The following is a 57,671-nucleotide window of genomic DNA, read 5'->3' as shown; positions in this document are numbered from 1 at the left end:
AAAGAGTATTGTTAAAGCTGTATGCAAGCAGATGAAACAAAAACAAGCCGCTTCTCCTCTTTGAATTATTCATTTTCACAAATTCTATTACTTAAATCATTAATTACACCAATTATCGGATAGAAGAATAGAGTCTCTTCTAACTTATCATCAAGACTGACATCACTAGTATCCAATTTCAAACGAACACCTTTCTCTACATATGTAGACAGGTTCTCGTTGAAACACTTTGCAGCTAAATCAAGATGTTGCTTATCAATACCAAACTCGTTACTTAACGAAAAGCCCTGAATACGTGCTAGTTTCAAAGCAATAAAGTTAAAATAGGCTCTTACGTCTTTAACAACATCATCATACATTGTCTGTGCATCAGCATATGTTTCTGATTCACACAGTAAGTTCCTTGAAACTCCTAAAAGAATACTCTTCGCGGATTCTATATTAGTTGGTTCGTGGCTCAAGAACAAACCACCCTTACAAGTAGCTTCCTTCGGGTTCTCAGAATTTAGTATCAGCTTAATATCCTTATCAATATCAGAATCATACACCAACTTAAAAATGTGCCTTGTTAGTTTCTCAAGAGAAGATTTATTAGGACTTAGTACAGATACTACTTTCGAGCCATTACCGCTAAACGCTATATTCGCGGGAACTTCTAATCTCTTTGCTTTCATGAGATGAGCCAAGTGATAAATAATAGAAGTATAGAAGATGAAGAATACTATCTTTTGGCTTCCATTACGCATTAAATACGCATTAAAATCAACTGCATCACTCATAGACTTTGCTTTGATCTTTTCGTTATCAGCAAGAGAAAACAAGAAAGATGCAACCTCTGAAGAATTACCATAGTTATTAGCAGTCTTTTGGATGAGCATTTTCTGTAATTCCTCTTCACCTTCAAGTTTTGAAATAAAATCATCTTTACATTGTCTGATAATACCGTTTAGTTCTCCATTTTGAACGCTAACTAAGCTATTACCAAAGATTGCATCAGCAGCAAATCTCATGGATGATATACACTTTACACCATTTGTATCCGCAACAACAATGTCAGTTGTACCGCCGCCTATATCAATTGTAACGATATTAGTTACGTCAGATCTAGTTTTTTGGAAAAATGAATATGGAGCAACAGATTCTGTTATAGAAGTAGGAACTCCTGTTGGATTAAAGTACTTCTTATATGCAGCAGTCCACAAACGCTCAAATAATCCTTTCTTAAAAGCAGACATACTTATTGGATAAAACCATTTGATTTGTGTTTGCTGTATACTAGCTCCTTCTTGAACTACTTTTGTACGTATCATCATAAACAAAGATTCAATATAACATTTTATTCTTTGCTCATTAGTAGGACTAGCTTGACTCCACTTTAAGTTAGGAACGTACTCATTGTACTTTGTGCCTACTATTTTTTGATTATACATAAATGCAGGAGATGCATTGCCAAATGGCTCATATGCTCCAATTCCAGTGCCATTACGTCCGGAATTTACTTTATCAATGCAAAGGACAGTGCGCATGGGAAAATGACAATTAGCGTTCACGCCTATAGATTCAGGAATAAACTCACCTCTGATATGATCCATAACCACCGCACTATCTGTTGAGAAAAGCAGACTGAACTGTGGCTGGTCGCTATTAAATTCAAATGGCTTAGGTAGTTGGTCATCACCTGAAGAGTACTCTATATGAGTGTTTGATGTCCCTAAGTCAATGGCAAATGTCAACGAGGCAGCACCGGCACGTTGTTTAAACTTGGGTATTAATAATCCACTGCCCACTCTTTCTTTTCCAGATTCTGAAACTAAAGAAACTCTTGCAAAGTCAAAAGATTTACCATCTAACAAGTATACTTTAGAGCTTAACTCTTCCTGGATATCCACATTCCTAGTAACATAATCTGGTACAAACTTACCAGCAACATTAGTATAACAAGCACATGTGCAGTCTTTATTAACAGAATGATCGGAAAGAATAACGATTCTATAATGCGCATCAGCCTCCAGAGCAAATTTTACAGGCGGGAATACACCTACTGCTAAATCCTCATCAGGAACAACAATTGCACCCTTATTGTTCTGTTCATCAGCTTTAACATCAAGAGTATATATTCGCTTATATTCTACTTCTCCAGCCTTAATAGGTACACGGAGTGATACTTCAACACCGGAAGCTACTTGCTTAATTTCAAAAGCCTTTTTGCCTGATGGGGCCAAGCCAATTAAATAATCAGATGTAAAGTAATCAAAGAAAGTATCCTTTATTGGCAATAAATAACCTTCAACATTGCCATTTGAACTCTGATAGTTGCCATCAAAATAGTCTGCTTTATTAATAGCAGAAGGAAGTTTTACAATTTTATCTTCAAAAAAGTCGCTGATAGTTAAATAGGGATGCTGGATATTAATGCCAGGCAGACGCCGTTGCGCAAGAGGCAAAGCATCATAATATGGTACATCAAAACTTCTACCAAACTTAGAACCATAGTACTCCATGTTTTCATAAGCGTTTCCTCTGACAACAGGAAGAACTAACGGTAATGTTTCTGTTGATTTCAGAGCTTGTAATTCAAAATCAGAGTGTCCTGTGACAACATCTCTTTTGCAATGGAATGAAACTCCATTGATTTCGACATCAAAAGATGTTGTAGTATTAATATTTACACTAAGAGCTTCATAAGTCTTATCTACGAAGTTTTTTGTACCTGGAATTATTGAAATACACTGATTTTGAATGCTATTAATTTCGTTTTTGAGGCTATTATCAAGAACGAAGTAAACAGCATCCATATATTTGGCAACCTCAGGATAATCATTATTAAAGTTCGCATTTGAGTATCTAAATGCAAACATATATTTCAAGAATTCCGGATCTCTTTGGTCAAGAGATGAATAGTTTGAATCAAATGCATAATCAGTACCGAAACATAGCTCCTTTGATATAGCAGACTCGTTATTAGCTGTAGAGAAAAATAAGGTTGCAGGTGAAGTAGCCCCAATGATGTGCATCTGTTTCTGTCCTAATCCCTTATATTTAAGAATATACATATTCTTCATTTTCCCAAAATTGTATGGGTCATTTCCTAAGGCATCTTGCTTGAGGAACATGTCTAATGATCTACCAGCAACTTGGTGATTTGGATTAGGTGACAACAATAACTTCTGCAATTCTTGATTCATATTCCAAACAACAATGTCAACCTTATCTTGCATGGTTGGATATGAAAAAAATATTTGTGCTACATCTAAGGTGTCAGATACCATTTTATGATAAATTGTATTGCCTGATAGGAGTGATTTTACATCGTCAACAGACATTTGATTTAATGTGCCTGGAATAATTTTACCAAAGGCTTCTTTCACCAATTCTATTCTCGCAAAAGGCGAAGGGATTGATGTTATTTCGTTTTGCGTAGTTGTTGCATCAGAGATTCCATCAACATACCCATGATTATATGTTGTTGCAGTTGAATTACTCCAACCAACAATAGTAGTCTTTGTAGCAACAGCACCAGCTCTTTTTAATCTGAAAATGTGTCCCATAATTACAATTTAAGTTTGTTTTCACATATTTCCTTGAGCGTAATATAGAATAGCTCAAGAAAAGATTGTAGTGGATTGAGATTAGCGGAAATTTTACCAATGTTATCACTTAGCTTCTTGTCGATATAGTCACAGCCTTTCTTTGATAAAAAGCCATAGTGAGGAGTAATACCTACAATAATATCTAAAGCATCAACTGAAGATTTATCCAATCTAAATGGTTCAAAAGAAATATGATTTTCCTTCATCTCACTGAGCCATTCTTCAAAGCATTGCTTATATTTGTTGTATGCACTGAAATTGGAAGATCTCCAAAAAGAATCCCCCAAGATAGAGCTCTTATCTTTTGCCCATTTCTGTGAAGAACGATGTGAGGCATCACGATTGTTCAGATATGAATTCAAAATCGCCATCATAGATAATGGCTTACATATTATGTTATTTGTTTCAATGCCAAAGTCAGCAAACATAACACTTTGTGAATCACTTTCAAGACCAAACTCATGAAAATTAGTATTTTTCACTGCATTCTGTTGAGATTGTTTTCCAGCGAAATCAATAATAGAAAGAGCCGCAAGCATTTCTACCAAATGAGCATTATTTTGTTGGTTACCACCTCCGTCACAATTATCGTAACCTGCAGCTGAGAAATCATCACCTAAATAATACATATCATCTAAAGTGTTGTTGCCGGTAACATTTTTCTCATAATAGTTTAAAGCCGCTTTAGCTTTTGTAATGAAAGAGTCTGCTTGTATTGAACTCTTTTTGTCTGTTTTAAGATTAAAATATGGAAGAAGAGAAACAGCTCCAATTGGTGCGTTTGCTAATGCGGTATTGGAATTTGTTCTCATATTCTTCAGCAAAAGAGGGAAGCCACTTGCACCTGTCCCTCCAAATATCGAACTGATAATAAACACCTTGTCGCCATTAACAAAATTAGTAGCGAAAGTATTGTAGTCTTTTGAGTCGGTAAACTGGTTAAGTACAATACTACCAATATTAGGATTGCCCTTAAAACCGACATTCATATCTGAAGCCAAGTTTGCATTAGAAAACAACATTCTCATAATAGCCTGATTTTCTAAAGACATAGTGCCAAGACTCAGATAATTCTCAAATGATATTCCTGAAGTTCCAACTAGTGGAAGTAAATAATTGCCATCATCATTGAGAGCACTTATTGGATTTTTGAAGAATTCATTTTTCTCATTATTGTTAAAGCTAAGAGCATTATGAATATTCTCATAAGAACGCATAACATCAACAGTGCGAACCAAATCACCATTTGATTGATCTGGGTCGACAATCATTGGGACAATTTCGTAATTGGTATGTACGCCTGAAGAAAGAAGCATTGTAAGTGATCTTAAAACACGCGACCCCGACCCACCAATTGCAAATACATAGAGCTTACTCATACATTAAAATGTTAAAATTTTTGAAAGGGTACATATTTTGCTATGCTACCCCATTTTATGATCAGTGATGCAACAACAAAGAAGATAAATGACCAAATCACATTAGTGAAACTAAGCATGGTACAATCTAAATATAACCATTCTTCCGATGGTGCAACTTCATTGTTGATTAATGGTGTCATCGTGTACCATAATGCAAATACAAAATTGATAATAGCATTTATACCAGAATATACAAACCACCACATAGTTTGCTTGCGAACTGGAGCTAAAACATAGTAGAATATAGCACACACTACAAAAGAGCAAATAAGCATAAAAGCACCTATGTGCAAATAACCTGGTATGGTTTCATAGAGATACGAATCAAGCTCTACACTATAGAAACCATTTGTGTAGTAGTAAATCGAGTTAAATAAATCTTCCATACTATTTTAAATTCAAATTAATTATAAAAATGTTATTGTATTTATTTCGATAGGCATTGTTTACTCCTTCAATTAATGATTTTATGCCATAAGTTGTACTATCTTTAGGTAGTGAGTTGTTCTCAAAATTTGATGTAATAACCCAATCTGGTAACTTTGTTGTATAACCAATAACTAAATCACAAGCAAAAGGTCGTTGGTTTGTTGCAATCGTATAAATATATTGTCCCTTACTTTCCGATTTTATATTTTCAATATAGTATTCATTGGGGGCTATTGTATATTTTGTTATATCTTTTATTTCCGAATCAGAAATTATAACCTTTGATAAATCTACCTTTATATCCACCTTGTATAGATTATTTTCATATCGATCTTCTTTCCAGTGTTTAACGATTATATCTTTTCCCTTGTCTGTCATTCGGGCATTGTTAGTAATAACCATTGTTGTACACACTTCCATTGGTTGCAAAAACATTTTCGCTTCATTCTCTAATGTTATTGGCAAGTTCGTCACATCTTTAACTTTTCTACTGGGACCAAAAATCCATAAATAAAGTGGACGTTTACCATTGAATTTTATTTTGCCGGGAAAATAATATCCCTCAAATGATGCTTCATACTTATATATAGCAATAGATAAATCGTTATATTTGTTTATTCCTTTGGTGAAGATCTTGGTTATTTCTGATTTTGCTTTATCCAAATTTCCAAACCTACTTTCAAAACAATAGTCGGAAAGTAGAATATTTATGGTATTATCATTAGTGGTCAATAAGATTTGCTCAAGAACTTTATCAATATCAGAATAACTTGAATTACAGTTCTCATAAATTTGGTTGAGCCATTTATTTATGGTGATTTTTTGTGAACTAATTCCATTATTAATGTAGTTTAGCGAGATAGTATCGCCATCTCCTTTATTTTCTTCTATTCTATCGTAAAACTCTTTAAGGATATTACCAGCATCATTTGTATTTCCTTTAAAATAACCCTTTACACTACCTGAGTTCTCAACATAGAAATTATATGTTATAGGCTCTTTTTTTACTATTTCTATCTCTTTAGTGTTATCTTCATTTTTTGACTCACCATTGCGCGGATTTCCACAACTAGAGCATATCATTAAGTATAAGCAACTTAGGCTAGCAATACAACTGCGCATCACAACTATTTTTTTCTTTTTCATATTAGTGATTTAAATCTTTTACTTTTTTACAATTTCAATAAACGCATTTGGAATGCATGCTGTAGCCATAGTTAGCAAACCATCAATAACAATTCCAACTCGCTGTTGCCCTTGATAACGAGCCACGATGCCTGTTACCCCCCCCTTGAATTTCCCTTCAATATACGAACTGCTTGACCCTTTTGGAATTTTTGCACCTCATCAATAGATACAATGATGTCATCCGCATCTGCTTTACAGATAATGCGAAGACTCTCTATCTGATTGTTGGAGACAATCAGTGGCTCTTTCTCGACTTTTTTGCTGATATGGAAGTACCGATAGTAAAAACGGAGATAAGGAAGGTTTACGTTGTCGTAAACAAAAGACTTGATTTCTTCTTCTGTGCCATAAGCAAAGAAAATATTGGGAAGACGTGACTCTTCTACTGTTTTACGTTTGCCATCTACAAGTCTGACGATAGAAAGCAGTTCCACCTTTACTTTAATATAGTCGTATGCTTTCTTTTCTCTTCCGTAAGTAGTACGTAGAGCGTACCAATGAGAATCCTCTGTTTTAGATGCAGAAGAGTGGTCGTTACCAGTTCCCGAAAGAGCGTTTTTGGTGGTCCCCCTGTGTTTGAGTTCTCTACCAAAACTGTTTTTTTGAACTTCGGGGAGAGCATCGGGGGTAAGCCCGGTGCTGGAAGGAACCAAACCGCCTCTTTGGGTGTTTGCACTTTTAATTGCAAGGTCATCAATATTCATATCGGTACTAACTTTATTCTAGACAAAACTCAGTTAATAGCACATAAAAAAGCGTGGAATTGTCTTGTTGTCCGTTCCACGTACCAAGGCTCTTGCATTGCCTAATCCAGATGAACAGACAACGTCAGAGCCCACGCCGATATGAATATAGTCTTACCGTTAAAAGACCTATATAAACAAAAATTATGCCCGAAAAGGTACAATTCGTGCTTATAAGGTCTCCACGGGGTTGATATAATCACACCCGGGACATCTACCGTTGCTAAGTTCAAGACTGGATTTTGAATTTGCAAGATTCGGTACGTCTTAAACAGAGCGTTAGTAAACGCCTTAAATATGTAACGGACTATTATTATCCCACCCATGACCCGCTTCATGCAATTTGCTCTTGGCTCGGCGTAGGCGTTTCATTTGTGGTCTTAGAAGAATACATCTTCAATGGCGACATCTGAAACTTTCATAGTCCTAATGCAAATATCGAAAGAATATTCCAAAATACATAAAGAAAGGGAAAGAAAATGGCGATAGTAGCCAAATTTCAAGCATTTTTTAAGATTTAAAACTTCTAAATTTCAAATAAAGGTTCAAAAAGGGATAAAAAAGGAAAAAGAAAAACGAGGGCACTGAAAAAGGTATCCTCTTAAGATTTAATCCCAATCTTTAAAAAGACGAAAGCAGATTGTATTAGCCTTTATATCGGTTTTGCAATCTGCTTTTATATATCTTGATAGGAGTTTATATTCGGCCTTGTATAGTCAGTAAGGCCATCATATTATACGTGGGTAATTTTTATAAGTGTTTTTAGCTTAGTTTCAATATTCTCTTGATATTTGCGGCAAAGATGGTCATAGCACCTTGCATCTGCATACCATCCAGCCCATACGACAGTGCCTTATCATAACCGTATACCTGCTTTAATTCTGCATTCTTTGCCTCAATCTTGTATCTTTGACGAGCTATATCTTTAAATTCTTGTGATTTCTGGAATCCAAGCTGCCTTTTCTGTTCTTCATTCCTGATAGGTATACTATAGGTCTTGCTTTTAGCCCCCTCCTTGTAGCATCCTTCTCTTCGTGAACAAGTCTTGCATTTCTCTATATCAAAGAAATAAGTCATGGATTGATTCCATTTCCCATCCTTTTTCCCCTGCCTTGCTTTTCTGATTGCCATATGACCGGCAGGACAAACAAACATGCCTGCATCCTTGTTATAATCAAACTTGTCTTCATCTTTCCTGAGTCCATGACTTATGGCCGGATGTAATTTTGATACCAAAGTAAATCCCTTCTCTTCATCTTCTGCCAGTCTAAGGTTTTCCGATCCGGAGTATGCGGTATCACCAATGACAGTGTTCACTTCCATTCCGTTTTTTCTGCTTTGCTCCACAAGCTCTTTCAACTGAGGCCCATCGCCCTTTTCGCCAGAAGTAACAGTAGCGGCTGTTATGATACGCTCATCACTCATTGCAATGTGAGTCTTATATCCGAAAAAAGAACTGTCTTCTGTTTTATGACCAATGCGGGCATCTGCATCCTTTGAGGTCGTATAGTGATCCTCTATATCTGAAAGCGTTTCCTTGAGCATGTTAAGTCGCTGCTTTACTGCAGGCACTTCTGAAAGACTGGCATCTGAAGTGATAAGTTTCAGAAGGTCTTTGGTATAATCCAACTCATGCGCAAGATCATCCTCTTTATTTTTAGACGGCAGGGTTTGCTTGATATTATCATCCATGGCATAAAGTACCTTACGGAGTTGCTTTGAACGGAGTCGCAGAATCTCTATCGGGGAGTACGGGTTAGACCTGGCTTCTGTATGAGTAGCATCTACAATAATAGTCCTTGATTTTATGATGCCTTTCTCTATCGCTATTTCTACGCTCTTCTGGATTAGCAGGTTCATAAGATCCATGTCTTCCAGCCGTAACTTGCGGAACTTACAAAGACTGCTGGCATTAATAACGTCTTCCTCTGGAGCCATGCCAAGGAAATACTTAAAGGACATATCATAACGGGAACGCTCTACGACATCTACGTCAGAAATATCGTATATGGTCTTCAGCAGAAGATACTTGAACATGCGAATAGGGGATTCTGCTGTTCGACCATTATCCTTGCAATACTTATTGGCAAGTTCCTGATAGACAAAAGTGAAATCTACAAGATCATTAATGCGGCGAAGAAGATTGTCTTGGGGGACAACTATATCGTAGAGTGAACTATATTCACTGAGCGGAAGTTCTTGTTGTGGTGATAGCATGGACCTTAAATATTATGGCATTAAGGTACAAAAAATCTGCACATAGCCAAATAATATACAGGCTATGTGCAGATTTAATTCTTTAAAAAGCTGCAAGGAAATTTTTTCAGTGCCCTCAGAAAAACTCTTCTCCCTTTATTGACATTGAAGTGATTTAAACTTATGTATATCAATTAAAATGTTGTCAAACAGCGTACAAATAGAATTATTCATTATATTATGGGTGACCAAACTCATTCATAATAAACAACCTATGTACGCATATTGAACAAAGATACGATAAAAAACGAAATACTTCCTCATCTTTCTGTGGCAAAACGCGGTTTTCAATCAAGAAGCAGTCTGATTGAAGTTATCAATGCCATTCTCTATAAATTAAAGACTGGATGTCAATGGGCATATCTTCCCGTGAAAGAGCTGTTCAACGGCAAGGTCCTGAAATACAGTGCTGTATTTCACCATTACAACAAGTGGAGCAAGAAATGCGAATGGAGGTCGCTTTAGCTGCAACTTTTGGACAAGCACCATTCGGAACTTGACATGTCAAGTGTGGACCTTGACGGAGGCCACACTCCGGCCATACGCGGCGGGGAAGAAGTCGGCTATCAGGGAAGAAAAAAAACGCAAGACGACCAATGCCCTTTATCTTACAGACAGGAAAGGGCTTCCTCTCGCCATGTCCGCTCCGAAAAGCGGGGAACATCATGACACGCACAATATTGTTGCTACAATGCAAGACATGATGGCAGACATGGCAAAAGCCAATATCAGGACGGACGGGCTTTTTCTGAATGCGGATGCCGGATTTGATTGTGTACCCCTCCGCTCAGTGCTCAAAACTTATGGAATTGTGGCAAACATCTGTATCAACAAAAGAAATGGAACGGGAAATGACAGTATAGTCCTTGATGAGTTGTTGTATAGGGAACGATACTACATAGAACGGACAAACGTATGGATCGACAGTTACAGAACTATTTTGAATCGATTTGATACAACTCTCAGAAACTGGGAATCATGGAACTATATCGCTTTTTCCGTTATGCTATTGAGAAAATGTGTAAGAAAAAGAAAAGTTTAAATCACTTCATTGTCTAAAAAATCCCATTAGTCAAGTTCATCGCTTCTATCTTCTTGTCCAATCCCACTTTGGCATAGACCTCAGTCGATCCCACACTTCCATGCCCTAATACTGTTTTCACCGATGATATATCCGCACCAGCTGTAATTGTCAGCTTGGCTGCCGTGTAACGGATGATATAAGAAAACCTCTGGGGAGTTGAAGGAAGACCATTCCTTTGCGTTAATTGAATATTGCAATAATCTTTATCAGGAAGCTGGATTACCGCTAAATCTTTTGCGATAATTTACATAATTGCACAACTGTATTGGAGAGTGCAAACAACTCCCTAATAATGATTTAACACTGAAAAAGCCTATAGCTATTTTGATTTACTCACCTGAAAACCTTATATTTGCATTGTAGAAACGTCCTTTGAATGTATGCAAGATGAAACAAGCCGCTGAATTTCGCTCGTTTCTAAATAGTTACCTGTCAAGTGAAAGCAATATGATAACTATTTAATTTTCAGTTAGATAACAAAACTATTGTGTTTTGCTGTGTGCGGGCTGACGCGGACACTGCAGCCGGTCTTCTCGCCGATACGTTTCAGACTGTCCTCCATACTCCCTATTTCCCCCACGGGGAACACCCTGTCCGGAGAAACCTTGAATTCGTTCACCCCCCTGTATTTCTCGATCAGCTCGACGGCTATCGGGAGCAGCTTGACAACATAGGGTGCCTTGGTCTTCACACGGTTTCCAACCAGCCAGGTGTTCCCGTCCGAATCCGTGTGGACATTCCGGTAAGAAAGTTCCTTCAGGTCGGCATGGGCCAGGCCGCTGAAGCACATGAAAACAAACATGTCCCGGATGGCCTGCTGCCGCCTGTAGCTCAGCTTGACGCTGATAACGCGTTGCAGGTCCTCCTCCGAGAGGAAAGGACGTTTCTTGTATTCCGGCTTGCACACGAACTTCTTGAACGGGTGCTTGTGGATCCATCCCTCGTCCATTACCAGATACATCAGCCATTTCAGTGTGTTGACGCGCTCGAAGGCCGTTGACTTGGCCAGCCCGCGCACGGAAAGCATCCAGTTGTAATAGTTCTTGATGAAATCCATGTCCAGCGACATCAGGGGGATATCCTCCGTACCCAACTTGTCCTTCAGATAACAGGACAGACACTTGTACTCGTCCACCAACCCTCGGTAGGTGCTTTGGGCTTTCGTCTTGCCGATCTGCCGTTTGTAATCCCGGATCTGGATATTGAAGATCTCCATCAACGAATGGATCTCCTCGCCAAAGCCGTTATAGCGGTCATAGACCTTCTTGGCTGTCAGGTACGAATCGTGGTCCGAGAGATATTGATAGTGCTTGCCGATCTGTGCCTTGATGTTCTCCAGCTCCCGGTTCAGCCGTCTTGCCTCCTCGGATTTGTCTTTGGCACAGTTGCCTTTGGCATCCCAAAGGACAAGGGGAACATCACGCTTGCAGCTGAAACTCGCCGTCGTTCCGTTGACGGTAATACGCCCCATGACAGGGACACGGCCATTTTTTATGGCCTGGTTCTTGGTGTAGAACAGAACTCGAAAGGTACTCCTCATAACTCGATTATTTTTGTTACAAAATTACTATTTATCGAGTTGTTTTAAGCTATGAAGAATAATGCAAACAATTGAAAAATAACCGCTTATATTGTCTGTTTTATAGACTTGGACAAGGTAACGATTAGGTAACGTAACTCATGCTCAAATGTGCTTTTTGTAGCGTCGTTTTTCAAATGGAAGTGAAATACAATCCCATTAATTCGCTGAATTTAAGCGGTGTGTCGCCATTATGCAACTCTTTCTAAAAATCTCCGACTTTTTTTTAAAATGTCCTTGTCTTTTGGACGTGATTTCCACATACGTATGCATAAGCCTGTACGTACAAATGCATAGGGCTATGTATAGCTCCTGCTACGTATGTGAAAAAGTGTGCTCTCTGGTACGGATTGACAGGACGAAACGTTGAGTGTACTATACTCTTGATTTTTTATAGATTATATATAAGTTATTTATTATTAGCTGTTTAACTGTTTTGTTTGTACGATAGAGCTAATGTTTTGTACAATAGTGTCAGTATCTTGTATGGTATTTCTAATACTTTGGATAATACATTCCATGCCTTTTTAATGGATAGGGTACTTTTGTCGGTATCAAGTATAACCTATAAAATTAAGAATATGAAAAAGACTTTATTATGCCTGATGATGGCATGGGGAAGCTTGGCTTTCGCCGAAAACTACACAGTTGATTCTCCGGATTCTCGTATTACAGTGAATGTGGAAACAGGAACGAATACCACTTATTCCGTAACTTTTAATGGTAAAATGATGCTGAATCCTTCTCCCATTTCCATGACATTCGACAATGGAACCGTTATCGGAAGAAATATGGAAGTGAAGAATGTGGAACGTTCCACACAAAATCAAGTATTGAAACCGGTAGTGCGCCAGAAAAGCAAGCAAATCATTGATCATTATAATGAAATGGTACTGGATGCAGAGAATTACAAACTGTATTTTCGGGTATATAATGATGGATTGGCCTATCGTTTTCATACAGATTTTCCCGACTCATTGAAAGTACTGAATGAAGAAGTGATTTATTGTTTTCCGGAAGATTATAATACGTTGTTTCCCGAAGAGCGCAGTATGCTTTCTGCACAGCAGCCGTTATTCAAACCGATGAAACTCTCGGAAATAGGTACAGATCGTTTTTGCAGTACTCCTATATTAATAAAGGTAGATGAGAATGCCCGTATTTTTATCAGCGAATCTGATTTGGAAAGCTATCCGGGTATGTTTCTGCGCAAGCAAGGTAAAAACGAGCTGGCAGGCAAGTTTGCCGCTGTTTCACTGGAAGATTATAAGACAGACGACCGTCAGATATTTCCAACCAAGCGTGCTGATTACATTGCTCGTGTAAATGGCACACGCAATTATCCTTGGCGTGCAATGATTGTTGCCGAGAATGATGCCAATCTGATAACAAACCAATTGATCTATAAATTAGCTCCGGAAGCAGAAGGAGATTATTCATGGGTACGTCCCGGAAAGATTGCATGGGACTGGTACAACGCATTGATTCTGACGGGCGTTGACTTTAAATGCGGTATCAATAACGATACTTATAAATATTACATTGATTTTGCCTCTAAATATGGAATAGAATATGTGGTGATTGACGACGGATGGTCGGAAGCATGGGATGTGACTAAAACAATTCCTGAAATCAATATGGAAGAGTTGGTGGCATACGGCAAGAAGAAGAATGTGGATTTGATTTTATGGGTATCTTGGGCACCGTTTCGCGAAAAGATAGACGAGGCTTTTGATAAGTTCAGTCAATGGGGAATTAAAGGTATCAAGATGGACTTTATGAACCGTGACGATCAGGAAATGGTGGACTTTTATTATGAAGTGGCTAGGAAAGCTGCCGCACGCAAGATGCTGGTGGACTTTCATGGGGCTTACAAACCGACAGGATGGTTGCGTACGTTTCCCAACGTACTGACTTCGGAAGGTGTAGCCGGATTGGAAAACCATAAATGGGGGAGCTTCGTGACACCGAAGCATAATGTTACTTTGCCGTTTACCCGTATGGTGGCAGGTCCTATGGATTACACTCCGGGGGCTATGATTAATTTCCATGAAAAAGACCATAAGATTTGGTTCAACCTGCCTGCTTCTGTAGGTACTCGTTGTCACCAGTTGGGTATGTACGTGGTGTATGAAAGTCCGTTGCAGATGCTTGCCGACTCTCCTTCCAACTATTACCGCGAACCGGTTTGTATGGAATTCTTGTCTCAAGTGCCGGTGGTATGGGATGAAACACGCGTGCTGAAAGCCTCTGTAGGTGAGTATGTAGTAGTGGCTCGTCGTCACGGAGATACTTGGTATATTGGTGGTATGGTCGGTGAAAAAGGACAGAAGTTCGAAATAGACCTTGATTTTATAAAAGGAAACAAAACACTGACTTACTGGGAAGATGGTGTCAATGTGGATATGAATGCCAATGACTTTGCCCGTCGTGTACAAAAGGTAAAACAAGGGGATAAAATTACGATAACAATGTATGATGGCGGTGGTTATGCTGCAATCATTAAATAATAGTTTTGTTAAACTTAATGTTTCTAATCTAAAATGAACACTTTAAATTCTAATTTAAAAAGTAAGCATATCCTATTGGCGGGAATGCTTAGCTTGGGGGCTATGACAGTTTTTGCTGTTCCATCCTTGAGTGGTGAGATAACGGCTTCGTATTCTGTTTCTCAGCAGAGTCAGACAGTGAAAGGAGTGGTAGTTGACAAAAGTACCGGAGAACCGATTATTGGAGCCAATGTTGTTGTCAAAGGAACTACAAATGGAGTAATTACAGATTTTGACGGTAACTATACACTAGATGCTCCTGTTGGTTCTATCTTGGTTATTTCTTACATCGGTTATCAGTCCATTGAAGTGAAAGCGGTTGCCGGTGTTCAGCAAATCCGATTGGGTGAAGACACACAAGCATTGGAAGAAGTAGTCGTAGTAGGATACGGTGTACAGAAGAAAGCAACTGTTACCGGATCTGTATCTACTGTAAAAGGTAGCGATTTGAAGACTACCGGTATTGCCAACATCACCAATACCTTTGCTGGTAAGCTGCCGGGTGTGGTTGCTACCAACCGTTCGGGTGAGCCGGGTAATGACTACTCTGATATTCTGATTCGTGGTAAGGGCTCTTTGAATGACAACTCTCCTTTGATTGTTATTGATGGAGTGGCTAACCGCGGTGGTTTGGAACGACTCAACCCGAGTGATATAGAATCTGTTAATGTTTTGAAAGACGCTTCTGCCGCTATCTATGGTGCGCAGGCTGCAAACGGTGTAATCTTGGTGACTACTAAACGGGGTACATCAGACAAACCGACTATTACTTACAACGGTTCATTCACCTTGTCGGGTAACACACGTACACCTGATCTGATGAATGCATATCAGTGTATGACATGGACAGACGAAATTCGTAAAGGAAACGGTCAGTCTCCGCTGTATGAAAATATAAAAGGAGGATATTTGGATGGTACTATCAACCGTAATCAGTATGGCGATACCGACTGGATGGACGTGGTGTTTCGTAGCGTGGCTCCTCAGACCCGTCATTCACTAAGTGTCAGCGGAGGTTCGGAAAAAGTGAAATTCTACGTTTCAGGTGACTATTCTTATCAAGAACCTAACTATAGAAACACAAGTTTGGATTTTCAAACCGGACAGGTACGTTCTAACATCGATGCGCAAATTAGCGATAACTTGAAAATTGGTGTGGATTTGGCTGCCCGTCGGGAAAAACGCAATAATTCAGTTATTTCCACTGATGATATTTTTTGGGAAGCGTTTATGGCTTATCCTTGGTTGTATGACTACTATCCCAATGGACTGCCGGGCCCGGGTTTGGCAAATGGAAACAACTTAGCTATTTTGGTGGCAGGTAAAGAAACCGGTTACAACCGGGTCAACGATACGTTTGTGGATTCCAAGTTCTCTTTTGACTTGAAATTGCCTTGGATAACCGAAGGGCTTTCTTTGTCAGGTTATGCTGCATTCGACTATCACGCACGTGAGCAAAAGCAGTTGTGGGATGTATGGGACACTTACGATTATAACGCTGCTACTGGTGAGTACATAAAGAAGACCACCAATATGAACGGTAACAACATCAGTTTACGTCAGGATCATGATGACAATGTGACCAAGACTTTCCACTTGAAATTGGATTACCAACGTACCTTTGGTGACCACCGTGTAGGTGCTTTCGTGGCCTATGAACAGAGTAAGTACGAAGGCGAGAACTTCTACGGCTGGCGTGGATACTATTTGAGTAATCGTCCTGATTATTTGGACTTTGGTGCTGATAAGGAAAAGACAAACGGTGGCAGGGGTTATGTGACTGTTCGCCAGAATTATTTCGGACGTTTGAATTATGCTTACAAGGACCGCTATATGTTCGAATTTACCTTGCGTCATGATGGTTCTATGAATTTTGCTTCTAATAAGCGTTGGGGTACTTTCCCGGGATTGTCTGTAGGTTGGCGTATGAGTGAGGAAGATTTCATCAAGAATAATTTCTCATTTATCAATGATCTGAAATTGCGTGCTTCTTGGGGTAAGTTGGGAAATGACCGTGTGGATGCTTTTCAGTATATCAGTACATATAATATGCAGAACGGTGCTATCTTGGGTGAAATTCCCAATATAAATAAAGGGTTTGTACCAGGACGTGTTGGCAACCCCGATATTACTTGGGAAAAGGTGGATTCTAAGAATATTGCAGTGGATGGTAATTTCTGGAATGCTCTGTTGGGCTTCACAGTAGAGTATTTCTATCAGAACCGTACAGACATCTTGACTCCGAAGCAAGCTTCCATTCCTTACTATACCGGTTTGACATTGCCTGACCAGAATATTGGTGAAGTAAGTAATCAGGGTGTCGAATTGATGTTGAGCCACAAAAATCGTATTAATGATATCAATTACTTTGTTTCTGGTAACTTTACGTTTACTAAGAACAAAATTAAATTCTTTGACGAAGCAGCTAATACTCCCGAATGGCAGAGAAGAACCGGACATTCTATCGATTCATGGTTGATGTACAAAACAGACGGTATCTATCAGTCATGGGATGAGATCAATAGCACTCCGCACATGGCTAATGCTCAACCAGGTGATATCAAGTACCTGGATATTGATGATAACGGGGTGATTAATGACAATGACCGTATTCGTAGTAAATATGGCAATGTCCCACAGATTGTATACGGTTTGAATATGGGAATTGAATGGAAAGGACTGGAATTCAGTATGCTATGGACAGGTCAAGCTAGGGCTGAACAGATGATTGTCCCTTATTCTTATAATTTGGACAAAGAATTCTATAATAATCGTTGGATTTCAGCCGAGGAAACTCCTAACTCAAAATATCCGAGAGCGTTTGATAAGGATGATTATGAAAATACCAGATGGAGTGATTTCTGGTTGTATGATGCTTCATTTATCCGTTTGAAAAATGTGGAACTGGCTTATACATTTCCTAAATCTTTTGTAGAGAAATTGAAAATTCAGAACTTGCGTCTGGTATTGACTGGAACGAACCTGTTGACTTTTGATAAAGTGAAAGTGCAAGATCCGGAATCAGATGCGACTTCTACAGGACAGAAATATCCTCAAGCTCGTACTTATACATTTGGAGTTAATGTTAGTTTCTAAATTAGTAACCTTTAAGTTTAAGAATAAATATGAAAACAGCCATATTGAAAAGTACATGCATCGCCCTGTTGATGGGAAATATGTTTTCTTGTGATGTACTGGACGTAGAACCATTGGATTCATATACGGAAGACGGTATCTTTACAGATGCTAATCTTACTGAATCTTATGTGACCATGAATTATACAAAACCACGTAACGGATGGAGTCGTAGTTCATTGAGATTTGTATGTGATGAATCCATGGAGAACTTTAATTGGGCCAGTGCGTGGAGTATTAATACAGGAGGTCTGGCTCCCGATCAATTGGGAGGTCTGGATATTTGGTCGGATTATTATGCCAACATAAAGAATTGCAACATATTCTTTAGTAATATGGATAAGGTGGAAACGATAGATGAACCGAGAAGAAGTTGGTTGATAGGTGAGGCTACTTTTTTCAGAGCTTATTATTATATGGAATTGGTGAACAATTATGGAGGAGTACCCTTGATTACTCGCTTGTTTGAGTTGGATGATCCCGAAATGATGATTAAGCGTAACACTTATGAGGATTGTGTGGACTTTATTGTTTCCGAATTTCAGAAAGCATCCGAGCTTTTGCCGGAAAAATTTGCAGGTGAAAATTTTGGACGGGTAACGAAAGGAGCAGCTTTGGCTATGAAATCACGTATGTTGCTTTATGCTGCCAGTCCATTATGGAATCCGGCTAATGATAAAAGCAAATGGGAAGCTGCTGCTAAAGCAGCAGAAGAAGTGATGAAATTAGGATACTCTTTGGATACTGATTATAAAGGACTTTTCCTAAATCCGATGAGTTCTGAGATTATATTCCAACGTTTGTATAATACGGAATTCGGCCATTGGTATGATTGGTATAACAGTACGAACGGTTGGGGTGGATACTCTTGTACTGCTGTGTTGCAGGAAATGGTAGATAGTTATGAGATGGAAGACGGTACTATGCCTGATCCGGCTTTATATACTTCTGCTACAACAGATCCTTGGGCGGGGCGTGATCCTCGTTTATATGCTTCTGTAGTATGTGACGGACAGTTGTTTAGAGGAACAGAAGTGGAATTTTGGGTAAATAATGATGGAAAAACAGGTGGAATAGATAGTGAGTTTGGTAAGGATGCATGGAACTATTCTAAAACACATTATATTATCCGGAAATTTATGGATGAAAATCTGACAAAAAGCTGGTCGGACAAAGGAAAGCAACCGTGGGTTTATTGCCGTTTGGCAGAAATCTATCTGAATTATGCAGAAGCCATGTATCATTGTGGCAAGGAAGATGTAGCACGTGAATATGTAAATTATATCCGTAAAAGAGCACGTGGAGGCAGAGAGGATATTTTGCCTGATGTTACTGAAAGCGGAGAAGCTCTTTTAGCTAAAATCCAACACGAACGTAAGGTAGAACTGGCTTTCGAGGAACATCGTTTTTATGATGTACGCCGTTGGAAAATTGCGGAAAAGGTGGATAAGGGTGCTTTTCATGGTATAAATATAACTAAGCAGACAGATGGTACAAAGAAATATGAATTATTTAAAATTCAAGACCGCGATTTTGTGGCGCCTGCCAACTATCTGCTTCCTATTCCACGTTATGAAATTCAAAAAAATGATTTATTGGAACAAAATCCGGGTTATGATAAATAGGTAGAAGTATGATTATATGATGAATTCCGGGGACGTATGGTGATGTTCCCGGAATTTTACCTTATTTTGTGAGTCTCAGAAATAATATGAATTATGCATAAAATGAAAGTGATCTTTTTAGTGGGCTATATGCTGCTGACTGTATTTTCTTCTTTCGCTTTGGCCACTGGATCATCTCGTTGGCGAATGTTGGCGGATGGAAGCATTGAATGGGTGCCCGCCAAACAAATCCCACACAGTGACCATATTGAAATGAGTGGAAAACAAGTATCTGTTGTGCTGCGCTATGGGGTGAATGCGGATGGAGCGTTTGTTGTGAATAAAAGTATGGTATGGCCTTTGTTGCGTACCATTCCGAATAATACTCATGCCAGTTTGATGAGGAGATTCGATTGGAATCCATTGGATATGGTTACGGTCAATGGTAGAACTATTACCGATGAAAAAGTGGACAATATCCGCTTGAAGGGTATGTTGACTGTTGAAAGTTCTTATAACGGCGGATGGTATGGGCAGTGTAAAGTGATACGGGAATATTTGCCTTCAACGGACTTGCCTGCATTAATTGAAAATTATCTTTTGATTAATACAGACAAGAATCCCATGTTCGTAGAAATTCCGGTAATAAACAATAGATTGTACACCGATCCGCGGAAAGGAGTGGATGGTTCTTATCTTATTGAAATGAAAATAGATAGAAATGGGTATTTTTCTATACAACCGGGGGATACGCTCTCTTTTAGTGCTTATATTACCGGATATAAAAAAGGACAACCCGCATTGGTCATTAACGGACAGCAGGAGAAGCTGAAACGAATAGAGGCAGTGACTTCATGGATGGATAATCTGGTACTTGAAACCCCTGATCCGATTATTGACCGTATGTTCGCTTTTTCTAAAATCCGGGCTTGTGAAAGTATCTATGAAACTCAGGGAGGACCTATGCACGGACCTGGCGGAGAATCGTACTATGCAGCTATTTGGGCTAATGACCAGGCTGAATATATTAATCCTTATTTCCCATTTACTGGCTATGATTATGGAAATGCATCGGCATTGAACTCATTCAAGCATTTTGCCCGTTTTATGAATAATGAATGGAAACCTATTCCCAGTTCTATTGTGGCTGAAGGGCTGGATATCTGGAATGGAGTAGGTGACAGAGGGGATGCGGCTATGATCGCTTATGGAGCGTCCCGTTATCTGCTGGCCCGTGCAAGCCGTGAGGAAGCAGAACAATTGTGGCCGCTTGTCACTTGGTGTCTGGAATATTGTAATCATAAACTGAACAAAGAGGGAGTGGTGGCTTCGGATACAGACGAATTGGAAAATCGTTTTCCTTCGGGAGATGCTAATTTGTGCACTTCTTCTCTTTATTATGACGCTTTGATTTCTGCTTCCTGTCTGGCACGGGAACTGGGTAAAGGAAATGCGGGCGTTTATCGTAAGCAGGCTGCCATATTGCGTAAGAATATTGAAAAATATTTCGGTGCTTCTGTGGAAGGTTTTGATACATATGCTTATTATAAAGGGAATGACATTTTGCGTTCGTGGATTTGTATTCCATTGACGGTTGGTATAGATGAACGTGCCGAGGCTACTATAAATGCGCTGTTCTCACCACGTTTATGGACGGAAAATGGATTATTGACACAGGCAGGAAGTGATACTTTTTGGGATCGTTCCACACTATATGCCTTGAGAGGGGTATATGCGGTGGGAGAAACGGAAAAAGCGACAGAGTATTTACATCGTTATTCCACTACCCGGTTGTTGGGAGAGCATGTGCCTTATGCCATTGAAGCATGGCCTGAAGGTGGTCAGCGTCATCTTTCTGCGGAAAGTGGCTTATATGGACGTATAATCACAGAAGGCTTATTTGGTATTCGTCCTACCGGTTTTAACAGTTTTATCCTTACACCTCGTCTACCGGAGGTATGGAGTCACATGGCTTTGAGAAAAATAGGGGCATTTGGTTCTAAATTTGACATTGAGATCGATCGTTTGCCTAATAATAGACTTCAGGTGAAAATTATAAATGGAAATAAGATACAACAACATTTTATTAAAGTAGGGAATAAACTTACTATTAAATTAAAGTGAATATGGTATGAAAAAAGCAATATTATTGGGAGTTGCGGCTTTGTGTATGGCAAGTTGTGGCTCATCTTCAAAAGAAAATGCTATTCAGAGATTGCCGTCAGACCAGATATCGGTATTTACCTCTTCGGATAAGCAGTTGGAAAATGCGTACAATTGGGCGAAAAAGATGGCATTGTCATACGCACATGATAATAGTGATCCGGTAGGATATTGGTATGAAGCCGCATTACCGCAGCGCGAGGCTTTCTGTATGCGCGATGTGTCTCATCAGTCGGTGGGCGCTCAGATTTTGGGTCTTGCCAGACATAATAAGAATATGTTCACGCGTTTTGTGGAAAATATTAGTGAAGAAAAAGACTGGTGTACCTATTGGGAGATAAACCGTTATAATAAACCTGCGCCGGCTGACTATACCAATGACAAGGAATTCTGGTATAATCTGAATGCTAATTTTGATGTGATGCAGGCTTGTTTGAAAATGTATCAATGGACGGGAGATGCTGGTTATCTGACAGACCCTCTTTTTACAAATTTTTATGAAAAGTCTGTGAACGAATATGTGCATCGCTGGGCTTTGGAACCGGAAAAGATAATGGATCGCTCTCCTTATATGAATCAGCCTGAGGATTTTAATCCGAATAATAATTTTCATACTTGCAGGGGACTGCCTTCGTATGTGGAGAATTTCCTTGGACTGACGGTTGGGGTGGATTTATTGGCTACGATGTATGCAGGTTTTAATGCATACGCCGAAATGGCCGGATTGACGGGGGATGATGTGAAGATGACAAAAGGAAGAACCCAGGCGGAAGCATACCGGGAAATCTTGGAGAACAGGTGGTGGAACCCTGACAGTTCTTTTTATCAGACTTTTTGGACGGAGGATCAGAAGTTTTATCGGGGGGAAGGAGTTCCTTTTATTCTTTGGTTTGACGCGTCTGAAAATCCGGACCGCATTCGTGCCAGCGTGAAGGACATTTTGAGCCGAGAATGGAATGTGGAGAATATGTCAGCGTTTCCCACCCTTTTTTATCGTTTGGGGTATGATGACGAGGCTTATTATTTTTTGGTAAATCTGCCTCACATGAACAGGTCTGAGTATCCTGAAGTATCTTATGGTATCATTGAAGGTACGGTGTGTGGAGCTATGGGAGTCAAGCCTTTGGCTAGTGAAAGCAGTGTGGCGACTTGCTCGCGTCTGGCGGGCGATTCCCAAAAGGCGGAAATTAAAAATCTGCCTGTTTTTGATGGATATATCACTGTTAAGCATGGAGGCAGGATGAGGACTGATATAGAGAATAACACTTCTAAGAAGTTGACATGGAAGGTTGCTTTTATAGGGGATTATTCTGAAATAAAGGTGAACGGGAAGGTGTATGCTCCGGTCTTGTTGAAAGATATTCGTGGAAATGTGATTTCTGAAGTTTGCGTACCCTTGCCTGCCCACTCTAAGTTAAGTGCGGAAGTTTTAACTAATTTAAACTAACAGATAATGAAAAAGCTGACAATTTTATTTTTATGCAGTTGGATAGTATTGACTACACAGGCACGGAAAGTGTTCCAACTGAACTCGCCTGATGGACATTTGAATACAACTATAACCATAGGGGAACAGTTGACTTATGATATAAAATGTAACGGAAAGCAGGTGCTTGCCGCTTCTCCATTGTCAATGACTTTGGAAAACGGAACCGTGTGGGGGGATCATCCGCAACTGACAAGCAGTTCCCGGAAAGAGGTGGACCAGTTGATTGATTCACCTTTTTATCGCAGCAGCCAGCTACGGGATCATTATAAGAAACTAGTACTTTGTTTTAGGAAAGGATGGAGTGTGGAATTCCGGGCATATAATGATGGAATAGCCTATCGTTTCGTGAATCAAATGAAAAAGCCGTTCAAGATTCTTCAAGAAGAAGTGAACTATCAATTTACCACTGATAAAACGGCTATTGTGCCTTATGTGGTACCGCGTAGTGAGGATCAATTTTATAGTGCGTTTGAGAATACATATACTATTAGTAAAATTTCGGAATTGGATAAGCAGAAGCTGATGTTTCTTCCATTAGTCGTTGAAGTCGGTGACGGAGTTAAAGTGTGTATTACCGAATCGGATCTGGAGAATTATCCGGGGCTTTATTTGTCGGGGGCGACAGGTGGTAACAGTTTGACAGGTGTACATGCTCCTTATCCTGCAAGTAAGCGTCAGGGAGGACATAATAACTTGCAGATGATTGTGGAAAAACGTGAGAATTTTATAGCGAAGGTTGATGGACCACGTACTTTTCCCTGGCGCATGGCGATTGTTACGACTGATGATAAGGATTTGGCTGCAAGTAGTATGACTTATTTGCTTAGTTCACCTTCACGGATTGGTGATCTTTCATGGATAAAGCCGGGTAAAGTGGCTTGGGAATGGTGGAGCGACTGGAATCTGGATGGAGTGGATTTTGTAACGGGAGTGAACAATGATACTTATAAAGCGTATATTGATTTCGCAGCTGCCCATCAGTTGGAGTATGTGATATTGGATGAAGGATGGGCGGTTAATCTGCAGGCTGATTTGATGCAGGTGGTAAAAGATATCAATTTGAAAGAACTGGTGGATTATGCGGCTGCCAGGAATGTAGGTATTATTTTATGGGCCGGTTATTATGCATTCGACAGAGATATGGAAAATCTGTGTCGTTATTATGCCGAACTGGGAGTGAAGGGTTTCAAAGTTGATTTTATGGATCGGGATGATCAGGAAATGGTCGCTTTCAATTATCGGGCGGCGGAAACCTGTGCTAAATATAAATTACTCCTTGATTTGCATGGCATGTATAAGCCGTCTGGATTGAATCGTACTTATCCTAATGTATTGAATTTTGAGGGAGTTCATGGACTGGAGAACATGAAATGGAGTCCGGAGAGTGTGGACCAGGTAAAATATGATGTGACGATTCCTTTTATCCGCCAGGTGGCAGGACCGATGGATTATACACAAGGTGCAATGAGAAATGCTGTGAAGGGCAGTTATTTCCCTTGTAACTCTGAACCGATGAGCCAAGGTACCCGTTGCCGGCAATTGGCTTTGTATGTGATATTTGAATCTCCGCTGAATATGCTGTGTGACACACCGGGCAATTATGAACGAGAAGTTGAATGTACTGATTTTATAACAGGCATTCCTACAGTTTGGGATGAAACACATATTTTGGATGCCAAATTGGGAGAATACATTGTAACTGCACGTAGGAAAGGAGATAGCTGGTATATCGGTGGCATTACGGATGGAGTAGCAAGAAATCTTGAGATAGATTGTTCTTTCCTTGGAGATAAGGATTATGTGGGGGATTTATTTAAAGATGGTATGAATGCGCATCGTATTGGCAAGGATTTCAAACGCGAGTCCGTTCGTTTGAACAAGCGGGATAAGTTGAAAATACATTTGGCTCCGGGAGGTGGATTTGCAATCAGATTGCAATAAAGTTTTTCATTGTGTGGATAATGTGATGAGGTGGGGGCTGGTAGCATTCCTCATCTCATTGTATTTTAAGTCTAAAATTAAATAACTTTCTTTGTATACCTGCTAAATCATAAGAAAGCATTATTTTTGCAAGAAACCTTGGTTCATTTTATTGGACTTCCAATGATGGAGAAGAACAATGATCAATAGAAATATCTAACTATGAATAAACGGATTTCGCTATTTGCTTTTCTTTTTATACTATGCCTTGCGGTTAGATGCCAGACTAGAAATGTAAGGCACTATACTATTAATGAAGGTTTGGCAAACAATGCTGTATATAGTATATCTCAGGACATGAAGGGCCGGATGTGGTTTGGAACGATTGATGGGGTACATAGTTTTGATGGTAACGGAATTCGTGTATGGCGGGATGAGCGGGTTCCTTCATTAGGCTCTAGTATTTATACTATAAGAGAAGATGACAGGCAAAGGCTTTGGATAGGTAGTGATCAGGGATTGGCTTTATTTAATCTTCGGACTGAGAGTTTCTCTACTTTTGACGTACAGACAGTGTCGGGGGTAAAGATTAATACACCTGTCAGCCATATTATGCTGGATAGTAAAAAAACATTGTGGATAGGTACAGTGGGGCAAGGCCTTTTTCATTATGATTCTCATGCGGACAAGTTGTATCAATATACGGCCCTTGGAAAAATAAATTCCGATTACATTTCATATATATTAGAAGATAGTTCCGGTATTATTTGGGTAGCTACAATGAATGCTGGAGTAAGCCGATTTGTTCCATCGGAGGATCTTTTTCAACAGGTTGCAGCAGATGGGGTAAAGAATACAATCACTTTATTTGAAGATTCAAGGCGGAACCTGTGGGTGGGAAGTAGTGGAAACGGACTTTATTTACTGGAAAAGAAGGATAAACAACTTGTACAAAAATTAAAACCGTCAGATTCTAAAGGGGTGCTTCAGGTACGAAGTATTGTGGAGTGGATACCAGGAGAGCTTTTGATAGCTTCGGATGAAGGATTGACGAGCTATAATATTGTTACAGGAAAAGGTGAAACATTACGTTCGGATTACAGACAGACTAACGGGTTGAATGATAATTATCTGCAGACTTTGTTTGTGGATCATGAACAGGCGCTTTGGGTAGGCACTTATTTTGGCGGAGTGAATTATATTCCACCAACAGGAAATAGTTTTATACACTATTATAGAGGAAATACTCAGTTGGATGCTCGGATTATCAGCGTCTTTGCTCAAGCGGATCAAGATAATCTTTGGTTAGGGACTGATGATGCCGGTTTCTTTTATTGGGATCGTAAGAAAAATACATTTAAATCTTATAAACCTCAACATTCTGTTTCCGGTCCGACTTATCATAATATTCATGCTTTGTTACAGGATGGTGATAAATTGTATATCGGAATGTATATGGGCGGACTTGATATAATGGATCTAAAAACTGGAAAGTTTAAGAATTATAAGTTCGGTAGTTCTTCCAGATCTTTGTATGCATCAGGTATTTATGCGCTCTATAAAGATTCCGCCCAGTGCTTGTGGGTGGGAACTACTAATGGCTTGAATAAATATATTCCTGAAACAGATGATTTTGAACGGATTTATGAGGTACATCCGGCTGATGTGTCTTATATAATGGAAGATAAAAAAGGGTATCTATGGGTATGTTCGCTTAATCAAGGTATTTTTCGTTTGGATAGGAAAACACAAAAATGGGAACATTTTTCTTTACGAACGGGGGAAGAGGAGAATCAGTCCGTTATTCCTTCCAATAAGATTATTACTGCTTGTTTGGATGAAAAAGAAAATTTATGGTTTGGAACAGATGGATGCGGCCTTTTAAAATATAATTATGAGGAGGAAGTTTTTGAGAAAGTGGTTTTACCGGAGAACATACGTGTGGTACACAAGATTATAGCGGCAAATAATGAACTGTGGCTGACGACCAGCAATGGTATGTATTGTTACCAGCCGGAGAATGGGAGTATCAAGATATATAACAAGCTGGACGGATTACAGGAAAATCAGTTTTTGCCCAATTCGGGAATACAGTTGGCGGACGGTACTATTTTTGTAGGAGGTATTAATGGATTTAATGAATTCCATCCGGATAGACTTGCTTCTCCTAATCAAAAAACGACAGTGGTTCTAGCTGACTTTCAGCTGTTCAACAAACCGGTAAAAGTCGGGAGTGACAATTCTCCTTTATCTACTTCCATTACGTATGCAGATCATTTGGTACTGGAACATAAACACTCCATTTTCAGTTTGTCTGTCGCTACGCTTAATTATGCTAATCCTTCTAAAAATCAATATAAATATAAGTTGGAAGGATTTGAAAAAGATTGGACTGAAACAAATTCAGCTCCTCGTGTGACCTATACTAATCTTCCTTCTGGGAATTATACATTCCGTGTCAGTGCTTCTAATGGTGATGGAGTATGGAACGAAAATGCGATTGTTTTTCCTATTAGGGTTCTTCCACCTTGGTGGGCTTCTACCTGTTTTATCATTTTGTATGTTTGTATGGGAATAGGTATGTTGGCTTGTTTATATTATCGCATGAATAAAAAGCAACGTGAGAAATTAATGATGATGGCAGTAGAGAAAGACAAGGAAATCTATCAAAGTAAAATAGAGTTTTTTACGCATATGATACATGAGATAAGAACTCCTCTTACCTTGATATTGGCTCCTCTTGAAAATGTGATGAGATCTACGGGAAGTATCGGAGAGGCTATGCCCCAGCTTTTAGTTATTGAGCGTAATGGAAAGCGATTGCTTAGTTTGGTGAATCAGCTTATGGATTTCCGTAAAGTAGAGTCGGGGGGGATGAATGTTACTTTGGTGGATGTTGACATAAAAGCGATTCTGGCAGCTGTTTGTCAACGTTTCTCTCTTTCGGCGGAACTGAAGAATGTCAAAATTGTACTTACAATGCCGGATGCGGCTTGTTACGCTAAAGTAGATCCGGAGGCATTTACGAAAATAGTGAGCAATTTGCTTACAAATGCATTAAAATTCACGGTTTCCCATATTTGGATTGATTTGATTCCCACAGAGGAAAACAAATTGGAATTGAGGATCAAAGATAATGGTCAAGGAATAGCCGTAGAGGAGCAAGAGAAGATTTTTACTCCTTTTTATCAGATACGCGAGAACAGGCCCACTGATAATATAGGGACAGGTGTAGGATTACTGTTGGTGAAAAAACTGGTGAGTCTGATGCATGGTGAACTAAAACTGGAAAGTGAATTGGGCCTTGGAGCCACATTCATTATATGGTTCGATCGAAGTGAACAAGGTGAAACTTTACAAGATGAGGCTAGGCAGACTGTTATATTGCCTCAGGCACCTATTGATGTGACTGAACAGAAGCCCTATCACATTCTTGTCGTAGATGATAATCAGGATTTATTAAATTATTTACGAATGCTTTTGGCTCCTAGATATCAGATTACTTGTGCTTCGAATGGTAAGGAAGCGCTTGATCTATTAAGTGAACTGATGCCGGATTTGGTTATCAGTGATGTAATGATGCCTGTCATGGATGGTATGGAACTTTGCCGGAAAATAAAACAGAATTTCCGAACAAGTCATTTACCAGTTGTTTTGCTTACTGCAAAGGTGGAAACAGGAGATTATGTGGAAGGATTGGAGAATGGAGCAGACCTCTATGTAGCAAAACCATTTTCTTCAGATATTATAAAAGCGCAGATACATAGTCTGCTGTCTAATAGAGAGCGAATGAAGGGAAGTTTCAAGACCGAACCGATGCTTCCTTCCGCTTCTGTTGCTAGTTCGCGGATTGATAAAGAATTTTTGGAAAAAGTGACTGGTATTATCGAAAGTAGAATGATAGATTCAGATTTTTCTGTTGATGTGTTGGCGCAAGAAATAGGGATTTCCCGTACAGGATTGTTCACAAAACTGAAAGCAGTGTCGGGTATGACCCCGAACGATTTTATTCGTATTATCCGATTGAAGAAAGCAGCAGTGCTGCTTTCTCAAGATGGGGTGCAGGTTAGTGAAGCCTGTTTTCAGGTTGGTTTTTCATCTCCATCTTATTTTGCAAAATGTTTTCAGGCGCAGTTCGGGGTTGCTCCTACGGAATTCAAGCGTATGAAAACTGTAAATTAGTGTAGAACTTTGTTCTTTACGAATTTTTTCCTATCTTGTACCCTCTAATGTTAGAATAGATGAAACAGATCTTCATTCTTTTTTTGCTATGGTTTGGTTTGTCACTATCGGCGCAAGATCAGATCTCTTTGTTGTTTGTCGGTGATTTGATGCAACATCAGGCTCAAATTGATGCAGCTAGGCAAGGAGACGGGTATAATTATAATGATTGCTTCCGTCATGTGAAGAAAGAAATAAGTGAGGCGGATATGGCTATAGGGAACTTAGAGGTGACATTGGGAGGAAAGCCTTATAGAGGGTATCCGGCGTTCAGTGCTCCGGACGAATATCTTCATGCTATAAAGGAAGCCGGATTTGATGTATTGCTGACCGCTAACAATCATTGTCTGGATAAGGGGAAGTTGGGGTTGGAACGTACTATTCTGATGCTGGATTCTTTGAAAATACATCATGCTGGAACCTATAGGAACCCGGAAGAACGTCATAAGAGCTACCCGTTATTGATTGAGAAGAATGGTTTTAGAATTGTATTGTTGAACTATACTTATGGAACGAATGGCTTGAAGACTGATGCTCCGAATGTGGTGAATTATATTAATCGGGAACAAATAAAAAAAGATATTCTTGATGCACGCAGAAAACTTCCTGATGTTATTATAGCCTGTATGCATTGGGGAGTGGAATATTGTTCGTTCCCTGAACGATCGGAGTGTGAATTGGCTAACTGGTTGATTGAACAAGGAGTTGATCATGTAATAGGTTCGCATCCGCATGTACTCCAGCCTATGGAAATTGTAAAAGACCCCCGGACTCCTGCCCGGCATGTCATTGTTTATTCATTAGGTAATTTTATCTCAAATATGTCGAAAGAAAAAACGGATGGAGGAGCTATGGTAAGATTGAAGTTGCAACGGATTTTTCGAATAACCCGTTTAGCGGATTGTGAATATGCATTGGTTTGGACTTCAAGACCTGTTTTAAGTAAAAAAAAGAACTTTGAATTATATCCTGTTACTTTTATTAATAAATCCATTAATAATGAGGAACTTAATGTGATGAAACGTTTCTTGAAAGGAACTGAAAATTTATTAGGAAAATCGAATGGAGGCATAAAAGAGTATTTTTTTGAATAATTTTTCCTCAAAAAGTTTGCAGATATAAAAAAAAGCAGTACCTTTGCATCGCTTTCGAAAGGAAAGCCTAACATGGTGACTATAGTTCAGTCGGTTAGAGCGTCAGATTGTGGTTCTGAATGTCGTGGGTTCGAATCCCACTAGTCACCCCTTCACCTATGAAAGGTTCTGTAAATCTAATGATTTATAGAACCTTTTTCAGTTTTTATGTCTATTAGTGTATTATCATGATGATAAATTTGAAAGATAATAGCGAAAAGGATAAGTATATCTTGGAGTTGTTCCAGACATCTCCTAAGGAGGCTTTTCGTTTATTATTTGATGCTTATCACATGAAATTATGTATATATGCGGTGCAGCTGACCGATTCTTTTGAGATGGCTGAAGATATTGTGCAGGATTTCTTTATCTATTTTTGGGAGAAGAAATATTATTTGAAAATAAATCAGAATCTTCGTTATTATCTTTATTTGTCTGTGCGGAATGCGGCCATCAATGCTTTGCAGAAAAACAACATGTTGTCTATGGAAGAACTCTCAGGCATTGATATGGGTATTCCTGAAGAGTCTATAGATGAAGAGGAGCAAGAGGAACGAAATAAGTTATTATTGGAAAAACTACAAAAATTACCTCATCAGGAATTACAAGTGGTGAGAGCTGTCATTATGGAAAATAAGAAATATAAAGAAGCTGCTGAGGAACTTCATATTTCTGTGAATACCCTAAAAACTCATCTGACAAGAGCATTGAAACAATTAAGAAAAGAATACAATCTGCACTCACTGTTTTACTAAAATTAAATTTTTCTTCTTTTTCTGTCACCCATTTATTAATTTGGACTCTCTTTTATTAAAAGAAAGTAATCAATGAACAAAGAGAATCCAAAAAAGAACAAAAAGTCTTTTGAATATTATATAGCGCAGCGAAAAGAAGAATTTCGTTGTCAATATGATCATGAACGTTCATGGGAAAACCTGCAATATAAGCTTCAAAAAAGAAAGAATCACCGTCTCAGTTTATATTGTGTTGCAGCTTCGGCAGCTTTTCTTTTTCTTATTTTAGGAGTCAGTCACATATTCTCTCTTCACAATAACACACAAAACAAGGAGGCCGTAGTGGCTGCTGTGGTTTCATTTCCGGAAACAGGCAGCCGCAAGGCTATCCTTACTTTAGAGAATGGAGAAAAAGTGGATCTGTCTGTTAAAAAGGGTACGATTTCTAATGCAAATTCTACTGTAATCAATAATAATGCTAATCAATTATTGACTTATAGAAAAGTGGAAGAGGTTTCTTCAACTCCTCAGATTAATACATTGGCTATTCCAAGAGGAGGGGAATATCAGTTGATTTTATCGGATGGAACAAGGATATGGATGAATGCTGAAAGTCTTTTGCGTTATCCAACTTCTTTCATTGGAGAAAAAAGAGAAGTTTTCCTAGAAGGGGAAGCTTTTTTTGAAGTGGCGAAAGATGCTAAGCACCCCTTTATAGTTCATACAAACAGACATTCGGTGGAGGTACTTGGTACAAGTTTTAATATATCTGCTTATCCTGATTATAAGGTATATACGACTCTTGCAGAAGGGCGTATCAAAGTAAGTACAGCTAAAGTTTCGGTTGTGTTAAATCCTGACCAACAAGCGGTTATTGAACCGGATAATGATGATATAGTGACACGTGATGTGCCTGCGTATCTATTTACTTCCTGGGCGAAAGGAAATTATGAGTTTCGTAATACGTCTTTGTCTGAAATTGTTGCCCAACTGTCACGGTGGTATAATGTAGATATCTATTTTAAAAATGAATCTTTGAAAGATAAAAGATTTGCAGGTATCATTTTCAGGGATGAAGAGTTGAATTTTGCTATTGAAGTGATTGAGAGAGTGTCTAATGTACATTTTACTCGCGAAGAAGAAACGATTTACATTGAAGATAAACATGAATGAGAAAGCAAAATGATAGGAGAGAATTGACTTTTTTAAATAATAAATCAACAAACAATTATGAGTACAAAACTTTTGAGCGAAACTATCTGTCGCAAAGGCCTCATGGTGAAATGCTTTGTTGCATTGATAGTGTTTTGTTGTTCGGTGGGCGAAGCGTTTGCCCAAACGAATACTAAGGTGACTATCAATGTAAACAATGTTTTAATCAGAACAGCCTTGGATCAACTGCAAAGGGAAGCAAAGATCCATTTTGTTTACGATGAAGAAAATATTGATTCAGGAAAACGGGTAAGTTTATCTTATACCGAAACTCCTTTGAATGCAGTTTTGGACGATTTTTGTAAACAAACTTCGTTACGATATGAAGTAAAAAGAAATTTAATTCTTATCTTACCTTCAAAGGCTGAGAAAACAACCGGAAAACATGAGCCTTTTTATATGACAGGTGTAGTTACGGATGAAACCGGAGAAAGTATTATTGGGGCTACCATTATGATTGGAGGTACAAGTCAGGGTACTGTAACCGATATAGACGGTCGGTATAGTTTGCAGGTTACTCCTGGTGATTTAGTGTCATTTACTTTTGTTGGAATGGCAGATAAAGTAGTCAAGGTACAAGCTGGTAAGAAAGTAGTGAATGTGAAAATGGAAACTAATGCCACTGCATTGGCTGATGTTGTAGTAACTGGCTATCAGACTTTGTCCAAAGAACGGGCAACAGGATCTTATTCTGTGATTTCAGAGAAAAGCACGAAGGGTAAACTGGAAACGGATGTGTTGTCACGTATTGAAGGACTGGTAGCGGGTATAAATAAAACTTCCAGTAACAGTAATGATGTTGTTATTCGTGGTATTACTACTTATATGGGAAATACAAAGCCATTGTATGTAGTTGATGGTATGCCTTATGAAGGTGATTTAGCATCAATAAATCCGACAGATGTACAAAATATAACGGTATTGAAAGATGCTGCTGCAAGTTCTATTTATGGTGCCCGTGCAGCTAATGGTGTAATTGTTATTACAACTAAACGCGGACAGGAAGGTAAAACTAAAGTAAGTTATAATGGTAGTATTAAGTTGTCTCCAAAACCGGATTTTGATTATTTGAATTTGATGAGTAGTTCCGAGCTGGTAGATATGCAGATTGAAGGGTTTGATTATTATCATACGGCTTATGAGAATTTGAATAAGCGTCAAGCTGTAAATCAGGTAGTTGACTTATTGTATCAGCATGAACGAGGTCAGCTGACAGATAGTCAATTGGCAGATGCTCTGTTACCTTATCGTACAAATGATAATCGTAAACAAATAGAAGATGAATTTGCGCGTGTAGGTATTGTTCATCAACATAATTTAGCTATTTCTGGTGGTTCTAATAAAAATAGATACATGGCTACTGTTAATTATATGGGTGATTATGGTAATCAAAAGTATCAAAGTAAAGATCGTATAGGATTTAGCCTAAAAGATGATGTGGATTTTTTTGATTGGTTATCGGCTGATTTTGGAGTTACAGGAAGCTTTTATCGTTCAAAGGGTGATAATGGAGCAGGTAGTTATAGCAGCTTGATGAGTAGTTATCCTAGTTATTATATGTTAAGGGATTTACAGGGTAATCCACTTAATTTTCAACGTACTAAATCAGATTATGAATTGCAACGTTTGCAAAGTATAGGTTTGATGGATGAAACATATAGTCCGATAAAGAATCGTGCAGAAGAAAGCTATCATAATAATTCCAATTATTATCGTTTGCATGCAGGATTGAAATTTAAACTTCTGGAAGGCCTTAATATTGATCTAAAATATCAGACAGAAGGTACTTATGATAAGAATCGTACTTTATATAGTAATATGTCATATACAGTGCGTAATATGATAAATGATGCAGCTCAATATGATGCGGCAACAGGAAGCCTTACACTGAATGTTCCTAAAGGTGGTCAATTGGATGAAAGCCGTTATGAATCTTATTCATATACAATGCGTGCTCAAGTGAACTTTAATCGTATATTTGGAAAACATGCTATATCTGCGTTGGGCGGTGCTGAACGTCGGTTGGTGCGTCGTACTGGTGCGCAGAATTATTATATGGGATATGATGATAATAGCTTGGGAGTAAAACCTATAAATCCGTTAGCAATGTCTCCTATTAATGGTACTGAAGCTTTGTTGGGGTCGTTTAATTGGGTCTATGGTGAATATAATGCATTGACTCATACAGAAGACCGATATGTTTCTTTTTATGCTAATGGTTCATATACCTTTGACGAACGTTATTCATTAACTGGAAGTATTCGTATCGATCAATCTAATTTATTTGGTACTGATCCTAAATATCAGTATCGTCCGTTGTGGTCCGTTGGTGGTAGTTGGCAGATAGCTAATGAGCCTTTTATGGAAGATTGTATGTGGTTGAATCGTTTGAATTTGCGTATGACTTATGGTGTGGGTGGTAATGTTCCTAAGGATGCAGGGCCGTATATGACTGTGGTTGATAGCGGATATAATGAATGGGTTGGAGATTTTGGTTCGTATATACAGAATCCACCCAACTCTCAACTTCGTTGGGAGAAAACGGCTTCTACCAATGTCGGGATTGATTTTTCAGCATTCAATTCTCGTTTAAGCGGTAGTATTGATTATTATTATAAGAAAACTACGGATTTATTAGGAAATCGTAATGCGGATCCGACGTTGGGTTGGGCAAGTCTATTGCAAAATTATGGCTCGATGTTTAATAGAGGTGTAGAATTGTCATTACAGAGTGTAAATATTCAAAATAAGAATTTTACTTGGGGAACAAATTTAATGTTTAGTTATAATAAAAATGAATTGACAAATTTAGAAGGTACAAAAGAAACGGTTTTTTATTATAGTGCATATAATGTAGCAGCTGTTGGTTATCCTATTAATAGTGTCTTTAGTTATCGTTATGCAGGACTTGATCCGACAAATGGGAATGTGTTGGTGTATAATAAAGAAGGAGAAAAAGTTTCAAAAGTAAGTTCTATTGATGATATGGTATATTCTGGAACTCGTACTCCAAAGTATACGGCATCATTGAAAAATTTCTTCTCTTATCGTGATTTTGATTTTTCATTTATGTTTGTATATTATGGCGGGCATGTGTTACGTGATGTTGTAGCTGGATATATGGGTGGTGCACCAAGTGCGAATCTTACTCGTAAGGCTTTAAACCATTGGAGGAAACCGGGGGATGAAAATATTCCGGGAGTAGCTCCGTCTTTTAATAGGAATATTTATTATACAGATGCGCAGGCATGGTATTCGGCAGACATCCATGTAAAAAAGGCAGATTATATTAAATTGAGAGATATCTCACTGAGTTACAATTTGCCAAAGAATTGGTTGAGGAAATATTTTATAGAATCGGCTGCTGTGACTTGTCAAATTAGTAATGTGTGGTGGTGGGCTGCTAACGGAGATATTGATCCGGAAGCGTATACTACATCGGGATATGGATGGGGAGCATTGACTCTTCCGAATCCTACTACTTATACAATTGGTTTGTCTCTTAATTTTTAAACGATTGAATAGATAAATATGAAATTATATAAATTTTTACTTTGTGTATGTTTGGCGTTACCTGTAATGTCATGTGATGATTATTTGGATATACAACCTAAAGGGATTGTAATTCCGGAAAAGAGTGAAGACTATGAACGTTTATTGAATTATGCTCAATTGCTAAAGGCTTCTGAATCATATCCTAACTTTATGACAGATGATGTTTTCATGCCTTATGAAGATGATATGACTGGAGGATTTGTTTCTCTGGAGTTGCCGAAGCAGCATTTATATGCGTTTAATAGTGAAATCTTTGGAGAAGGAGAGAGTGACGGTCTTTGGGAATACTCTTATAATCGTATTTATTATTATAACGTAGTTATTGATGATATAATGGGGGCTACTCAAGATACTGAAGAACATAAAAAGCAATTGAGGGCTGAAGCATTGGTTGGGCGTGCTTTTGAGTATTTGACTTTGGTTAATGCTTATGCTAACCATTACGATCCGTCGACTGCTGCTACAGATCCTGGCGTTCCATTGATGTTGGATAAAAATATCAATAAAACAAATTTGCAGCGCGCTACAGTGCAGGAAGTATATGATCAAATTAAGGCGGATCTGGATGAGGCTGCTCCTAATTTACCGGAAAAACCGGTGTTGAATGCCTATCGTGCATCTAAGCCGGTGGGGTATGGGATGTTGGCACGTATGTATCTTTATATGGGAGATTACAAAAAAGCTTTGGAGAATGCGGTGATCTCATTACAGAATAATTCAACTTTGATGAGTCTTTTCCCGTATAAAGTAGTGGATCGTGATAAATATATTGGTAGGATTGATGTTCCGGATGGAGATGAGAATCCGGAAAATATTTATATTCGTTTGGCCCCCTGGACTTTTGGATTTAGTGCTACTGCATATGCTTCTGAAGAATTGGCTTCTTTGTATGATCAGGAAAAGGATCAGCGTTATCTGTTGTATTTTACGAAATATTTAGGTGGGATAGATTTGGATTATCCTCTTTGGGCGCCTTATATTTATGCCAACATGGCTATGTCTACCCCGGAAATGTATCTGATAGCAGCAGAGTGTGAAGCTCGTATAGGTAGTAAAGACAAAGCTATGGAATATATTAACACCTTGCGTGATAATCGTATTATTGATAATGTCCCTTTGGTTGCAAGTGATAACAAGGATGCATTGGTAAAAGTCTTGGAGGAAAGAAGACGGGAAATGCCTATGCTTGGCTGTACCCGCTTGATTGACTTGAAACGTTTGAATCGTGAACCTGAATTCGCAAAGACTATTGTGCATGAGGTGAATGGTGTAGAGTACAGATTGGAGCCCAATAGTCCTAAATATATTTTGCCTATTCCACCCTCTGTACTTCGTTTTAATCCTGATATGATTCCTAACATAAGATAAAAGATATTTTAATGAAAAAACTAACGATTATGATGGCAACAGCAGCATTATGCTGTTGCCTGGGTTCCTGTAACAGTGGAACTAAGCAAGAATTGGCGAATACGGTTCATTTGAAAGGCCAGTTGCTTGATATGGGTAGCCAGAATGTGCGTATGAGATTTGACGGAGCAGCATCTATGCTAGGTGACAGCCGGGATATTTTGTTGAAAACGGATGCTGCCGGTTATTTTGATACTACTTTTGTACTTAAAGAGCCGACATATTATACTATCAGCCGCAACACATTGTATCTTACTCCAGGAGATGACATGACTATCAAAGTAACTCAGACAAATACAGAAGCGGAATTCTCGGGAATCGGAGCCGAAGCCAATAATTACATGAAGTTCCGTCTTTTTCCGAAAGGTGGTTCTTATCTGGAAGCCGGTGGTAACTTGCGTGGAGATTTTGTATCCACTAAAGCGTTGGTTGACAGCTTGGCCGCTATACGTATGCATACATTGGATACGTTAAGTAATGTGTCTGATGCATTTAAAAAGCTGGAAACAGCACGGATCAAAGCGGATATTATTAATAGTTATATCTGTTATGCAAGTTATTCAAGGATGTTTGCCGGAGTGAAGACGGAAGAAGAGATGCGGGCTAAATGGAATGAATTTAATGTTTCATTAACTCAGGATGTAACTCCGCTATATAAGGAGATTATGAATGAAGATATGCTGAATGTAGCTGTGGTGCGCGATGTTTTGTCTTATCAGGAAGATTCTACATTGGCTTCTCTTTGGTTTAAGGATATTTCCATTCCTGCGCGTACTACGGAATTATATGCTTGTGCTAAAATAGTCGATAATCTGAGAAATGAAGCTTCTGAACAGACTGTGAACGAGGCGAAGGCATTTTTGCAAACAGTGAAGAATGCTGATTTTGCAACAGAAATTGAAGGAAAGATTGTTCAAGCTTCCAAGTTGCTTCCCGGACAACCTGCCATTGATTTTGAGATGTTGGATGTGGAGGGTAATGTGAAGCATCTTGCAGATTTTAAGGGTAAGGTGATTTATATTGATTTATGGGCGACCTGGTGTGGGCCTTGCATTCAGGAATCTCCGGCATTTGAGGCTTTAGGTAAGAAATATGTGGGTAAGGATATCGTTTTTCTTCCGGTTTCTACAGATACTACAACGAAACCTTGGTTAAGGTATTTGGATGGACATAAGAAAGAATTGACTCAATATCATTCCAATGATGTTGCTTTAAAAGAAAGTTGGGCTATCATGTATATTCCTCGTTTTATTTTGATTGACAAGGATTTCAATATTGTGAATGCATACGCTCCACGTCCGTCAAGTGAAGAGATTGGTACTTTGATTGATTCTGTTCTTAATAAATAGTAAATTTATGATTTATAAAAAATATCTATTATTAGGCGTTTCTTTATGCATGTTAAATGCTTGCAATGAGTCTAAGTCTGTGTCTTTAGAGGGTAGTCTTGATGGAATCCAGGCTGATTCTATCTATTTATATCAAGTAGACAATGAGCATTATGGTAGTGTGAAACTGATTAAATCTATTGCTGTTACCGATGGTAGGTTTGCTTATCCCACTGATTCTGTACAAGCCGGTCTTTATTGTTTCTCTTTGCAGAATATGGAGCGTGGAGAGTATTTACAGCAATACGCTAATTTGTTTTTGGAACCCAAATCCATGCAGCTTACCTTGGGTAAGGATAAGTATGATCAACTGAGTTTACATGCTACAGGGTCTGCATTGCAGGAGCAATACGAAGCCTTGCAAGAAGCGAAATATGTAGCAGGTAATCGTATGGTTCTCGATTCTTTGGATCATATGTTCTATGAAGCTCGTGAAAAAGGGGATCGTGAGGAAATGGAGCGTATCCGGGAGGTTTCCAGTCCTTATTATGAGAGTGCCTCGGAACAGACCCGTAAACTGATAAATGGGGAAATTGCTAAAAATAAAGGCTCATACTTCGGTTTGTATCTTTATTATACTTATCGCTTCCAAAATCATACTTTTAATACAGTTGAGGAGATTGATGAGGCACGTAACTTCATAGGCAGTTTTGATGAGGCGTCCAGGCAAAGTGGTATATATGTAAAAATGCAAGAAGGTTTGGATAAATTTGCTAGGTGTGCTACCGGTAGCGTTGCTCCTGCTATAACAGGAATTGATTTGAAAGGGAATTCTGTCAGTTTGAACGATTTCAAGGGTAAATATGTTCTAGTCGATTTCTGGTTTGCCGGTTGTAGTTGGTGTCGTAAGGAAACTCCTTATCTGTTGAAGACGTACAATGCTTTCAAAGATAAAGGATTTACTATTTATGGTGTGTCTACAGACCGTCGTGAGGAAGATTGGAAAAAGGCTATTGAAGAAGACAAGAGCTATTGGAATCAGGTTCTGTTGCAGAAAGACGACGTGAAGGATGTGTTGGAATCATACTGTATTGTCGGTTTCCCACATATAATTTTAGTAGATCCGGAAGGTAAAATTGTAGCGAAGGAGTTGCGTGGAGATGATCTTTATAATACCGTCGAAAAGTTTGTAAACGGAGCAAAATAAAGAATTGTGTTTTTTAACTCATAAAGCAGTAGGCTGGGAATGTCCGGTCTACTGTTTTTTCTTTTATGGAATATGGTTTTTTTTGAAGGAATGATATGGTTTTATTATAGGTAGTGATGTTCTGTATTGTATTTATTTTTTAAATAAATCTAATGTGTGACCTGTATTTCTTTAATGTTTTCCTTTTGAAGAACATATTGTCTGTCGGATAAGTTAAAAGTTTACCTTTGCAATATAATCAGAGGATGAGATATTGATCTATAATAAATATTATAAATAAAACGCATAGGTATTGTAAGCGTACAATACTTTTTGGTGGTCTCGTTGGATGCTTGTGTTCAGATTTAAGGCGAGGTCACCTTATTCTCGTAGAGAATTTAGATTTTAATTTGAATGATACTTGCTCGCGATGAGTAGGTATCATTTGTTTTTTAGGGGGGGTATTATGGAAATGGAAAATAGGTAGGTCTTTCTCCAAAACGTTGTTGATTGAATAAAACAAGTAAAAGAAAGAATTTCTCTATGTTAAGATAACAGTTTACTTTAAATTCTTAACTTTGTTCCCCTTGAAAAATGATTGTTACAAGATAATTTAACAGCTAAAAATGCAACAATATAAAAGACCGGAAGCTATAAAACGTATGAATGAGCTGGCGGGTAGCCGGAAGCCTTTCCTTTTTATTATAGATTATAAACAGCAGTGTTCCTTGATAGAGGAAATAAGTCGGATTGATTCTACCCGTTGCCGTTATAACTTTAATGGAGTGAAAAATGTGGATACTGTAACAGAAAGTTACAGTGGGCGGATAGACTGGAACTTTGTTCCAATGTCTTTGACAGACTACCGGCAGGCTTTTGAAATCGTAAAACGGAATATTCTGGCAGGTAACAGCTATCTCGCTAATTTGACTTGCAAGGTTCCTGTCAGTACTAATCTTACTTTGGAGGATGTGTTCCGGTACTCCAAAGCGCTTTATAGACTTTGGTTGAAAGATAAACTGGTCTGTTTCTCACCCGAAATTTTTGTTCGTATAGAAGATGGCGAGATAAAATCTTTCCCCATGAAAGGAACGATTGACGCTACCTTACCTAATGCGGAAAAACTGTTGATGGATGATCCTAAGGAAACTGCCGAACATGCTACCATTGTAGATTTGATTCGTAATGATTTGAGTATGGTGGCGGAACAGGTCAGGGTTGTCCGCTATCGTTATTGTGACCGGCTTGAAACCAATAAGGGACCTATCTTTCAGACAAGCTCCGAAATATGTGGTGTCTTGCCCAATGATTACCCGTCGCATATAGGAGATATTATATTTCGTTTGTTACCAGCCGGTTCCATAACCGGAGCGCCCAAATCCAAGACGATGGATATTATTGAAGAAGCGGAAAATTATGAGCGTGGATTTTATACGGGCATAATGGGTTATTGTGACGGCAGGACTTTAGACAGTGCGGTGATGATCCGTTTTTTAGAACAGGAAGGAGAGAATCTTTATTATAAGGCGGGGGGAGGAATTACTTCAAAGAGTGATTTACAAAGTGAATATAATGAAATGATACAGAAGATTTATGTACCCATTTATTGAAACTATACGGATAGAACAAGGAAAAGCGTGTAATTTGTCTTATCATAATGAAAGACTGAACAATACCCTTCATCATTTCTGGCCGGACTGTGCCGGCATAGAATTAGGTGAATACCTGAAATTGACACCGGAGATGAACGGAATGAAATGTAGGGTGATTTATGATGGAGGTGGAATAAAAGAAATTAGTTATGAAGCCTATCAGATGCGTCCGGTACATTCTTTGCAGTTGGTTTATTCGGATGATATAGATTATACTTATAAAAGTACAGACAGGGAAGCTTTAAACCGGCTTTTTGCCTGCCGTGGAGAACGGGATGATATTTTAATTGTCAGACGCGGACTGCTGACCGATACTTCCATAGCTAATATTGCCTTGTTTGATGGTAAGGATTGGTTCACACCTAAATTACCTTTGTTGAGAGGGACTTGCCGTACAGCATTGATTGACAACGGAATTATAAAAGAAAAAGATATCCGGCCGGAAGAACTATCCTCTTATTCTTTTGTTAGGTTATTTAACGCTATGATTAAATGGGGAGCGTTGGAATTTTCTACCGGAACCATTTACGGATAATAAGAAAGAAGGTGGAATTTTGAAGATTTTTGTTTGTTTCCTTAAATAATTTGCTATATTTGCAAAAAAAATATAAATATAGGTAGGGTATGAGATTGCGGACAGTTGCCAAGTTGGGTATGGTGCTATCAGTGGTATTGTTTTGTACGGCTGTGGGCTTTTACGGCTTTGCTAAGTTAAGCCTGACGGATAAGAGTCGTGAGATCAATCTCTTCTCACTTGTACCGGCTGATTGCATCGGTGTGTTGGAGAGTGATAATATTAATTATTTTCTGAATGAATTTCCTCAATTGAACTATTCTGAAGAACTGGGTAATTTCCAGTTTCCCGGTTTGTTTAATTATGTGTTGGGAGGTTTGAACGAATATACCACTAACACTGCTCATGGTCTGAGCAGTAAGATGAGCCGGGTAGTGGTCAGTTTCCATTCTCCGGGTACTCCGCGTGACCAGGTGGTATATTTCCGTATGGGGGCTGATGATAAGGAAACATTGGGAGATATGTTGTTAGAGAGAACTCCGGGAAGTTTTTCACCTAAAAAAGAGAAATACAGAGGAAAAACTATAGCAGTCTATCCATTGGGCAATAATGATTTTCTAGCTGTCTATAGCGAGGCGGGATTCTATGTGGTGAGTTATCAGAAGAGTTTGATAGAGAAAGTGATTGATGCGCATGAGGATGAAGAGAAAGCATTGAGTAATGATCCCGTGTTTGCCAAAGCGATGCAGAAAAAGAAAACGCATAACTTCCTGACTTTATACGGACGTACGCCGTCTATGCCTTTCTTGCAGGATAACAGTGGCTGTTGGAGTGAGTTTGACTTTCACATGAACAGTGATGTGGTGTACCTCACCGGAGATACTTTTATGCCTGATTCATGCGGCTGTGTGAACCAGATGGCCGAAAAATTGAAGAATATTCCGGATATAAGGGAAGATAGTTTGATTATTTCTGCTGATAAAGATTCCATGGCAAATTATATGGAAGAGGCCTACGAAAGAAATAGCAGGACATTGTTCAATGAATGTGTAGCTAATCTTTCACGTGATGCAGCCTTTATGCTTGTGGCGGACATGAACAAGATTTCCCGCAACCCGGAACGTTTCGAGCCTTATTTGCCGGCATTTCTGTTGGAGAATGCTCCTTTATTCCATTCGTTTATTCTTTCAACCCAATTGTCGGTTGTGAACGACCGGCTTTCCCATATCATGGTACTGACATATAAGGATTAGCGCAACTTATGTCGGTGGAAGTGGGGAGCCACTTTGCTTCTAAAATAAAATAACGAAATAACAGTGAGTGCGGCTCCGAATAGATAGGCCATCTTGAAGGTGGCTATTTCTGCTATATATCCGCCCAATAACATGCCGGCGCCTATACCTACATCCCACGAAGTCAAGTAGGTACTGGTTGCCGTACCACGCTGGTTGTTGGGGGCCAAGTTCACAAACAGCGTGTTATAGGCAGGGAACATGGTTCCAAACCCAATACCTAGTAAAAGAGCTATGGTGAACAGAAAATAAGTGGTCCATTGCAGACTCCATGTTGTCAGCCATCCGCATGAACTCAAACCGAAGAAACAGAAGCAGACCAAATACAGGCCGGCTTCAATAACTTGAGTAACCATTCCCCGGTCTACCAGGCGTCCGGAGAAAAGACGGGAAACTGCCATTCCCAACGCCATGAAGGTGAAGAAGAAACCGGTGGATGCCTGGATACCTATTTGCTTGGCATACATTGCAACGTAATTGGTGGTCATGCCATAAGGGATGGATAGTAATAACAAACTGAAACCTGCCGGTATTCCTTTAAGCAAAATAAAGCGGTCCAATGATATCGGTTCTCGTTTTACAGGAGGTTTGTAGGTGGTCTTTACCAATGAGGCGCATAGAAATCCTATCAGGCAGGAACCTAATGAGCAACAGAAAATAAGCGTATAGTCTGCTCCTGCATCATGCAGGAAGAGTCCGGTCATCGGTCCGATGGACATGGCTATATTGTTTGCCAGCCCATAATATCCTAATCCTTCCCCACGGCGTGAAGAAGGCATGATATCAATGACAATGGTATTTCCGCTGACTGTCACCATGCCGAACGATACTCCGTGTATAATGCGGAATAAAATAAATAAGGTGAGTGTTCCTGCAATGAGATATCCTCCGAAGATGGCGGTAAAAGTGAAATAAGCCAACAGATAAAGTGGTTTGCGGGCAAATGTATCTAACAGATAGCCGGAAAAGGGGCGTATGCACAGGGCGGCAATGGTGTAACAGGAAAGTACGACCCCTATGGTTGTTTTGTTGGCGTCAAAAACTTCTGCCAGATAGAAAGGCAATACAGGCATCAGTAACCAGAATCCAAAGAATAATAGAAAATTGGCTGCCAGTATTTCTATATAATTTTTGGTAATCAGCTTGTCCTTCATAAGCAATAATGTGCTAATATGTCAATGTATCAATATGCTAATGTGGCAATATGTTAATATGCCAATTGACCGCGTTCTATTCCGCATGGCAATTGGCATATCAGCACATGGTCACATTGACACATTATTAATTGGCTGCTTCGAATTCTTTCAGGAAGCGGGTATCGTTTTCAGAGAATAATCGTAAGTCGTTTACACGATATTTCAAGTTGGTGATGCGTTCAATACCCATACCTAGCGCATAGCCTGAGTAAACTTTGCTGTCAATGCCGTTGGCTTCCAATACATTCGGATCCACCATACCACATCCCAGAATTTCCACCCAGCCTGTGCCTTTACAGAACGGACAACCTTTTCCGCCGCAAATATTACAACTGATATCCATTTCGGCACTTGGTTCGGTGAACGGGAAATAGGACGGACGCAGACGGATTTGAGTATCTTCGCCGAACATTTCTTTGGCAAACAACAGCAATACCTGCTTCAAATCAGTGAATGATACATTCTTGTCAATGTAGAGTGCTTCCACTTGATGGAAGAATGCATGGGCACGATAACTGATCGCTTCATTGCGGTATACACGTCCCGGACAGATGATGCGGATAGGAGGTTGCGAATGTTCCATAGCTCTTGCCTGTACGGAAGAGGTGTGAGTGCGAAGTACGATGTTCTTTTTCACATCTTCCTGATTGGCTTCGATGAAGAAAGTATCTTGCATATCACGTGCAGGATGGTCTTCGGCAAAATTCATGGCAGTGAATACGTGCAAGTCGTCTTCTATTTCGGGACCGTCGGCAATACTGAAGCCCAGCCGATGGAATATATCAATGATTTCATTCTTTACAATGCTCAGCGGGTGGCGTGTTCCCAGTTCGATGGGATAAGCCGTACGGGTAAGATCCATTTCGGCTGCGCTGTTATCTTGGGTCTCGAAAGCTTCTTTCAATGAGGCGATACGCTCCTGAGCCTTGTTCTTCAGCTCGTTCAGTTTCATACCCACCTCTTTTTTCTGCTCGGCAGGTACGTTGCGGAAGTCTGCCATCAACTCATTAATCGCTCCTTTTTTGCTAAGATATTTAATGCGCAAGGCTTCCAATTCTTCCGCATTGGCTGCTTGCAAGCCTTCAATTTCCTGAAGTAATTGTTCTATTTTAGCTAACATAGTTTCTTCTTTATTTTTTAATGACCGCAAAGTTAGCGAATTAAACCCATATATTTTGCTGAAAACTAAAAAAAACGATATTTTTGCATCGATTTTTTCTAAATATAGAAAATGAGAAAACTTATAATCGGAGTTTGTCTGCTTATGCTGATAAGCTCCTGTGGAGGTGGGAAAAAGAAAATGGACCCCTTCGAGACGCTTACTGAGGAGATTGATTCGCTGACTGCAACCCCGGACACAACAGAAGCGATGGCTGCGGTAGAGGAAGAACCAATGGTTCCCGCTACGGCCGACGAAAGTTTTGCCGACTTTTTCTACAATTTTGCCAGTGATGAAAAATTACAATTGTCACGCATCGTGTTCCCTTTGCCGTATTATACAATGGAAAAGAAAGAGCACATTGAAAAGGAGCAATGGAAACACGATCCTTTATTCAGCCGGCAGGATGCCTATACAGTTCTGTTCGATAAGGCGGAAGACATGGAAATGGAGAAAGATACGGGTCTAACCAGTGTCAAGATAGAATGGATTTACTTGAAGAAGGGAAAAATCAAGCGGTACTATTTTGAGCGGCTGAAGGGGCTGTGGAAACTGGAAGCCATAGATTTTGCGGATATGCCGAGAGAGGATACCGGTAAGGAGGACTTCTTTGAGTTTTATGAACGTTTTGCCAATGATTCTGTTTTCCAGTTGTCTCGTTTGCACGAACCGTTGAAGTTTGTGACCGCTGATCCCGAAGACGAGTTTCAGATACTGGAAACGACTTTGGAGGCCGGGCAATGGTTCGCATTCCAGCCTGTATTGCCTCGTGAGAATCTGACTAATGTAAACTATGGCCAGAACGAGAATGTGCATTCCAATACGAAGGTGATTGAAATGAAAGGTTTTGGCAATGGATTTAATAATACGCTCTATTTTGAACGGCGCCACGGTCTGTGGAAACTGATGCAGTTTGAGGATCTGAGCGATTGATTTGATTGTAAATGAAGGAAATAAAAGACTACTCTCTGTTGCCTCATAATACATTTGGTATGGATGTGAAGGCATCTTTGTTTGTGGAATATGAATCGGTGACAGAGCTGCAATCCATCTTGTCGGATAAAAAACTGATGGCCGGTAACTGGTTGCATATTGGCGGAGGAAGCAATCTGCTTTTTAAAGGTGATTATGCGGGAACTGTCCTGCATTCGGCTATCCGGGGGTATGAGGTGGTTGCTGAAAACGAACAGGAAATAGAGGTAAGGGCAGGAGCCGGTGAGGTGTGGGATGATTTTGTGGCATATACCGTGAAAAACAGTTGGTATGGTGCTGAAAATCTGTCATTGATTCCCGGTGAAGTGGGTGCTTCTGCCGTTCAGAATATCGGTGCGTATGGTGTTGAGGCAAAAGATTTGATTGTAAGTGTGGAAACCGTCGAGGTGGAAACCGGCAGGAAACGGATTTTTACCAAAGAGGAATGCCGTTACGCTTATCGTGAAAGCATTTTCAAGAAAGATTTGAAAGGTAAATATATAGTGACTTACGTCACCTATCGTTTAAGTAAACAGCCGGTTTTTAATCTGGAGTATGGAAATGTGCGTGGCGAATTGGAAAAGCGAGGAGGTGAGGTGGCATTGGAGAATGTAAGGAAGGTGATTATTGCCGTGCGTGAAGCCAAGTTGCCCGATCCCCGGGTGCAGGGAAATGCCGGAAGTTTCTTTATGAATCCGATTATTCCACGCAGGCAGTTTGAAATAGTACAGCAACAGTATCCTGATATGCCACATTATGAGGTGGATGGCAATAGGGTGAAGATTCCTGCTGCATGGATGATAGACCGTTGCGGCTGGAAAGGCAAACAAATAGGACGCGCGGGTGTTCATTCTAAACAGGCATTGGTCTTGGTGAACTGTGGAGGCGCTACGGGAGATGAAGTGATTGCTCTTGCCAGACGGATACAGGAGTCTGTGCTTCAAAAGTTCGGGGTGGCTATCTCTCCCGAAGTGAATTTTATATAAGGTATGATATGAAGATTACAATACTAGGCAGCGGAACGTCTACGGGAGTACCCGAAATAGGGTGCAAATGTCCGGTATGCACCAGCAGCGATCCCCGGGACAACCGTTTGCGTTGTTCGGGACTGGTAGAAACGGAAGGGCTCCGGATTCTGATAGATTGCGGTCCCGATTTCCGTGAACAGATGATACGGTTGGACGATTTCAAGCCGTTGGACGGTGTTTTGATTACTCATGAACACTATGACCATGTAGGAGGCTTGGATGATTTGCGTCCTTTCTGTCGTTTTCGCGATGTGCCGGTTTATGCCGAACAATATACGGCAGAGCGTTTACGCCAGCGTATTCCTTATTGTTTTGCCGAACATCTTTATCCGGGAGTTCCCCGTATTACATTAGAGGAAATTGTTCCCGATTCTCCTTTTATTATCGGCAATCCCGAAGGAAACAAAGTAGAGGTGACACCTCTTCGGGTAATGCACGGCAAACTGCCCATTTTGGGATACCGTATCGGCCGGATGGCATGGATTACCGATATGTTGACGATGCCTGGGGCTGAATATGATTTGCTGCAAGGACTGGATGTGTTGGTAATGAATGCATTGCGTCCTCAGCCTCACCATACCCACCAGAATTTGAAGGAGGCTTTGGACAATGCACAAAGAATAGGAGCCGGGGAAACCTATTTTATTCACATGAGTCATCATATAGGATTACATGCTGATGCTGAACGGTTATTGCCGCCGCATGTGCATTTTGCATACGATGGAATGAAAATTTGTTTATAAAGCCGGCTTCAACGAATACCGGCACAATCCGTTCAACCCGCATTCCGAACATTTCGGTGTCCGTGCCACACAAACATATCTTCCGTGTAAAATAAGCCAATGATGTGCGGTGGGCACAATCTCCTTCGGAATATACTTCATCAGATATTTCTCGGTAGCCAGCGGTGTGGTGCAGGTTTGAGGAACCAGCCCGATGCGGTGGCTCACGCGGAACACATGTGTATCTACCGCCATGGCCGCTTTATTGAATACTACACTTTGGATGACATTGGCTGTCTTGCGTCCCACTCCCGGCAGTTTGACCAGTTCTTCCAATGTTCCCGGTACTTCGCTATGAAAATCTTTCACCAGCATTTGCGCCATGCCCACCAGGTGTTTTGCCTTGTTGTTGGGATAACTTACACTCCGTATGTATTCATAAATCACTTCCGGCGTCGAAGCGGCCAATGCCTCAGGAGTCGGGAAATCCCGGTAAAGAGGAGGGGTGATCATATTTACCCGTTTGTCCGTGCATTGTGCACTCAGGATAACAGCTATCAATAACTCGAATGGGTTATTGTAATGAAGTTCGGTTTCGGCAACAGGCATCGCTTCTTGAAAATAAGCGATCACCTTGTTATAAAGTTCTTGTTTTTTCATCTTACCTTCTTTTTTCGGTTACAAATATAATTGATAAATCAATAGGGTAGAATTATTCGGGCAATTCATTTGTTTAGTTGAGTAAACTTCTTATATTTGCATAAATATATTAGATTTATGCAGCTTAACGTAAAGAATGAAACTTCTACATTGAAAGCTGTGGTGCTTGGACAACCCGGTTCCATAGGGAAGGTCCCCACGCTGGAAGAAACTTATGACGCCAAGTCATACGAGTCCGTATTGCATAACATATACCCCCATGAAGAAGATATTTTCAAAGAGATGAGATGCTTTGAAAGCGTATTGTTGAAATATGGGGTACAGGTCTATCGCCCGTGGACACTGGAGAATTGTAATCAGGTGTTTGCCCGTGATGTGGGGTTTGTGATTGACGACAAGATTATTGTTTCCAACATCATCCCCAACCGGGAGGATGAGAAGGAAGCCTACGAAGTGGTCTATAATCAGATAGCTTATAACAAGATTTTCAACCTTCCCGAAAAGGCGCACGTAGAGGGAGGTGATGTGGTGCTTTACAATAATATAGTGTTTGTAGGCCTTTATACCCAGCCCGATTACCCGCAGATGAAGACGGCACGTACCAACCGGTATGCTTTTTCCTTTCTGAAAGAAATCTGTCCGGGGAAGATATTCATCCCCTTGGAGCTGAAAAAACATAATACAGATCCACGTGCGGGGATTCTGCATCTGGATTGTACCTTTATGCCGGTAGGGAAAGGGCATGCGATTATTTATAAGGACGGATTTATGTATCCTCAGGATTATCATACTCTGCTCGATTTGTTCGGCAGGGAGAATGTATTTGAAATAACGCGGGAAGAGATGTACTATATGAATACGAATGTCTTTTCCATCTCTCCTGAGGTAGTGGTTTCTGAAAAGAACTTTATCCGCCTGAATACCTTTATGGAAGAGGTATGGGGAATGACGGTAGAGCGTGTACCTTATTATGAAATATCTAAGATGGGCGGACTGTTGCGCTGCTCCACCTTACCATTAATCCGAGAAAATGACTAAACAAACAACAAACCACATTTTGATGGTGGAACCCGTGGCCTTCGGGTTCAATGAAGAAACAGCGGCCAACAATTATTTCCAGCAGCGGACAGTTGCGGCAGGTGAAACAGTACAAGCTTGTGCCTTGAAGGAATTTCGGGGCATGGTGGATAAGTTGCGTGCAAACGGCATAGAGGTAATAGCGGTACAGGATACCCAGATACCTCATACTCCGGATTCCATATTTCCGAACAACTGGGTGTCCTTTCACGACGACGGAACGGTGGTGCTGTATCCTATGTTTGCGGAAAACCGCAGGGCGGAAAGACGGGCGGATATCTTGCAGCGGATAGAGTCGGAGGGGTTCTGCATCCGTCGGAAGGTAGATTATACAGGTTTTGAAGAAGAAAACCGGTTTCTGGAGGGGACCGGGGGAATCATTCTGGACCGGGTGAACCGTTATGCATACGCGGCTTTGTCGCAAAGGGTGGACGAAGCTTTATTTGGTCGGTTCTGCAAGGAGCAGAATTTTATTCCGGTGTCCTTTCATGCTTATCAGACTGTAAACGGACAACGTCTGCCCATTTATCATACCAATGTCATGATGTGTGTGGCGACAGATTATGCGGTCGTTTGTCTGGACAGCATCGACGACGTGGAAGAGCGTGAGCAGGTTTGTCACGTCTTGCGGCAGACAGGGAAAGAAATCATTGCCATCTCCGAGGAACAGATGCATCACTTTGCCGGAAATATGCTTCAGGTGGAGAACGGGAAAGGCGCATTGTTTCTAGTGATGTCTCAAAGTGCTTACGATTCGTTGGATGAAGGCCAGTTACAACGGCTGTCTAAGTATAACGCGTTGCTTCCCATGCCCATCCCTACCATTGAAACGCTGGGAGGAGGAAGTGCCCGTTGCATGATGGCGGAAATATTCTTGAAGAAAGAAAAACATTAAATGATAAAAAGCTTATGGATGCAAAATTATCGGCAGCTCAATTGATGGAGCTTGAGAACAAACATGGAGCACACAATTATCATCCTGTTCCTGTGGTATTGGATAAAGGAGAAGGTGTGTTTGTATGGGATGTGGAAGGAAAGAAATATTATGATTTCCTTTCCGCTTATTCGGCAGTGAACCAAGGACATTGTCATCCGCGTATTATCGATACGTTGGTAAAACAGGCGCGAAAGCTGACTTTGACTTCACGCGCTTTTTATAACAGCCAGTTGGGACGGTATGAAGAATTTGTCACCCGTTATTTCGGATATGACAAGGTTTTACCGATGAATACGGGAGCCGAGGCGGTAGAAACCGCATTGAAGCTTTGCCGCAAATGGGCGTATGAAGTAAAAAAGCTTCCCAAGGATACGGCGGAAATCGTTGTATGCCGGAATAATTTTCATGGGCGTACTACCACTATCGTTTCTTTCTCCATTGATCCGGACGCTTACAATAACTACGGACCTTTTACCCCCGGCTTTGTCGTGATTCCCTACAATGATGCCGAAACATTGGCGAAAGTGCTGGACGAACATCCTCATGTGGCCGGATTCCTGGTTGAGCCCATTCAGGGAGAGGCAGGTGCTTATGTACCCGATGAGGGATATTTGAAAAAATGTTACGACTTGTGCCGTGCCCACAATGTACTTTTTATAGCCGATGAAGTGCAGACCGGCATTGCCCGTACAGGTAAATTGCTGGCTTGTGACTATGAGAATGTTCATCCGGATATTCTGATTTTGGGAAAGGCTTTATCGGGTGGGGCCTGTCCTGTTTCTGCGGTATTATCATGCAATGAAGTGATGGATGTTATCCGTCCGGGGCAACATGGCTCCACTTTTGGCGGAAATCCTATTGCTGCGGCAGTGGCTGTTACGGCGCTTGAGGTAGTACGGGACGAACAGTTGGCGGACAGGGCATACAGGTTGGGACTGATATTCCGGGAAGAGATGAGAAAACTGTGCGAAACATCTCGTGTGGCTTCTTTTGTCCGGGGCAAGGGATTGCTGAATGCGTTGATAATCAATAATGATGAAACGAAGGATTTGGCGTGGGAGATTTGCTTGAAATTGGCCGAAAACGGTTTGCTGGCCAAACCGACACATACGAATATTATTCGTTTTGCTCCGCCATTGGTGATTACAGAGGAACAATTAAAGGAGTGTATCGAAATTATAAAGAAGACGATTGCTTTGTTTGAATAAAGGATTTTTTATCCTGTCTTTTAGGGGTGGATTCAATCTGCCCCTAAAATCGTTTTCACTGATACCCACCTGTTTGTGACGCTTCATCTTTCATTGTTCCATACTGTTTGGCTATAGAAAAGGTAATTATTTGATGAGGCTGTTTCTTCTTGATAAGAATATTTAATGCAGTTATATCCGGTTAACTCGGAAATAATTTCTATCTTTGCACCCCGAATTAAAAAATAGACGTATGATGCCGTGAATAGCGGTCGTGTATTCTAGAACACCACGTAAAAAACAGGAGAAATGAAGAATAATAATACTGTATCTGTATCGTTCATGTTGCTTGGCATACTGTTTTGTGTATGTCTTGTCGCAGCAAATTTATTGGAAACCAAAGTTGTCCAGATCTGGAAAATTACGGCAACAGCCGGACTGGTTGTATTTCCTATCTCTTACATTATCAATGATTGTATAGCCGAAGTATGGGGCTTCCGCAAGGCACGTCTTATCATTTGGATGGGTTTTGCCATGAATTTCATGGTGGTAGCTTTGGCGCAGCTTGCCATTCTGATGCCCGCAGCTCCGTTTTGGGAAGGAGAGGAGGGCTTCAACTTCGTTTTCGGCATGGCGCCCCGCATCGCTGTAGCCAGTCTGACCGCTTTCTTGGTCGGCTCTTTTCTCAATGCCTATGTCATGAGTAAAATGAAGCTGGCTTCGGGAGGAAAGAACTTTTCACTTCGTGCCATCACTTCCACTTTGGTGGGTGAGAGTGCCGATTCCATGATTTTCTTTCCTGTTGCCTTTGGAGGTTTGATGCCTGCCGGTGAACTGATAAAGATGATGGTTATTCAGGCAGTGCTCAAGACACTCTATGAAATTATTATCCTGCCCGTTACCATCCGTGTGGTAAATTACATCAAGAAGGTGGATGGCAGTGATGTCTTTGATGAGCATATCTCATACAATATATTGAAAATCAAAGAACTTTAATAAGATGCTGATGTGTCAGTGTGCCGGTTAGCCAATTACCATGCGGTATATGGCGCAGCATATCCACATAGCGCGGCAATTGGCACATTGGCGTATTAGTAAATTGAAAAATTGTCAACAATGAATAAAAGTGACGCATTGGTTGTGTTCAGCGGAGGGCAGGACTCAACCACTTGCCTGTTTTGGGCAAAAAAACATTTCCGCAAAGTGTATGCTTTAAGCTTTATCTATGGACAAAAGCATGTGAAGGAAGTGGAGCTGGCCCGTGTTATTGCCGGAAAGGCAGGGGTGGAGTTTAAAGCGATGGATGTTTCCTTTATAGGCAACCTGGGTAAAAATTCGCTGACAGATACTACGATAACGATGGATGAGGTGAAGCCTGCCGATAGTTTCCCTAATACGTTTGTGCCGGGGCGGAATTTGTTCTTTCTGAGCATTGCGGCTGTCTATGCACGCGAATTGGGAATCAATCATATCGTGACCGGTGTGTCGCAGACAGACTTCAGCGGTTATCCCGATTGCCGGGATGCTTTTATCAAGTCGCTGAATGTGACATTGAACCTTGCCATGGACGAGCAGTTCGTGCTTCACACTCCGCTGATGTGGATTAATAAAGCGGAAACATGGGCGTTGGCGGACGAATTGGGCGTGCTCGATTTGATCCGGCATGAAACGCTGACTTGCTATAATGGCGTACAGGGGGATGGCTGCGGTCATTGCCCGGCCTGTAAGCTCCGTCGTGAAGGATTGGAAAAGTATCTGGAGATAAAGGCGGAAAGAGAGAAACGATAGGATAAACGAAGGTGTTTTCTCTTTGTATGAAAGGTGTTCCTTTCTTGCCGGGTATATCGTTTCACTTTAGTGAGCAAATTTTATCACTGAAGTGAAGAAGTTTCATCACTCAAGTGGTACAGTTTCATCACTTCAGTGAAACGATGTACTTGGCAGGGAGAGAATTTCTATTCCAAGGTATGAAAGAGAAAACATGAATATGAAAAAAACAGATTTTAATGGAAAGAAAAGATGAATTGACCCTTCTCGGGTCGAAGACCGAGTACAGGCAAGATTATGCTCCCGAAGTGTTGGAGTCCTTTGTGAACAAACATCCCGGAAACGACTATTGGGTACGTTTTAACTGTCCCGAATTTACCAGTTTGTGTCCTATTACAGGACAGCCCGATTTTGCGGAAATCCGTATCTCCTACCTGCCTGATGTGAAAATGGTGGAGAGCAAGAGCTTGAAGCTGTATTTGTTTAGTTTCCGTAATCATGGCGATTTTCATGAAGATTGCGTGAATATCATCATGAAAGATTTGATTAAGCTGATGGATCCTAAATATATTGAGGTGACGGGCATTTTTACTCCGCGCGGTGGTATTTCCATTTATCCGTATTGTAATTACGGCCGTCCGGGTACTAAGTATGAGGAATTGGCGGAGTATCGGATGCGTAATCACGATTTATAGATGTATCTCTTGGAATGATTAGATAGATTGTGGGCTCAAATATTTGCTGGTTTTGAAAATTTGTTCTATTTTTGCACTCCGAAAAAAGGAGAGGTGCTCGAGTGGTTGAAGAGGCACGCCTGGAAAGCGTGTATACCCCAAAAGGGTATCCGGGGTTCGAATCCCCGTCTCTCCGCGATAAAGGCTGAGAATCAGTAAATAGCAAAACAAATGCTCGGTTTTATACTCAATAATGTAAAGCTGGGTCTTTTTGTGTTATTTGAGAAACAAAATAGTGTTTGGATTTGTAGCCTCATTTTGAAAAAGATAATATTCTATATTAGAATGAAAAGATATATTAAAGGTTGCCTTTGTATATATGCGGATGCATTACATAGGCAACCTTTAGTTATTTAAGGGGTAATTACTAGGGAAATGTTTCTGCAATTTGTTTGGCAACGCGTTTTATAGCACTTCTGATGTCTGCGGATACGCTGAATCCTAAGGTGGTGTATGCACCGCGACATGAAGCTATCGGGCGGCCGGTGAGGTAATCTATGAAATTTACAGTTACAATGGATTTTTCTTCTAAAACATCTACCCCATATTTTACCATAAGCAGTTTTGACTGTTGTGTAGCAGTCAACTCGTTTATACGCATATCATTGATTAACTTAAGACGGGAGCCTTCTACGGCATCAAACAATTGTATCTCGTATTCCATCAATTGAGCCGGAATATGATAAGTGTCATTGTTGATAATTGAAGCATATTCATATTTTGACAAATCAACATTTTGCGATACGACACTTTTAGAGGTTGTACAAGATGATGCTGTTATTCCGACTAAAAACAGGAATGTGATAATTATTTTATTCATAGAATTGTTATTTAGGTTCTATATGCAAATAATATCTTTCTTGTACTAACTCGTCAGTGCCGTCAGAAAGTTGATGCAACATCAACATATGAGTGGTTGGATTTTCCCAATACAATTCAGCTTTCACACCTTTCTCAGGCAGGCATTTGAATAAGTTTTCTTTCTCTTTGGCATCTTGTCCCTTGCCAAAATTGTTTTCCATCAGTGTCTTGATGGCTTTTTCTGTTGTTGGCGGAAAATCTGCATCTGATAGCGATTTATGATTTACCGGGATAATTTGGGAATAAGGAGCGTCGTTCTTTGCAACAATGTCGTATACCTGATATTCAAAATCTCTATCCAATAGGCAATAGGCTGTTAGATTCTGAGGATTCTGTAAGACAATCGTACCCCATTCAAGTCCTAAGAAGTCGCGATTATAAAGCGTTGTATTGAGCGAAGTCTCATATTCCACTTTTCCATGACGGTAGCCTTTAAGACGGCTTTTTACAGTACCACTCTTGAAAAAGTGTGAACTCCATTGTTTAGAAAGAATCTTTTCTTCTCCTTCTGCTGTAACATTATGTTCATAGATTTTGAACGTGTGAGGAAAATGATCTGCACTCCACACAATAGAATCGTAATAGTTTGTAAACTTAGGAAAAACTGTAGGCATATAATGACCGTTTATGTCCGTTATTCGAAATGTTATCAAATCGAGGGGTGATGGCAACAGACTTTCAATATGCATCAAGGGAGTAAATTCTGCCATAATCATCTTGAACTTAGCTTCTTCCGGCAAAGCCTCCGGTTCTGGGTCTGGTTGTCCATTATCTTTAAAGATTCTGGATAAACAGATGGTTGTATAAGCTGTTCTTTCCCCGTCATTTGCCGAAATCCGAATCTCTTCGTATGCATCCGGAGAATCCGAAACAGACGGAGGGAAATGGATTTTCACTTGATTGGCTAATTTTGAATGTATCATTCTTTGTTTCAAATCTTCGTCTATGCTCTTCGAAATAGATTTTCCGTTGCATCTGATAGTTTTCCCCTGCATAAACTTCATGAATGAGGGAAAGCAGTTTCATGCTGAAATATTCGGGTAGTTTGGCTGTTGTTGCATCCGTTTCTGTTTCCGGTTGGCTGTCCGTATAGCTCTGCTGGTCGGTTTCTTCCGGCTGTTTTTCATTGGTATCTTTCATCTTCATGTTGAAGCATCTTTCAGCTGTTGGGGAGTTGGCATGGCTTTCTGTACCTCAATTTCCTTGGAAATATTCTGAATTTCAGTATCATATATCAGCAAATTCGTATTGGTTTCTGATGCGCTTTGCTTTAGCTTCTTGGTGGATCCGTTCTTTACCCGTTGCTTGTCTGCATCTCATTTGGCTCTGTCAATCCGGTAGCCCGTTGTAAACTGGGGCGTGGCTGGCAAAGATGACACACATACGGATATAGGTACGTTCTCTACGATTGGCACACGTTCTTTTTCCGATTCTCCAATGCCAAAATGATGTTACGCTTGATATTCATAATTGGCTGCGTTTGAAATTCTACACCTAAATATACACCCAATAATTGAGATAGTAAAAGACATTTAGAAAGATTTAGATTTACTCTCAAGTTCCTTTTCTTCGCAATGCGGAATGACAACTTCCTTTCGAATTGATGATAATATTAAAAAAGAACATCTACCCGGTTGCCTTGTATAAATAAAAAGACTGTTTTACGTAATTCTCTGTCCAGTGCACGTAATAAAAATACAATTGTATGTTTCTAACTTTGCACTATCAAAATAAACATCATAAAACAAGTATTTTTACTTAATAAAATAATCGGCGACAATATGAAAAAAACGTGCTTTTTTTTCTTTCTGCTGTTCAGCCTGCAGGCTTTCTCACAGAAGGTTGTGCTAAAAAACAACCTTGTCTATGACGCCCTGCTGACACCCAATCTTTCTGTGGAGCTCTCCCTAGGGAAGAAATGGACTTTGGATACCCAAGTGGGTATGAATTTCTTCTTTTATGAAAGTGATGCTACCGCAGGCGGTTA

Annotated in this window: 40 protein-coding genes, 2 tRNA genes and 2 pseudogenes (1 of these 44 running past the window's edge); 30 read left to right on the top strand and 14 right to left on the bottom strand. The window is 40.0% G+C overall.

Features of this window, described 5'->3' with window-relative positions:
- The 7 genes from RE317_RS12290 to RE317_RS12260 all read right to left on the bottom strand — a co-directional run.
- A protein-coding gene (locus RE317_RS12290; RefSeq protein WP_008668075.1) for a hypothetical protein crosses the window boundary here: on the bottom strand, positions 1-73 show its beginning. 791 nt of this gene lie to the left of the window's left edge; only the first 73 of its 864 coding nucleotides appear in the window; its start codon is at positions 71-73; its stop codon lies off the left edge, out of view.
- Positions 66-3,548 (bottom strand): hypothetical protein, encoded by a 3,483-nt coding sequence (locus RE317_RS12285; protein ID WP_008781854.1) that lies wholly within the window; start codon positions 3,546-3,548, stop codon positions 66-68. The genes RE317_RS12290 and RE317_RS12285 overlap by 8 nt, the downstream gene beginning before the upstream one ends.
- A 2-nt stretch (positions 3,549-3,550) precedes the next feature.
- Entirely contained in the window at positions 3,551-4,969 is a 1,419-nt protein-coding gene (locus tag RE317_RS12280) for a hypothetical protein (RefSeq protein ID WP_008668379.1), read from the bottom strand.
- 11 nt (positions 4,970-4,980) lie between these two features.
- Positions 4,981-5,397, bottom strand: coding sequence for a hypothetical protein (locus RE317_RS12275; RefSeq protein ID WP_008668380.1), 417 nt, complete (start codon positions 5,395-5,397; stop codon positions 4,981-4,983).
- 1 nt (position 5,398) lies between these two features.
- Positions 5,399-6,586 carry a hypothetical protein gene (locus RE317_RS12270; protein WP_008668381.1) on the bottom strand — a complete coding sequence of 396 codons (1,188 nt, stop codon included), beginning with the start codon at positions 6,584-6,586 and terminating at the stop codon, positions 5,399-5,401.
- A 134-nt stretch (positions 6,587-6,720) separates the two neighbouring features.
- A complete protein-coding gene (locus tag RE317_RS12265; RefSeq protein ID WP_008668382.1) occupies positions 6,721-7,332 on the bottom strand; it encodes a UpxY family transcription antiterminator in 612 nt (203 codons plus the stop codon).
- An 801-nt stretch (positions 7,333-8,133) separates the two neighbouring features.
- Positions 8,134-9,588 (bottom strand): IS1182-like element ISBas1 family transposase, encoded by a 1,455-nt coding sequence (locus RE317_RS12260; RefSeq protein ID WP_008668383.1) that lies wholly within the window; start codon positions 9,586-9,588, stop codon positions 8,134-8,136.
- A gap of 178 nt (positions 9,589-9,766) precedes the next feature.
- Between RE317_RS12260 and RE317_RS12255 the strand changes: the two are divergent.
- Positions 9,767-10,669, top strand: a pseudogene (locus RE317_RS12255) (IS5 family transposase).
- A gap of 511 nt (positions 10,670-11,180) precedes the next feature.
- Here the strand turns inward: RE317_RS12255 and RE317_RS12250 are convergent.
- On the bottom strand, positions 11,181-12,251 hold the full coding sequence (locus tag RE317_RS12250; protein ID WP_303266247.1) for a site-specific integrase: 1,071 nt from the start codon (positions 12,249-12,251) through the stop codon (positions 11,181-11,183).
- 620 nt (positions 12,252-12,871) lie between these two features.
- On the opposite strand from RE317_RS12250, the gene RE317_RS12245 reads away from it, so the two are divergent.
- The 18 genes from RE317_RS12245 (at position 12,872) to RE317_RS12160 (ending at position 43,345) form a co-directional block, all read left to right on the top strand.
- A complete protein-coding gene (locus tag RE317_RS12245) occupies positions 12,872-14,800 on the top strand; it encodes a glycoside hydrolase family 97 protein (protein WP_008668386.1) in 1,929 nt (642 codons plus the stop codon).
- Between the two features lie 33 nt (positions 14,801-14,833).
- Positions 14,834-17,935 (top strand): TonB-dependent receptor, encoded by a 3,102-nt coding sequence (locus tag RE317_RS12240; protein ID WP_117873473.1) that lies wholly within the window; start codon positions 14,834-14,836, stop codon positions 17,933-17,935.
- Positions 17,936-17,964: 29 nt separating this feature from the next.
- Positions 17,965-19,599: a RagB/SusD family nutrient uptake outer membrane protein gene (locus RE317_RS12235; protein ID WP_005848769.1), complete on the top strand. Its 1,635-nt coding sequence runs from the start codon at positions 17,965-17,967 to the stop codon at positions 19,597-19,599.
- A 93-nt stretch (positions 19,600-19,692) separates the two neighbouring features.
- Complete coding sequence (locus tag RE317_RS12230) at positions 19,693-21,702, top strand: hypothetical protein (protein WP_005848767.1); 2,010 nt, start codon at positions 19,693-19,695, stop codon at positions 21,700-21,702.
- Positions 21,703-21,709: 7 nt separating this feature from the next.
- Positions 21,710-23,188, top strand: coding sequence for a hypothetical protein (locus RE317_RS12225; protein WP_008668390.1), 1,479 nt, complete (start codon positions 21,710-21,712; stop codon positions 23,186-23,188).
- A 6-nt stretch (positions 23,189-23,194) separates the two neighbouring features.
- Positions 23,195-25,171, top strand: a complete 1,977-nt coding sequence (locus tag RE317_RS12220; RefSeq protein WP_008668392.1) for a glycoside hydrolase family 97 protein — start codon at positions 23,195-23,197, stop codon at positions 25,169-25,171.
- 201 nt (positions 25,172-25,372) lie between these two features.
- Positions 25,373-29,332: a two-component regulator propeller domain-containing protein gene (locus tag RE317_RS12215; RefSeq protein ID WP_008668393.1), complete on the top strand. Its 3,960-nt coding sequence runs from the start codon at positions 25,373-25,375 to the stop codon at positions 29,330-29,332.
- 59 nt (positions 29,333-29,391) lie between these two features.
- The gene (locus RE317_RS12210) at positions 29,392-30,465 is read left to right on the top strand and encodes a CapA family protein (protein ID WP_008668395.1); all 1,074 of its coding nucleotides are present in this window, start codon (positions 29,392-29,394) and stop codon (positions 30,463-30,465) included.
- A gap of 75 nt (positions 30,466-30,540) precedes the next feature.
- A tRNA-His gene (locus RE317_RS12205) sits at positions 30,541-30,614 on the top strand.
- 78 nt (positions 30,615-30,692) lie between these two features.
- Positions 30,693-31,259: a sigma-70 family RNA polymerase sigma factor gene (locus tag RE317_RS12200; protein ID WP_005839106.1), complete on the top strand. Its 567-nt coding sequence runs from the start codon at positions 30,693-30,695 to the stop codon at positions 31,257-31,259.
- A 72-nt stretch (positions 31,260-31,331) separates the two neighbouring features.
- Positions 31,332-32,411, top strand: coding sequence for a FecR family protein (locus RE317_RS12195; protein WP_008668399.1), 1,080 nt, complete (start codon positions 31,332-31,334; stop codon positions 32,409-32,411).
- Positions 32,412-32,468: 57 nt separating this feature from the next.
- Positions 32,469-35,963 carry a SusC/RagA family TonB-linked outer membrane protein gene (locus RE317_RS12190; protein WP_008668401.1) on the top strand — a complete coding sequence of 1,165 codons (3,495 nt, stop codon included), beginning with the start codon at positions 32,469-32,471 and terminating at the stop codon, positions 35,961-35,963.
- Positions 35,964-35,981: 18 nt separating this feature from the next.
- Positions 35,982-37,373 (top strand): RagB/SusD family nutrient uptake outer membrane protein, encoded by a 1,392-nt coding sequence (locus RE317_RS12185; protein ID WP_008668403.1) that lies wholly within the window; start codon positions 35,982-35,984, stop codon positions 37,371-37,373.
- Between the two features lie 11 nt (positions 37,374-37,384).
- Entirely contained in the window at positions 37,385-38,761 is a 1,377-nt protein-coding gene (locus RE317_RS12180; protein ID WP_008668406.1) for a TlpA disulfide reductase family protein, read from the top strand.
- A 7-nt stretch (positions 38,762-38,768) separates the two neighbouring features.
- Positions 38,769-39,947, top strand: a complete 1,179-nt coding sequence (locus RE317_RS12175; RefSeq protein WP_008668408.1) for a redoxin domain-containing protein — start codon at positions 38,769-38,771, stop codon at positions 39,945-39,947.
- A 605-nt stretch (positions 39,948-40,552) separates the two neighbouring features.
- Complete coding sequence (locus RE317_RS12170) at positions 40,553-41,536, top strand: aminodeoxychorismate synthase component I (protein WP_008668409.1); 984 nt, start codon at positions 40,553-40,555, stop codon at positions 41,534-41,536.
- Entirely contained in the window at positions 41,520-42,113 is a 594-nt protein-coding gene (locus RE317_RS12165) for an aminotransferase class IV family protein (protein WP_008668411.1), read from the top strand. The genes RE317_RS12170 and RE317_RS12165 overlap by 17 nt, the downstream gene beginning before the upstream one ends.
- Before the next feature lie 89 nt (positions 42,114-42,202).
- Entirely contained in the window at positions 42,203-43,345 is a 1,143-nt protein-coding gene (locus tag RE317_RS12160; protein WP_008668413.1) for a hypothetical protein, read from the top strand.
- Here RE317_RS12160 and RE317_RS12155 read toward each other — a convergent pair.
- Entirely contained in the window at positions 43,342-44,538 is a 1,197-nt protein-coding gene (locus RE317_RS12155; protein WP_008668415.1) for an MFS transporter, read from the bottom strand. The genes RE317_RS12160 and RE317_RS12155 overlap by 4 nt on opposite strands.
- A 127-nt stretch (positions 44,539-44,665) precedes the next feature.
- Positions 44,666-45,700 (bottom strand): phenylalanine--tRNA ligase subunit alpha, encoded by a 1,035-nt coding sequence (gene pheS / locus RE317_RS12150; RefSeq protein WP_005846037.1) that lies wholly within the window; start codon positions 45,698-45,700, stop codon positions 44,666-44,668.
- A gap of 111 nt (positions 45,701-45,811) precedes the next feature.
- On the opposite strand from pheS, the gene RE317_RS12145 reads away from it, so the two are divergent.
- Genes RE317_RS12145 through RE317_RS12135 form a run of 3 tightly spaced genes read left to right on the top strand, consistent with a single transcriptional unit; the run spans position 45,812 to position 48,482 of the window.
- On the top strand, positions 45,812-46,672 hold the full coding sequence (locus tag RE317_RS12145; protein ID WP_005848708.1) for a DUF4348 domain-containing protein: 861 nt from the start codon (positions 45,812-45,814) through the stop codon (positions 46,670-46,672).
- Positions 46,673-46,683: 11 nt separating this feature from the next.
- On the top strand, positions 46,684-47,697 hold the full coding sequence (gene murB, locus RE317_RS12140; RefSeq protein WP_008668420.1) for a UDP-N-acetylmuramate dehydrogenase: 1,014 nt from the start codon (positions 46,684-46,686) through the stop codon (positions 47,695-47,697).
- A gap of 8 nt (positions 47,698-47,705) precedes the next feature.
- The gene (locus tag RE317_RS12135) at positions 47,706-48,482 is read left to right on the top strand and encodes an MBL fold metallo-hydrolase (protein WP_008668422.1); all 777 of its coding nucleotides are present in this window, start codon (positions 47,706-47,708) and stop codon (positions 48,480-48,482) included.
- Here the strand turns inward: RE317_RS12135 and nth are convergent.
- Positions 48,477-49,121 (bottom strand): endonuclease III, encoded by a 645-nt coding sequence (gene nth, locus RE317_RS12130; RefSeq protein ID WP_005846047.1) that lies wholly within the window; start codon positions 49,119-49,121, stop codon positions 48,477-48,479. The two genes, RE317_RS12135 and nth, sit on opposite strands and share 6 nt — an antisense overlap.
- Positions 49,122-49,238: 117 nt before the next feature.
- Here nth and RE317_RS12125 point away from each other — a divergent pair, with 117 nt between their 5' ends.
- The 7 genes from RE317_RS12125 (at position 49,239) to RE317_RS12095 (ending at position 54,959) form a co-directional block, all read left to right on the top strand.
- Positions 49,239-50,159 (top strand): dimethylarginine dimethylaminohydrolase family protein, encoded by a 921-nt coding sequence (locus RE317_RS12125; protein ID WP_005846048.1) that lies wholly within the window; start codon positions 49,239-49,241, stop codon positions 50,157-50,159.
- Positions 50,152-51,093: a citrulline utilization hydrolase CtlX gene (gene ctlX, locus RE317_RS12120; protein ID WP_008781862.1), complete on the top strand. Its 942-nt coding sequence runs from the start codon at positions 50,152-50,154 to the stop codon at positions 51,091-51,093. The genes RE317_RS12125 and ctlX overlap by 8 nt, the downstream gene beginning before the upstream one ends.
- A gap of 14 nt (positions 51,094-51,107) precedes the next feature.
- Positions 51,108-52,343, top strand: a complete 1,236-nt coding sequence (gene rocD / locus RE317_RS12115) for an ornithine--oxo-acid transaminase (protein ID WP_008668428.1) — start codon at positions 51,108-51,110, stop codon at positions 52,341-52,343.
- A 288-nt stretch (positions 52,344-52,631) separates the two neighbouring features.
- On the top strand, positions 52,632-53,318 hold the full coding sequence (locus RE317_RS12110; protein ID WP_008668430.1) for a queuosine precursor transporter: 687 nt from the start codon (positions 52,632-52,634) through the stop codon (positions 53,316-53,318).
- A gap of 120 nt (positions 53,319-53,438) precedes the next feature.
- Positions 53,439-54,110 (top strand): 7-cyano-7-deazaguanine synthase QueC, encoded by a 672-nt coding sequence (gene queC / locus RE317_RS12105; protein WP_005848689.1) that lies wholly within the window; start codon positions 53,439-53,441, stop codon positions 54,108-54,110.
- A gap of 218 nt (positions 54,111-54,328) precedes the next feature.
- Entirely contained in the window at positions 54,329-54,784 is a 456-nt protein-coding gene (queF, locus tag RE317_RS12100; protein WP_005846060.1) for a preQ(1) synthase, read from the top strand.
- A gap of 87 nt (positions 54,785-54,871) precedes the next feature.
- A tRNA-Ser gene (locus RE317_RS12095) sits at positions 54,872-54,959 on the top strand.
- 231 nt (positions 54,960-55,190) lie between these two features.
- On the opposite strand, the gene RE317_RS12090 is transcribed toward RE317_RS12095, so the two are convergent.
- The 3 genes and pseudogenes from RE317_RS12090 to RE317_RS12080 form a co-directional block, all read right to left on the bottom strand.
- Positions 55,191-55,643, bottom strand: coding sequence for a hypothetical protein (locus RE317_RS12090; RefSeq protein WP_008670996.1), 453 nt, complete (start codon positions 55,641-55,643; stop codon positions 55,191-55,193).
- Positions 55,644-55,650: 7 nt separating this feature from the next.
- Positions 55,651-56,688 carry a hypothetical protein gene (locus RE317_RS12085; RefSeq protein ID WP_008670997.1) on the bottom strand — a complete coding sequence of 346 codons (1,038 nt, stop codon included), beginning with the start codon at positions 56,686-56,688 and terminating at the stop codon, positions 55,651-55,653.
- Positions 56,689-56,791: 103 nt separating this feature from the next.
- Positions 56,792-57,152: pseudogene (locus RE317_RS12080) on the bottom strand (site-specific integrase); the annotation flags it as partial.
- Positions 57,153-57,465: 313 nt separating this feature from the next.
- On the opposite strand from RE317_RS12080, the gene RE317_RS12075 reads away from it, so the two are divergent.
- Positions 57,466-57,671: DUF3575 domain-containing protein (locus tag RE317_RS12075; RefSeq protein WP_303266246.1), on the top strand; the 206-nt coding region annotated here is incomplete at its 3' end.

This window comes from Phocaeicola sp. GP0067, from assembly GCF_031119655.1.
Classification (GTDB): Bacteria; Bacteroidota; Bacteroidia; order Bacteroidales; family Bacteroidaceae; genus Phocaeicola; species Phocaeicola vulgatus.
The sequence above is the reverse complement of the archived record's forward strand: the minus strand, read 5'-3'. Positions and strand labels throughout refer to the sequence as shown.

Bases quoted from the DNA above. Each gene is read 5' to 3' on its own strand.
- RE317_RS12285 (WP_008781854.1), bottom strand. From the start codon at position 3,548: ATGGGACACATTTTCAGATTAAAAAGAGCTGGTGCTGTTGCTACAAAG.
- RE317_RS12280 (WP_008668379.1), bottom strand. From the start codon at position 4,969: ATGAGTAAGCTCTATGTATTTGCAATTGGTGGGTCGGGGTCGCGTGTT.
- RE317_RS12275 (WP_008668380.1), bottom strand. From the start codon at position 5,397: ATGGAAGATTTATTTAACTCGATTTACTACTACACAAATGGTTTCTAT.
- RE317_RS12270 (WP_008668381.1), bottom strand. From the start codon at position 6,586: ATGAAAAAGAAAAAAATAGTTGTGATGCGCAGTTGTATTGCTAGCCTA.
- RE317_RS12265 (WP_008668382.1), bottom strand. From the start codon at position 7,332: ATGAATATTGATGACCTTGCAATTAAAAGTGCAAACACCCAAAGAGGC.
- RE317_RS12260 (WP_008668383.1), bottom strand. From the start codon at position 9,588: ATGCTATCACCACAACAAGAACTTCCGCTCAGTGAATATAGTTCACTC.
- RE317_RS12250 (WP_303266247.1), bottom strand. From the start codon at position 12,251: ATGAGGAGTACCTTTCGAGTTCTGTTCTACACCAAGAACCAGGCCATA.
- RE317_RS12245 (WP_008668386.1), top strand. From the start codon at position 12,872: ATGAAAAAGACTTTATTATGCCTGATGATGGCATGGGGAAGCTTGGCT.
- RE317_RS12240 (WP_117873473.1), top strand. From the start codon at position 14,834: ATGAACACTTTAAATTCTAATTTAAAAAGTAAGCATATCCTATTGGCG.
- RE317_RS12235 (WP_005848769.1), top strand. From the start codon at position 17,965: ATGAAAACAGCCATATTGAAAAGTACATGCATCGCCCTGTTGATGGGA.
- RE317_RS12230 (WP_005848767.1), top strand. From the start codon at position 19,693: ATGCATAAAATGAAAGTGATCTTTTTAGTGGGCTATATGCTGCTGACT.
- RE317_RS12225 (WP_008668390.1), top strand. From the start codon at position 21,710: ATGAAAAAAGCAATATTATTGGGAGTTGCGGCTTTGTGTATGGCAAGT.
- RE317_RS12220 (WP_008668392.1), top strand. From the start codon at position 23,195: ATGAAAAAGCTGACAATTTTATTTTTATGCAGTTGGATAGTATTGACT.
- RE317_RS12215 (WP_008668393.1), top strand. From the start codon at position 25,373: ATGAATAAACGGATTTCGCTATTTGCTTTTCTTTTTATACTATGCCTT.
- RE317_RS12210 (WP_008668395.1), top strand. From the start codon at position 29,392: ATGAAACAGATCTTCATTCTTTTTTTGCTATGGTTTGGTTTGTCACTA.
- RE317_RS12200 (WP_005839106.1), top strand. From the start codon at position 30,693: ATGATGATAAATTTGAAAGATAATAGCGAAAAGGATAAGTATATCTTG.
- RE317_RS12195 (WP_008668399.1), top strand. From the start codon at position 31,332: ATGAACAAAGAGAATCCAAAAAAGAACAAAAAGTCTTTTGAATATTAT.
- RE317_RS12190 (WP_008668401.1), top strand. From the start codon at position 32,469: ATGAGTACAAAACTTTTGAGCGAAACTATCTGTCGCAAAGGCCTCATG.
- RE317_RS12185 (WP_008668403.1), top strand. From the start codon at position 35,982: ATGAAATTATATAAATTTTTACTTTGTGTATGTTTGGCGTTACCTGTA.
- RE317_RS12180 (WP_008668406.1), top strand. From the start codon at position 37,385: ATGAAAAAACTAACGATTATGATGGCAACAGCAGCATTATGCTGTTGC.
- RE317_RS12175 (WP_008668408.1), top strand. From the start codon at position 38,769: ATGATTTATAAAAAATATCTATTATTAGGCGTTTCTTTATGCATGTTA.
- RE317_RS12170 (WP_008668409.1), top strand. From the start codon at position 40,553: ATGCAACAATATAAAAGACCGGAAGCTATAAAACGTATGAATGAGCTG.
- RE317_RS12165 (WP_008668411.1), top strand. From the start codon at position 41,520: ATGTACCCATTTATTGAAACTATACGGATAGAACAAGGAAAAGCGTGT.
- RE317_RS12160 (WP_008668413.1), top strand. From the start codon at position 42,203: ATGAGATTGCGGACAGTTGCCAAGTTGGGTATGGTGCTATCAGTGGTA.
- RE317_RS12155 (WP_008668415.1), bottom strand. From the start codon at position 44,538: ATGAAGGACAAGCTGATTACCAAAAATTATATAGAAATACTGGCAGCC.
- pheS (WP_005846037.1), bottom strand. From the start codon at position 45,700: ATGTTAGCTAAAATAGAACAATTACTTCAGGAAATTGAAGGCTTGCAA.
- RE317_RS12145 (WP_005848708.1), top strand. From the start codon at position 45,812: ATGAGAAAACTTATAATCGGAGTTTGTCTGCTTATGCTGATAAGCTCC.
- murB (WP_008668420.1), top strand. From the start codon at position 46,684: ATGAAGGAAATAAAAGACTACTCTCTGTTGCCTCATAATACATTTGGT.
- RE317_RS12135 (WP_008668422.1), top strand. From the start codon at position 47,706: ATGAAGATTACAATACTAGGCAGCGGAACGTCTACGGGAGTACCCGAA.
- nth (WP_005846047.1), bottom strand. From the start codon at position 49,121: ATGAAAAAACAAGAACTTTATAACAAGGTGATCGCTTATTTTCAAGAA.
- RE317_RS12125 (WP_005846048.1), top strand. From the start codon at position 49,239: ATGCAGCTTAACGTAAAGAATGAAACTTCTACATTGAAAGCTGTGGTG.
- ctlX (WP_008781862.1), top strand. From the start codon at position 50,152: ATGACTAAACAAACAACAAACCACATTTTGATGGTGGAACCCGTGGCC.
- rocD (WP_008668428.1), top strand. From the start codon at position 51,108: ATGGATGCAAAATTATCGGCAGCTCAATTGATGGAGCTTGAGAACAAA.
- RE317_RS12110 (WP_008668430.1), top strand. From the start codon at position 52,632: ATGAAGAATAATAATACTGTATCTGTATCGTTCATGTTGCTTGGCATA.
- queC (WP_005848689.1), top strand. From the start codon at position 53,439: ATGAATAAAAGTGACGCATTGGTTGTGTTCAGCGGAGGGCAGGACTCA.
- queF (WP_005846060.1), top strand. From the start codon at position 54,329: ATGGAAAGAAAAGATGAATTGACCCTTCTCGGGTCGAAGACCGAGTAC.
- RE317_RS12090 (WP_008670996.1), bottom strand. From the start codon at position 55,643: ATGAATAAAATAATTATCACATTCCTGTTTTTAGTCGGAATAACAGCA.
- RE317_RS12085 (WP_008670997.1), bottom strand. From the start codon at position 56,688: ATGAAGTTTATGCAGGGGAAAACTATCAGATGCAACGGAAAATCTATT.